Source organism: Umezakia ovalisporum Ak1311 (genome assembly GCF_029891685.1).
Classification (GTDB): domain Bacteria; phylum Cyanobacteriota; class Cyanobacteriia; order Cyanobacteriales; family Nostocaceae; genus Umezakia; species Umezakia ovalisporum.
Map to the genome: position 1 here is coordinate 1 of NZ_JANQDJ010000083.1, position 57671 is coordinate 57671.

Here is a 57671-nt window from a genome sequence, read left to right on the forward strand (position 1 = left end):
GATCACGACCGGAACCACCAAACAGCATTTGCCCACGGCCTTCGGCAACCTGGAGGTTGTCATGGTCAGCACCGCCTAGAAGGATGTTAGACTCGGCAGCTTCAATGACTATGAGACTATCATTACCCTTACCGCCATCTACAACACTGGTATGGACAGGACTTTGTGCTCCTAAGTATATGGTGTCATCACCGGCACTAGCACTGGCATAAGTTTCGCTAGCGACAAAAATTGTATCGTCGCCCTTGCCTGCGTATATCTCAACCTGAGAGGTTTGACTTGCTTCCACATCGTCATCACCATCCCCTGTGAACACGGTAAATCCAGATTCAGCCTTGGTTAACATTAGTTCATCAGTACCGGGAGTACCGCTAACAACCGTTTGGTCGATGACTGTATCCTCTCGGAAGGCTAGGTTTTGTAGTCGTTGATCGAACTCACGAGCTGTATCTGCTTGACTGAAGGGTGTATTCAGGAAGTTTTGGAATAGGTACTCTGCTAAGGCATCTTGCTCAGTGCCATTGGGGGCAAAGGTGGCATTGCCACTGCGAGAAGCATTGGCTGATTGAGCTAAATCTACTCGGTTGGCGCTTTCGCCTTGGGGGAACGGATATCCATCACCACCACCAGCCAAGAAGTTGAGGGTAACCATCCGGAAGGTGCGGTTGGGGTCACCAACAATTTGGCCTGCTTGAACCACTACATCTAGGTCTTTGCCGGTTTCGTCTTCAATAGCTAGAGAAATAACGCGGTTACCTGGTTCACGGGTGAGGTCGAAGCTGAAGGAGAATCCGGCAATCTGAGGGAAACTTCCCGGAGTTGCAGAATCATCTGGTCTGCTGAAGGCTACTGCGTGTTCTGCCAAAGCTAATAATTCTGTAGCAGTTACGGTCAGCAAGGTTAAGCCATTATTGAAACTGAGGGCATTGGCAATGTCGTTTTGAGAAATGCCTCCTGCGGGCTTGACAACGTTACCTTCAACATCCAATACGGCTTCGTTGGGCAAAGTCTGAACTTCTCCAGTGCTGCCTGTGGGCACAACTACCCGGCCAATGCTGTTGCGAATGCCACCTCCATTCTTCAGGGAAATCAACACTTCCGAGTCTACTTCCTTGGCGATGGACAGATTGGCATCGGCTGTGAGGTTACCCAAGTTCGTTTCTTGTCGGCGCACACTGGTGCGATCGCCATTGAGATGCACTGTACTAATGCCGAAGACGTTGCTTTCCTGCTGCACCACAACATTACGCAGGGTATCGACAATTGCTTGAATTTGCGGATCAACTAGATTGCTAGCTTCTAACTCTGCCACTCCCTGAGCATCGGTAGCATAAGCACCACTGATGTCTGGGTTATAGCTGTCGGGAGTAACCACGCCATTGGCATCAAAATCGATGACTAGACGACCGACGTATTTGTAGTTACCATCGGTATTTACTACAGCGACGGGATTGCCATCAGCATCGGTTTTGAAGATGGGATAAGTACCTTGGTTCCCATCTCCAGCCCGGAGGCGGTCGTTTGCATCGAACAGACGAGTATTAGAGCCGCCTGCTACAATAATGTCCACATCGCGCAGTCGAGTTGCCAATTCTTGCTCAATAGCTAACTGCTGCATATGAGCAAGTAAGACCACTTTGTTGATATCGGGGTTAGCTGTTAACAGGGCATCGACATCAGTTTGAATCTCAGCTGCCAAAGCATCGAGCTGAGTAGAAGTAGGACGACCATCAAAGGGCTGCGGGTTAACAGTGACATTCCCTGGACTAGAGATTACACGCAGAGTTGGTGTAGTAGCTCCAACTATCCCGATTTTTTCGCCATGGACATCAATCACCACACTGGCGGCAATGCTGTTAGGTTGAGGAGCTTGGCCATTAGAAACTACCAGGCTAGCCAAATTACTATCAGTGCTAAAGTCCAGGTTAGAACTCAGGTAAGGAAAAGCAGTTCCAGGGAAGTTAGCCGCGTCATCGCCGGCAATCAAGTCTTTGACCACTGCTGTACCGAGGTCAAACTCGTGATTACCAAAGGCAATGGCCTGTACACCCAAGGCATTCTGAATCAAAATGTCCCCCCGGCCTACACTACCATAGGCTGATTTAGAGGCGTTCAGGAACAGACCCGGAATGTAGGCATCGCCGGAGGAAAGAATCAGGGTATTGGGGAAGCCAGACACACCATCGTTGTCAATATCCTGTGCTTTCAGGGCATTCAGCACCGCCGAGAAGCGAGGCGCGTCTTCAAAAGCAGGAATAGCTGCTTCCTGGTCGGCAAAATGGAACAATTGCAGAGTGAAGGGCGCAGGAGCAACTTCAAACAGAGAGGTAGTACCACTGACTTCATTAGCCACTGCCACTAGAGGGTTTCCATTAGGGCTATCTGCGTCGGGGATGAAAATTACACCCTCGGCACCCAAATCTCCAGCTTGTGCTGAATTAGAAGGAACATTAAAGTTGCGATTGTTAAAGTAGTCTACAAAAAAGGCTTCAGCAGGATTAGTAATGTCGTAGATCATCACCCCGCCGACGCGCTCAAGACCAACAAAGGCATAGGTGCGCCCGTTGAGTTCACCAATAGCCACTCCTTCTGGTTCTGGTCCTTTGTCGTCGCTGCGATTATCAAAGTTGTTGCTACTGTGATTGGAGTTAAAGTTGCCGGGTAATCGCCTGCTGATGATTTCCTCAAACTCAGCACCACTGTCATATATGAGATTGCCCTCAGTATCCCAAATGCTGAAGGAACGTCCGCCAAAAGCATATAGCTCCCTGTAGGCTTCGGTGGAGGTCAGCTGTCCTCGAATTTCCCCGCCCGGATTCCTGACTGTGTGCACATTAAAGTACAAATTCACATCATCACCAATGTTGACATCCCGTAAGGCAGGGACAAATTGGCTCAGAGACTTATTAGCTGGGTCACTTTCCTGCCAGATGCCCTTGATGGTAGTGGAACCATCCTCATTGATGGTAAAGCTCATATCCGGGTCTTGGTTGGGGCTTAAAATTCCCAATACCACTGGACCATTTGCACCGGCTGCTGCTTCATGCAAATGCAGCATAGTAACATTATCGGCGGTATCAGGTGTTTGGGGATTCAACCCCAAAATGGGGCCAAAGTCCAGCCCTGCCACCGTTAGTTCGTAGCTGAGGGCAGTGGGGTTGTCGTTGAGTTTCAGAACGGCACTGCCACTAGCTCGAGTAGTAACAGGAATTGTTTCCTGAGTGCCACTGAGTTGGGACTTAAAGAAGACTTTATCGCTAATACCCTTAGTGGTGGTGACTGTGAGGCGACCCAGATTTTCATCTGCTTGAAGTTCACGGGCATTGGGGAAGGTATCGCGGTCGAGTACCAAGTTCTTTACCCTAGACTCTTCACTGAATCCGTCATAGTCCCGGGCATCTCCTTCGTTGGCGGTGACAATGTAAGTCTGTCCGTTCGCTTCGTAGAGTTCAATCTCATCTGGCTGGTACATGCCAAAAAGATTGGGATAGTTAGTGATGTTGATTTTGCCATCGCGATCGCTTACATCCAGAGAATTATTCGCACTACCGTGGGGCTTATAACCGAGGGGTAAAATCTTTGTGACGCTACCAGAGGCGATATCTACTACTGCAATGGCGTTATTCTCTTGGAGGGCTACGTAGGCGGTGTGAGAATCCTTAGAAACTACGATGTATTCTGGCTCTAAATCTTGGGCTACGCTAGCATTGGGTCCAAAAATGCGAACTCCGGCGGAAATTAAAGCTTCTTTCTGATCATTAAAGGTGGTGAACTCAACGGTTGTTATGTTGGCTTGGGTGAGGTTGTCAATGCCGCCGGAAATATCAATAATACTGACAGAACCCTCTGGATCGATGTTGTAATCATCGTTGGGTTCTCCTTCGTTAGCTACCAGTACCTTTGTGCCATCGGGGGTAAATAGCAGCATATCTGGTAAAGCACCCACGGTCACAGCTTTGAGGAATTGACCATTAGTGTTAAAGAAGACTACGCTGCCGGGTTCTGTGTTTACAGTATTAGCGATGGCTACCGCCACGATGCCGTTAGATACTGCTACACTGTTGGCTTTCGCACCATAGGCTGATGGATCAATATTAAACAGTTTGGTTGGATTTGTGAGGTTGTTAATATCTAGCACTTCCACCGCCGGAGCGCTGGCGTTAACTACAAACAACCTTTTAGTGGCTGGATCGTGGACAACAATCTCAGCAGCGCTAGAGTCAAAGATGTTAGTCGCGTAGGTTCCAAGCAGATTCAGTTGAATTTTATTAGACATAGTACGTTTATAAAAATTAAAACTGGCAAAAACAGGGTGTTGATTCCTGGACATCTCAAAATTTTCAGTAAATTCACTGTTGACTGAATCACGTTAAACTTTGAGAGCTGGCACAGATTGGAGCTAAATAAAATGCGATCCAATGTTTGGGCGTTACCTAGAAAGATATAGGTGCAGCGTTGATGAGCAGGTAACGTATCAATCAGCTTTTTATGGGATACCCCTAGAGTGTCTTCAAACGTGGAAATAAGTTCATTTGATGCACCCAAAAAAAGTACGGTGGCTCGGTTAGGATTATACACGACTAGCGCTCCTACCCTTTGGGGGCACTGGATTCACGCCAATTTTTTCTGAAAGCATGAAAATATGCGTAATCTAATAGTGTAATTAATTCCCCACGCCCCACCCGGAAGGGGCTTGTTTGTGCAAGCGAAACGCCTACTCTACGGTTGTTCATAAATTTTGGAGAATCACTATAATCACTGATATATAGTCCAGTGTAAAAGTTAAGGAATTTCTATAAAATAATTAATAGAAGTTTAAAAATAGCTCTTTTTCATATAATCCTCCCGAACCCAAAACTGTCTAGCATGACGAAAGTTGCAAGGATGCTACTGCGACCTGCATGGGTATTGACTATGATGTGGAAGCTCTGGCTATTAAAATATAGGTAAAAAATAAAACCTTATTAGCCTACAACTGAACCTAGTTGACTTTAATTTATCTCTACATGTTGAGATATAAATTGAATATAAAAACTTAATACTTTCATGGAGTAACCAATTCTAATGCTCGTGGCGTGGGGTTACTGTACCTCTACCAGAAGATAAATTAACAAGATGTACCAAAAAAACCTAGCATTATTTTAATATCTTCAATTAATAAGATTATGAGTTACTACATTGCTCCCCGTTTTCTGGACAAACTTGCAGTTCACATCACCAAAAACTTCCTGGATCTTGCTGGTGTGCGAGTTCCCTTGATTTTGGGTATTCATGGACGCAAAGGCGAAGGAAAGACGTTTCAATGTCAGTTAGTCTTCGAGAAAATGGGTATTGAAGTGACTCACATATCTGGGGGAGAATTGGAAAGTCCAGATGCAGGAGACCCGGCGCGGTTGATTCGTTTGCGCTATCGGGAAACCGCAGAATTAATCAAAGTGCGCGGTCAAATGTGTGTGCTGATGATTAATGATTTAGATGCTGGTGCTGGACGCTTTGATGAAGGTACGCAATACACAGTAAATACGCAGTTAGTCAATGCCACATTGATGAATATTGCTGATAATCCTACAGATGTGCAATTACCGGGGAGCTACGACTCTACACCATTACGTCGGGTACCGATTATTGTCACAGGTAATGATTTTTCCACTCTCTACGCGCCATTAGTTCGCGATGGACGGATGGAGAAATTTTATTGGGAACCCAATAGAGACGATAAAGTGGGGATTGTTGGCGGTATTTTTGCACAAGATGGACTTTCGCAACGAGAACTAGAACAACTAGTTGATACTTTTCCTCATCAATCTATCGACTTTTATAGTGCTTTGCGATCGCGCATTTATGATGAACAAGTACGTGATTTTATTTATCAAGTCGGTTTCGAGGCTGTATCGTTGCGTGTGGTCAACAGTACAGAGAAGCCACCAGAATTTAAAAAGCCTGATTTCAGCTTGTCTCACCTGATTGCATCTGGTAAGTTGATGGTGGCTGAACAACAAAGGTTGCAAACTTCCCAATTAGTGGACGAATACAATCGCCTCAATCGACGTAGTCAAAATTATCAACCCGCACCACCTACGACTGTGACACCCAGCAATGGTTCCAACCAACCAAATAACGGTAATGGTTTCCAGAAACAGGGAGGAACAAACGCTCATTTAAGCCTAGAGACTCAAGAACAAATCCGACAAATTTTAGCTCAAGGTCATAAAATCAATTTTGAACACGTAGATGAACGTCGCTTCCGCACAGGTTCTTGGCAAAGTTGCGGTACAATTCGCATTGATACTGAGTCAGATGCAATGTCAACTTTAGAATCCTGTTTAGCTGAATATAACGGTGAGTATGTCCGCTTAGTAGGCATTGACTCCAAAGCTAAACGCCGGGTAGTGGAAACCATTATTCAACGTCCTAATGGCAAGAATTAGGGTTTGCCACATAAAGTAATGTAAATGATTTTGTAGGGTCTAAACTACCCCCCGGATGAATCTCTGGAGTGGTTCGGAATAGCCCCGTAACCCCATCAAAGAAACCACTTCTCTTACAATCCTAAAATCCATCGAGCTAAATTAAGATAAATTAAAACTCCCAAGACATCAACAGCAGTAGTAATAAAAGGCGCCGACATCAAAGCCGGATCTAACCCCATGGCGCGGAATACAAATGGCAAGGCGGAACCAGAAACTGAAGCTAAAACGCAGATAGAAACCAGACTTAATCCCACCGCCACTGCGACTAAGAAATTTCCTTGTAAGAAGAATGCCCACAGTATCACTACAGCACCTAACATGGCTCCTAGCAATATGCCGGCAATTCCTTCTCGTTTGATTATTTCTAAAGCTTCGTGAGGGCGAACATCTTCGGTATTCAAACCTCTAATCACGACAGTGGAAGACTGTGCTCCCACGTTCCCTCCGGTACCAATCAATAAAGGTATAAAGGCAGTTAAAGCAACTACTTTTTCTAAAATATACTCTTGGTTGGTAATCACCGCAGCTGTGGCACTGTTGGTTATTAACAAAATAAGTAACCAGACTACACGTCTACGGGCAACAGTAAATAAGTTAGTTTGAAAATAATTATCACCACCAGATTCTACAGCGCCCAATGTATAGATGTCTTCTGTGGTTTCTTGCTCTAAGATATCAAGCACATCATCCACTGTGACAATACCGACCAAACGCCGTTCCGCATCTACTACGGGAATGGCTACAAAGTCGTAGTGCTGAATTGTCCTGGCAACTTCTTCTTGGTCAGTACCTGTATGTACAAATACTACATCACGGGTCATAATGCTGCCAAGAGTTTGCTCTGGTTGAGCCAAAATAAGGTCTCGCAGTGAGAGAATCCCAGTTAAGTGGCGAGCATCATCAGTAACATAAATATAATAAATTGTTTCTCTCAAGTTAGCCAAAGAACGAATCTGCTCTAGTGCTTGAGTAATGGTCATATTTTCCTTGAGTGAGAGATACTCAGGAGTCATAATTCGCCCAGCAGTATTAGGGGCATAACCTAGCAGCAAAGCAGTTGTATCCCGTTCAGCCGGACTCAGTTGTTGCAATAGTCGCCTGACCACCTTAGCAGGGAGTTCGTCAAACAGACGCGCACGGTCATCAGGAGACATATTATCGACAATTTCCTGTACATCCTGACGTTTAAAATCTTCGAGTAGTGTTTGTTGTACGCTAGGATCTAGGTATTCAAACACCTCTATAGCCTCTTCCTTGGAAAGTAACCGAAATGCGATCGCCTGGGTAGCTTCTGGCAAACCTTCAATTGACTCCGCAATATCTGCAATCTGAACGGGAACTAACAAAGCTTTCGCACCCTGAAAGTTCTTTTGTTCCAGTAGGACTTGCAGCTGCTGGCGCACTAGCTCTTGTAACTCTTGTCTGGATCTGCTTTGCATATGTGAACTTAAAGCTGGCTGATTAATGTAGTATCCTATGAATATTTATCGAAAATTTGGGTCTAAAACCCCGTCTTTCTGGGACGGCTTTACCGATACTTTGCTACAATAGCAGCAAGTCGCCATTATTTCATGGGGAGACTTTAAATGGGCAGGGAGTGAGTGTAAGACTACTTCACTAGAAGGTTACTGTCCACTGTTAAGCAATCCTCCCTCATTCTCCACCCTGTAATGGCATGAAGATTGTATCATGTCAGAAGTAACTGAATCTCAAATACGGAACCTTTGCCTAGTTCACATCACTCACCACTGGTGTATGAATTATAGACAAATCTAAAGATAAGATTTATTTTCTACTGGAATGGAAGCATGGTAGCGGTTATCTCTTTGTCAGCTTTGGCGCTGTAACCAGGGGTAATCAATTGGTTGCTACATTGATACCACATATCACGAGTTATGCTTTCACAAGGGAAGTTTTAGCTTTGCATTCCAGCTGAAGTTTCAACACAGCACCTATATATTGATCAACATTATTGCTAAAACTTGCTACTAGGCAACAGTAAAATATCGATCATCTCACCCACTACCAAACCGGATAGGGCTAAGATGGTTAAAATCCAAAAAGAATCAGTTTTGTTAAAGCCAGCAAAACGCATTTCTAGGTCAGCCAAAAATGTAGTGGCTATGGGTATCAAAAAAAGACTAAAGAACAGCGACCAAGTTTCCACCAAGGCAACTGAGAGAATTAAAAATAACACCACCACTAAGATTCTAGATCCGAATGCAACTAACTGTTCCAACCAAGCAACAGTTTTTCTCACAATGGCTAAAGCCACAGCAGCAACAAAAGCTCCCGTTAACCAAATAATGTGATGAGCCGCAAGATACCACCCCAACAAAGCATAAGCTAACCAGAGTAGTACCAAGGGCATAATTGGAATTCTGTGAAAAAATCCCACATTCATCATTTTCTTTCCCTAGTTTTGAACAATCCAACAACAGGTATCTTAATTCTAATCAACAGCACCACCTAATTGCCACCTTTATCTTTGTTCACAAATACCTTCATACCTCGACATAGAATTTTTCACTGGGGGAGTTGCACTTGAAAATTAGCAACCAAAACAAAGCCATTAACCCGACAATCTAAATTCTTTAACCACACAACCAACTCGTGATTACTGTTATGGTACAAAGTATAGTTGAGTTCGTCTTGAACAAAATTCATTTGATTAACTGGATTGAATATCTTTGTCTCAATATTTTGGTTGAAGCGTTTATCCAAGGATTTTTTTAGCTGTGTTGCTTTGGCTGTGGCCACCGCAAAATTCAGGATGGTAACATCAGTATTCATAGCCTGCTGCAACTGAGCAAAATTCTCATATTTTCTCCTACCGAGAGTTCCCTGAGTCGGAATAAGCAGCGCTGCAATACCAGTGGCTGAGTCTTGCTGATTGAAGGCAAAATAACGCCAATCACCGTAAGCATACTGGATTAATCCTTGATTATCAGGCAAAACCAATCTCGAATGTAGGCCTAAATCAAGCACATAAACCGTGACTGGTTCCTCTGGATTAGCTGGGGGTATGATAGCCGTGGGAGAAGCGATTAAAACCAGTGATATCAAAGCTACTATAGCCAAAATGAATTTAGATATCCAATGCGACATTCTCTGACAAACCTTAACTCTAGGTCCCTTTTTGTAAGGAAACTAGCAATCGCTTGTTAATTTCTGGCCAATTCACGACCTTCCACCAATTATTTAAATACTCACCCCGGCGATTGCGATATCTCAGGTAATATGCATGTTCCCACACATCGTTACCCATAATCGGATATGCACCATCCATAATCGGGTTATCTTGATTCGCTGTGGTGACGATTTGTAATTGACCTGCGGGGTTACGCACCAGCCACACCCAGCCACTACCAAAGCGATCGCTTGCCGCTTTGTTAAACTGTTCTTTAAACTCTTCAAAACTGCCAAAAGTTTGGTTAATCTCGGTGGCAATTTCGCCTGTTGGTTCGCCACCACCTTCAGGACTCATAATTTGCCAAAATATTGTGTGGTTAAGATGTCCACCACCGTTATTGCGTACCTTTGTGCGAATCTTTTCCGGAACATCGTTTAAATTTTGCAGCAAAGCTTCAACGGTTCTTTTTTGCAAATATGGCTCTTGTTTGAGTGCATTATTCAGGTTATTCACATAGCTAAAATGATGTCCGTCATGATGTATTTTCATCGTTTCTGCATCAATAGCTTTTCCCAGTGCTGCATAATCATAGGGTAAAAGTGGTAGCTTTGCAGGGCTAGTACTAAGTTCCCCATCAGGAGAAGCCACAAGAGGAAACGTTGTCGCTGTGGGAGTTTTTTGGGGAGATTGTGAGTCAGCTACGGGTATTGGTTGACAAGATATGAGCAGAATTAGCACCAGCAATACTGTGAGCAAAAATGCAATTTTTGTGGGGATAAATCTGGACATAATTATTCACACCATCATTAATGTTTCTACTGATGAAAAATAAATTTTTCCTGTTATTTAACTAAAATTTTATTTTTTAAACCCCTGTTCTGACAATAGCTAAGAGAATAGAATTAACAACTGCTAAAGCCAAAGAACCAATCAATGCACTCCAAAAGCCCCATCTCAGGCTAAAACCAGGAACTAAAGCAGCAGCCAAGGCAAAAATAATTGCATTCAACACCAAGAAAAATAATCCAAAAGTGAGAATAATAAAAGGTAATGTCAATAAAGTCATAATTGGTAGTAGAGTTGCATTCAAAATTCCGAAAACAGCCGCAGAAATAGCTGCCTTATAAAAACTATCAATTTCAATTCCTAAAGGTAGTTTAGAAATAATTAAAAAGCTAATTGTAGTCACTAACCAAGTAATCAGAAAATTCAACATTGATATTTCCTCAAAATCTTCAAAATAGACGTGGTTGCTGAAAAAATATTATTACTCCATTCTATGTTCTATTGTTATTTTGTAATAAACAAATAAAATGTAAAAAATAAGTTTTTACTTTCAAAAAAAATTAAGCTTATTATCTGGTAAATTCTAACATAAAATGCTAATTATTTAAGCATAATTTTAATATATTTCTTTAGACATACAATTAAAATCCTTGAACAAAACTATCGGCAGATATAAGATATACTTAATTGTGATAATTATATAATTAAAAGATAAACAATATCTATATTTGATTGATGGTAAGTTAATATAGCTTTTATTTTTCCTACCTTAAGGTATGACAATTTTCATGAAAATATGCTAAACAGAAGTTACAAGATAACATAGTAATGTCAAAGGATTTAAGATTTGTTATTTCAACTCAAACGACAAAAATATAAGTAAATTGAAGAATAAGTTATAATTCTGAAAATTTATCCTTATTAGCTAATGTAATTCTTGGCAAAGTACCATAAATAATCAGTAATTAACCAATAGAAAAGCACTATTAACAGCCATCAAATCTTATGAGGATTCTTAAATTAGTAATTAACTTTCTATCAAAAATCAACTTGTATATAGCTGAGGTAAAATAATATGTCTTTTGAAAATATTTGGCTAAAAACAGTAGCTGAAGATAGAAATTTTTCTCAGGTAAATCCTAGTGAAATCAAACAAGAGCAAATGCAAAAAGACGGTTTGGATATCCCAGACATAGCTTTAACTTTATCCCCCGTAGCCTTGCTATTTAGTTGGATAATTTTTTTCATAATCCTGCAAAAAATTCGCACTTTTTTAGACAATAAGATGGTTTTTACCGTCAATGGTGGGCATAAAGTCCCCTGTAAAAACTGTCGATTTTATTCAAATAATCATTACCTAAAATGCGCCGTACAACCTTCTATTGTCCTTACTGAAGAAGCAAAAGATTGCTCGGAATATTCACCTAAAAATGGAAAATTTTCGCCAAATAGCCTCTTTAAGTAAGGTAAATTTATGTAAAATTATTTGCATTTTGATTTTCAATTTCAGTGACTTTTTAAGTAACCTGACCTAAATCTCGTTGTCGCTGCAACCAATTAGCTAAATCATTAGCAGTAATGATTCCCTTAAGTAAACCGTTTTGAATTACTAGTACACGACGGACTCCTGAATCTTGCATTTTTTGCAAGACCTTAGACATCTGCTCTTCTGGACGCGCAGTAACACCGTTTTCTGTGGTAACCATCGTATCCTTGACAGTGCGATATTTCCATTCTTCTCTGGGAATATCCTTGACCTGATTTAAAGTAATAATACCCACAGGATGACCATCTTCTGCCACAGGAAAAGACTGATAGCGACGATTGAGAAAATAATTATCTACTAACTCTTGGAGTTTAATGTCAGGACTGACGGTTTCTGGATAAGGAGTCATAATTTCTCGCGCCCGTATCCCTTGTAAACTCGTGCGAAGTAAAAGATCCTCATAGCTAGTTTCGGCAGCATTATACAAAAACCAACCGATGAGAATTAGCCACAGTCCGCCCAAAATCGCCCCAGCAAACATATCTAAAACACCGAAGGCAATTAACAAATAACTTAGCCATTTTCCGCCTGTAGAAGCGATTTTTGTCGCTTTTTTCAAATTTCCAGTATACTTCCAAATCAGAGAACGAAAAACACGACCACCATCTAATGGAAAGCCAGGTAACATATTAAAGATAGCCAAAGCCAAATTAATCGCAGCCAGGTAAGCAAAAATACCTGTAAATACCACACTCCAGCCAAAGTTTACGCCCACATACCAAATCAAGCCAAACAGACCAGACAACAGCAAACTCACAAGAGGACCCACCCCAGCTATTTGGAACTCATCCCCAGGAGTTTCCGCATCCATTCGAGTGCGTGAAACTCCACCAAAAATAAATAAAGTGATGTCTTCCACAGGAATTCCTTTAGCCCTGGCTACAAAAGAGTGAGAAAGCTCATGTGCCAGCAGTGATGCAAAAAATAGTAGTGTTGCTACTATACCCATGGCAAAATAAGTAGCACTGCTATATCCTGGGTAGCTCGTGGGAAATATACCCGCGCTTAAAGTCCAGAGGACAAGGAAGAAAATTAATAACCAAGACAAGTCTACTCGGATTTCAAATCCAAAAATAGAACCAAGACGAAAACCTTGCATAATAATTCGTAATTAGTAATTAAGAAAGTCTTCTTTTTTGTTTCCAATGGTTTGTAAATAGGTCTTGCTGAATCAAGTTTAAAACCTGATGTGCTTAGGCTCTCAAGGAAGAGTGAAAAAGCTATGAGGGATGTCCTCAAAACGCTGTTTCCTGTACTCAAAAATCAATTTTTCAGCAAATCCTAAATATCAATGTAAGTATAAAAAAATGTGATTTATTTTGCCTCTAGCAAATGATAGAGACATGACTTATGTCTTTTGATTGTTGCTATTTTGTCGGTAAAGCTTCTGGTTTAACTCTTACTTTTTGTCTGGTGCCATCGCGATTGATAATAATTTCCATCGTATCGCCAATATTAGTATTTTCTACTTGTTGCTGAACTTCCTTGATGTCTTTAATAGCAACATTATTAATACTTTCAATAATGTCACCAGGACGAATTCCACTACGGTAAGCAGGAGAGTTACGGACGACTCCCAGGACAATCACACCTCTATCCTGAGTAACTTTAATATCAGTATCACTTTGATTAATTTTCTCACTTAACTCAGGGTTCAACTGGGCCATTTGAATGCCGATGTAAGGGTGATCTACCCGTCCTTTTTCTATTAATTGTTCGGCAATTCTTTCGGCAGTGTTGATGGGAATGGCAAAACCTAGCCCTTGCGCTCCCTGGATGATAGCGGTGTTCATTCCAACCACCTCTCCTTGGGCGTTGAGTAAAGGTCCTCCAGAGTTACCTGGATTAATCGCTGCATCCGTTTGAATAAAGTCAACTCGCTCGGTTGGTACACCTAGTCCGGCAACAGAACGCTGTGTAGCACTAATAATACCTTGCGTCACAGTATTATCTAGTCCTAAAGGATTACCAATAGCGATCGCTGCTTGTCCCGCTATTAAATTATCTGAGTTACCCAACTGAACGGTCGGTAATTGACTAGCTTCAATTTTAACAACAGCGACATCAGTAACAGTGTCAACACCCACTACATCACCTTGAAAACGGCGACCATCTTTTAATAGAACTGTAACACTATCCGCATCTGCTACCACATGAGCATTAGTAAAAATTAGTCCATCGGCAGTAGTAATAAATCCTGAGCCAAGACCCTGTTGCACTTCTTCTCTGGTGGGCAATTCTCCTTGAAAAAATCTTTCTAGAACTGGGTCTGGGGATATTGATACAGTGCGCTTAGAGTCAATTCGCACTACTGCCGGGCCTACCTCTTGAACAACACGAGTTATGTAATTTATCTCGCTATTGGTGTTTGATTTCGCTAATACACTTCGGACTATTGGTTGTTCAGCATTCCTCACATCTCTGCCAGAGATGCAGCCGGTCATTAGTAAAATTAAACAAAGAGCAGGTTGCTTGAGAAGTCTTTTCATAGATCATACTCTGGGATTCGGGAATAAATGCCCAATCGCCTTGAGGGGATGTTTTATTTTCTATTGTAGCCAAACTAATAGAAGCATTTCATCCTGGTTTCATGTTTATCTGCAATGCTGAGTAAGTAGGTCAGCAGAAATAGACCTAAGTATGTTGCGAAAAGTAAACACGCCTAAACTGTTACTAATGACCAATGACTATGGAAATTTTATCTTTGAGAAATAATTTGTTGGCGTTGAGCTTTGTTTTGTTTACATCATTAATTAGTGGAGTTTTGACGGCTTGTTCTCCCGGTACAACCGAAAACTCCAATAATACTGGTGAAATAAGCGATTGCACAAATTGCAGTGCCGGAGACAATCGCCAGCAAGTCAACCACACTGATGTAAATCACGACATGGATTTAGGGCCAACCGATACCAACTATAATTTACGTTTCATTGATGGTATGATTCTGCACCACCAAGGTGCAGTGGAGATGGCCAAGGAGGTACAACAAAAATCACAACGTCCCGAACTCAAGCAGTTAGCAGACGCAATCATTACAGATCAAAACCAAGAAATTGGTCAAATGCAGCAGTGGCGAACAGCTTGGTATCCCAACGCCAAAGATGAACCAATGGCTTACCACAGCAAAATGGGTCACATGATGGAAATGACACCAGAACAAAAGCAATCCATGATGATGTCCGTAGACTTGGGTGCAGCTGATAGCAAATTTGACCTGCGCTTTATCAATGCAATGATTCCTCACCATGAAGGTGCTGTAGTTATGGCAAAAGATGCTTTAGAGAAATCTCAACGCTCAGAAATGAAGAAACTGGCACAAGAAATTATCAAAGCTCAAGAAGCCGAAATTAAGCAAATGAAACAATGGCGACAAGCTTGGTATAACCAGTAAGGACTTTTGATTGCAATGCCTAATTCTCTAGCTTTTTCGGTACTAGTAGCCGTGCTGAGTTCCACGTTATTAACTAATCCCATCATAGTATTTGCTCATGCTGGACACGGTGACAAATTCCATAGTGGTAGTGACTCCACACCTTCTCTGACCCCAATTAAAGTTGATGCACAAACTTCTCAACGGCTGGGAATTAAAGTTGAGCTAGTCAAACGCCAATCATTAACTACAAGTATCAAAGCAAATGGACAAATAGAAACTCTACCCAGTCAACAAGCCCAAGTAACTACTCCCATTGCTGAGGCAAAACTAGTAGAACTATTGGTAAAACCTGGAAAATTAGTAAAACGAGGTCAACCCCTAGCAGTGGTATCTAGCCCTGAGTTAGTATCCCTGCGCGTCGAATCTGAAGAAAAATTAGCACAAAGTCGCGCCGAACTACAACAAGCCCAAGCAGATTTAAAATTAGCTCAACAAAATTACCATCGCTTGCAAAAAGTTGCGGTTGCGGAAATTGCTCAAGCTCAAACTCAAGTAGCATTTGCTCAAGAAAAGTACGACAAAGACCAAAAATTAGCCGATGCGGGTGCTCTACCACAGCGTAATGTCCTAGAGTCCCAAACCCAACTGGCTCAGGCCAAAGCACAACTAGCCACAGCTAACAGCAGCCGTGATGTAATTGCTGCCCAAAATCAACTCCAACATGCCCAAGCCGCAGTAGAATTAGCTCAATCACGAATTACTCTTAGTAAGAGTATTTATAAAACTCGGCTACAACAATTAGGAATCCGTGGTAATGACCAAGGATTAATCACAATCACAGCCCCGATTTCTGGTACAGTTGCTCACTGGGAAGTCTCCCTTGGTCAATCATTCTCAGATGCAGGTGACAAGCTGATGACAATTGTCAACGACGGTCAGGTATTTGCCACAGCTAATATATATGAAAAAGACTTAGAGCAAGTCAAAACCGGACAAAAAATTTTAGTCAAAGTTCCATCTCTACCTGAGCGCACATTTACGGGACGCATCACCATAATTAGCTCTCTAGTGGGTGAAACGCGAGTTGTACCGGTGAAAGCAGAAATTATTAACTCAGAGGGATTACTCAAACCAGGGATGTTTGCCCAACTAGAAATTCTTACGGACCAAAAATCCCCAAATATCTTAGCAATACCCAGTGCAGCCGTAGTAGAAGTCAACAGTAAACCGCAGGTCTATTTACAAAACAGTAACGCCTATCAACCCTTAGAAGTGACTCTAGGTCAAACTTTTGGGGACATGGTAGAAGTCAAAACTGGCTTATTTGAGGGAGATTTAATAGTAACTCAGCGTGGGCCACAACTTTATGCTCAATCTTTGCGGGGTGGAACTGAACCTAAAACACAGGAGCATCAACACCCCCCAGTTAACTCAAAACCGACAACACCAAGCTTATCACTCTGGCTCATAGCTATTACAGGAGGGAGTGCGATCGCCTGTTTAGCTTTCATCATAGGTGCATTCTGGTCTCACCGTCGCCAGTTCCATGTACTACCACTCATCAACTCCCAGATCGACCAAGAAATATATGACAACAACACAAAATAAACCTCTAAGCCCTTATGGGTTTCCCAATCTTCAACAAATATGCTGAACACCATCCTCAAATGGTCAATTACCCAACGCTGGATAGTTGTACTCGGAGCAGTCATGATCACTTGCTTGGGTGTATATAACCTCACCCAGATGCCACTAGATGTCCTCCCAGATTTTGCTCCCCCTCAAGTAGAAATTCAAACAGAAGCTCCAGGACTAGCACCAGAAGAAGTAGAATCCCTCATTACCTTGCCTATAGAAAGTGCCATGAATGGTACACCAGGAGTAGAAACAGTGCGTTCCTCCTCTGCCCTAGGGATTTCCGTTGTCAAAGTCATCTTCAACTGGGATACTGATTTTTATCAAGCCAGGCAACTTGTGACAGAACGCTTACAACAAGCACAACCAAAACTGCCAGAAGGTATAGAAAATCCGCAAATTTCCCCAATTACTTCTCCCATTGCCACAGTTTTACAGTACGCCTTCACCTCCGAAAGTATCCCACTCATGGAAGTGCGGCGTTTGGTAGATAGGGATGTTACCAATCGCCTATTAGCTGTACCCGGTGTTTCTCAAGTGATTGCCTATGGTGGTGATATTCTTCAGTATCAGGTATTAGTTGACCCTGGCAAATTGCAAGCTTTTAATGTCACCTTAGATCAAGTCACAACCGCCACTCAAGAAGCTAACGTTAATGCTGCGGGTGGTTTGTTAATTAGTCCAGACCAAGAAGTCATTATTCGCGGTTTGGGGCGTATTGAATCCATTGATCAACTGAGAAAATCAGTGGTCACCTCTCGTAATAATATACCCGTATTACTGGAAGATGTCGCTGATGTTCGTATTGGTGCAGGTTTAAAACGTGGGGATGCTAGCTTAGACGGTCAGCCAGCAGTTGTGGTCATGGTCAATAAGCAACCACAGAATGACACCCCCACAGTGACCAAAGCCATCCAACAGGCAATGATAGAACTGAAAGCTAGCCTACCAGCGGGTGTCACAGTTAAAGAAACCTTCCGCCAAGAAAACTTTATTACATCCGCCATCGCTAACGTTACCAGTTCTCTGCGGGATGGCACAATTATCGTTTCCATGATCCTGTTCATGTTTTTGATGAACTGGCGCACCGCCATTATTACCTTAACCGCCATTCCTTTATCCGTGCTCATTGGCATGATCATTCTCAGCTACTTTGGTCAAGGTATCAATACCATGACACTGGGAGGTTTAGCCGTGGCCATTGGGTCAGTAGTGGATGACTCCATTGTGGACATGGAAAACTGTTATCGAGGTTTACGCCAAAACCAAGCAGCAAGTAATCCGGTGCATCCCTTCAAAGTTGTTTATGACACCTCCGTGGCAGTGCGCACCAGTGTAATTTTTTCTACAGTCATTATCGCTGTTGTCTTTGCACCCATTTTCACCCTCACAGGTGTCGAAGGTCGGATATTTGCACCAATGGGAATTGCCTATTTAATTTCAATTTGTGCCTCAACTTTCGTAGCAATGACCTTATCCCCGGCACTTTGTGCAATTTTATTAGCAAATCAAGAACTACCCACAAATGATACTTGGGTGAGTGCTTTAACACAGCGCCTATATGCACCTATCCTCAGTTTTACTACTCGTTTTCCGACAATTATTTTAGTTGTGGCTACAGCTTCCTTAATCGCTGCCTTAGTGATTGTATTTAGTTTAGGAAGGGTATTTTTACCAGAGTTTCAGGAATCCTCTTTAGTGAATGCAATGGTGCTTTATCCTGGAAGTTCACTGGAAGCAACAAATCAAGTGGGATTTGCTTTGCAAGATGCACTTAAAGACGACCCCAGATTTAAAACAGTGCAGTTAAGGTCTGGACGCGCCCCCGGTGATGCAGATGCTGGCGGGGCTAACTTGGGTCATTTAGATGTGGAACTGAGCGACGAAGGGTTACACAATCGTGACAGCAGTATTGAAAAGCTACGTCAAGAATTTGCCAAAATTCCAGGAGTTGCACCTAGTATTGGCGGTTTTATCTCCCATCGAATGGATGAGGTATTATCAGGGGTAAGAAGTGCGATGGCAGTAAAAATATTTGGCCCTGATTTACCAGAATTGCGTCGTCTGGGGTCAGAAGTCCAGAATGTTATGGCTAACATTCCCGGACTCGTAGACTTACAACTCGAACCCCAAGTCCCCATTAGACAGGTACAAATTAAATTTATCAGAGAAGCAGCCGCCCGTTATGGCTTAACTGTGGGTAATCTCAGTCATATTCTAGAAACGGCCCTCAATGGACGAGTCGTTTCTCAAGTCCTAGAAGGACAACAATTATTTGACCTGGTAGTGTGGTTGCAACCAGAATCACGCCGTAATTTAGACATTATTCGCAATTTACTAGTAGATACACCCACAGGTCAAAAAATCCCCCTGGCTCAAGTCGCTAGTCTGGAGTATGGAACTGGCCCTAATACAATTAATCGGGAGAATGTCTCACGTTTGATAGTCGTGTCTGCAAATATTTCTCATCGAGATTTAGGTTCTGTGGTGGATGACATTCAAAATAAAATCAGTGGGTCAATACAGTTACCCACAGGCTACTTTATCCAATACGGCGGACAATTTGAATCAGAACAGCGCGCCACCCAAAATCTATTGTTATTTGGCGGAATAGCACTTGTCGTCATTGCAGTTTTAATGTACTTTGTCGTTAAATCTGTTGCTGCCATGCTCATGATTATGGTTAACTTACCTCTAGCACTGGTAGGCGGTATCATTTCCATTGCTGTGGGAGGCGGAATTATTTCTGTCGCTTCCTTGATTGGATTTATAACTTTATTTGGGGTAGCAACACGTAACGGCTTATTGCTAGTAGAAAACTACAATCATAAATTGGCACAAGAAATGCTCTTAAACCAAGTCATTATTGAAGGTTCAATGGAACGCTTAACCGCAATTTTAATGACAGCTTTAACTTCAGCTTTAGGAATGATTCCTTTAGTAATTGGTACAGGTGCAGGTAAAGAAATCTTGCAACCTTTAGCTGTAGTAGTGCTAGGGGGATTGTTTACTTCTACAGCGTTAACATTGCTAGTATTACCTGCATTATACTCTCGGTTTGGTAAGTTTCTCATTCCGAAACAAATACAAAAATCTGTAAAAGTAAAAGAGTTATGAGGGTGTTATTAGTTGAAGATGAACCAGATTTAGGTGCCGCTATTAAACGGACTCTTACCCAACACAAGTATTTGGTTGATTGGGTAATTGACGGAGATGAAGCATGGGCATATTTAGAAAATAGATGGACAGAATATACATTAGCTATTTTTGATTGGATGTTACCCAAAATTTCTGGTTTGGAATTATGTAAAAGATTGCGTTACTGTCATAATTCCTTACCTGTATTGATGCTCACAGCTAAGGATAGAATGGAAGATAAAGTCGCTGGACTTGATGCAGGGGCTGATGATTACTTGGTCAAACCTTTCGGTATGGCGGAATTGTTAGCAAGGTTACGCGCTTTACAAAGGAGATATCCCCAATTTCAGCCCCAAAAATTAACTTTAGGTAATTTAATTCTTGACTACGGGAATAATCTAGTTGTTAGTCAAAATGCTGCGGGTCATCATCAAGAAATTACCCTGACTAACAAAGAATTTCAGTTATTAGAATATTTGATGAAGCACCCAAATCAAATTATCACAACTGAACAAATTCGTCATCAACTTTGGGAAGTGGGTGCAGAACCTGTTAGTAATGTGGTAGCGGCACAAATGCGTTTGCTACGTCGTAAGTTAGCTAATTGTGGGTGCGAAAACATGATTGAAACTTTGCATGGTCTGGGATACCGTTTTAACTTTCACTAAGTTGAGAAAGATCCTTCGGCTCAGATTTCCGACTTCTTGAAGAAGTCGGAAATCTTGAGGTTATATTGATGATAATTTTGATTTTATGAATCACAATAAACTGTTTCAGCAAACGCGTCTACGTTTGACTGTGTGGTATGCACTTGTGATGGCGGTGATTTTAAGTTTCTGCGGATACGGTATTTATAGGGTGGTATCCCATACCCATTGGGTAACTTTAAACCGTGAATTGCGATCTGTGGCGGGAACACTGCACGATAGTATTGAACTCAAGCTAAAGCAACCTGGAAAATTAGAACCTGTCATACAACACTTTTTACCCAATATTTGTCTAATAGGTGCAAGCTGCACTCCAGCACAATCATCTCCTCACCGTCATATTGTAAGCGCAATTAACCAAAGCAATTACTATGTGCGCTTTTTTGATACTTCTGAAAGCTTGATAGCCATAGCCGGTGTTCATCCCCAGGGATTATCCCCAGAATTTAACACAAAAACTTGGCAAACTTTTACAGATAATCAAGGTATTATTTACCAACAAATTTCCCTTGTTCTTCACACCCAAGATCATCGCGATTGGGGTTATATCCAAGTAGGGCGCAGTCTTGAAGACTTTAGTACATATCTAGAGACGATAAAACTCACTTTAGGCTTGGGATTACCAATAGCATTGGGTTTGGTTGGTTTTGCTAGTTGGTGGTTAGCAGGGTTAGCTATGCAGCCTATTTATCTTTCATACCAACAAGGGCAACAATTTACAGCCGACGCCGCACACGAATTACGCACACCCCTAGCTGCAACACAAGCAACGGTAGAATCAACGCTTTTTATGTCCCAATTCAATGAGGCGGAAGCGCGAGAGACTCTTAAAACTATACAACGTCAGAATCAACGACTCACGAATCTAGTCACAGATTTATTACTACTAACTCGTCTAGACCGTCAATCTGTGCCGTTGCAACGTGATTGTTGTTTGAATGATATTATCAATGACTTAATAGAGGAATTTGCTGCATTAGCGATCGCCTCGGATGTTAAATTAACTTCTGTTGTGGAAGTTCCTGCGTCTCTAAATGTTATTGGTAATGAAGAACAGCTTTATCGCCTCTTTTCTAATTTAATTGTCAATGCCATTCAATACACACCCCCGGGGGGAAAAGTCACTATTTATTTAAACCGCCATGACTGCTATGCCATAATTGAGGTGCAAGATACAGGAATTGGCATTCCCCAAACAGAAATTACGCGAATCTTTGATCGCTTTTATCGAGTCGATACTGATCGCTCTCGTAGCACTGGCGGTTCAGGACTTGGATTGGCCATTGCCCAAGGAATTGTTCATGCACATAAAGGCACTATAAATGTACACAGTCAAGTGCAATCGGGTAGTAGTTTTACGGTGAAATTACCCGCCACAAAAGACTCATTCAGGTAAGGTTGATTTTGTTTTCAATTCAATTTTTTTCTAAACATGCTTTTACTGCTTCTAAAATTTCAATCGGCTCAAAAGGTTTGGTAATATAATAATCGGCGCCTAGTGCGATGCTTTGACTCCAATCACTACACTCTGCTTTAGCGGTGAGAAAAATCAGAGGGATATGAGCAAACTTAGGTTCTCCTTGCAGTTCTTGTAAGACTTCATAGCCATTTAACCCAGGCATCATGATATCACAAATAATCAAATCCGGATTTTGAGTTTTAGCTAACTCTAAACCGGTTGTACCGTTTGCAGCAGTAATGACAAAAAAATCACCTAGCTCTAAAATTTCTTGCAGATTTAACAGAATTTGATGTTCATCTTCAATCACCAGAATTAAGCTCATAACTGAGAAGTATCTAACATCGACTTTAATAAACTTTAATAACAGTATTTTGGCAAAACTATGACAAACAGTCATAAATTATAAGGGAATTCGCACGCTAAAAGTTGTCCCCATACCCACTTTACTATTCATAGCAATTGAACCATTATGTAATTCAACACATTTGGAGACAATTGATAACCCTAAACCTGTGCCGGGAATGTTGCCTACATTGCTAGCACGGTGAAAAGATTCAAATAATTTAATTTGGTCTTGTTCAGGAATACCAATGCCTTGATCTTGGATATTAAAAATTACATTTTTATCTTGAATATCCATATGAAAATTAACTGTAGTATCCTGGGGTGAATACTTAATAGCATTGGAAAGCAAATTGATCAAAATTTGCCGGATTAGTTTTTTATCAAAGTTTACCATTACACTATTTTGAACAAGACTATAAAAAATAATAATGTGATTTGTGGTACTTAATTGGATTTCTTCAGCTAACTGTTGGCAAAAAGGAATTAAATCCAAGGGAGCAGGGTCAAAAGCCAACTTGCCATTTTCGGCTTTATTAATTAATAAAATATCATCCAATAGTTGTGTTGTGTGTCTGACATAGGTTTGAATACAATCTAAATGTTTTTTCCTTCTCTCTTCATCAAGTTTGTGACCAAAATCTTTTAAAATTCCGGTTGAAGAAGAAATTACAGCTAAAGGGGTACGGAACTCATGAGAAGTCATAGATACAAAACGTGACCTCAGTTCACTTAATTCTTTTTCGCGCTCTAAGGCTTTGCAAATTTCCTGTTCAGCCCGCTTACGTTCTGTAATATCAGTAAAAACTCCTAAAATTCCATAAGCTTTACCATCAGTAGCTATTAAAGGAGATTTGATAATTTGAAAGTAACGAGTTTCACCGGTAGCCGTAATCATCATTATTTCGGGTATAGTATAAGGACTCAATGTCCTGATTACCTGCTGAGTTACTGATTGTAAGTATGCCACCTCAACAGTATTGGGATTGAAATCTGCATCAGTTTTGCCAATTAATTCTTCAACAGTTTTCCCATAAATGTCTGCCAAAGCTTGATTAGCTAGAACATATCTTCCTTGTAAATCTTTGACAAACATCAAATTGGGATTGGTATCAATAACCTGACGCAGGAAGTTTTGACTTTGCTGAAGGGAAACTGCGGCTTCTTTCCTTCCTGTAATGTCTTCAGCAATACCAATTACTCGATAAGTTTCCCCAGTTTTATCCTTGAGGGGAAAACATCGATCCCGAATCCAACGCATTGATCCGTCGGGTCTAACAATACGATATTCGAGATCAAATCCTTGTTCCTTCTTCTGTATTTTCATGGCAAATTGCTGTCTATCATCAGCACAGATAGAATCCATAAAAGATTTAGGATTTTCATAAAGACTTTGACAGCTGCGCCCCGAAATTACTTCATAAGCAGGACTGACATAAAGGATTTGAGAATTTTTTGGGTCAGTCATCCAAAAAACTTGATCTAAATTTTCTGCTAGTTGACGGAACTTATACTCGCTCTCTTTGAGGTCGGCTTCTGCTTGCTTGCGTTTAGTAATATCCTTGCGGATAGCTAAATACTGCCAAGGTTTACCATTATCATCCAAAAAAGGAACGATGTTGGTATCTACCCAATAGTAAGTGCCATCTTTAGCCCGATTTTTAATTTCTCCCCGCCAAACTTGACCTTTGGTAATAGTTGACCACAGGTTTTGAAAAAATTCTTTGGAGTGACAACCAGACTTACATATACGATGGTTACTACCTATGAGTTCATGTCTTGAATATTGGGAAATTTGACAAAATTTATCATTAACATAGGTTATTGTCCCTTTGGGGTCTGTAATCGCCACAATAGCAGATTGGTCTAGAGCGTATTTAAAGTCTGACAATTCCAAAAGTAGCTTTTGTAATTTGTCTTGTGCTTGTTTACTTTCAGTGATGTCCCGACAAACACAAATTAACTCTCCATCTTGAGTTAAGGTCAGTGATACTTCTTCATAAAAAGTACTACCATCACGTCGCCTTGCTGTAGCCTCACCTCGCCAATGACCTTCTTGAATCAAGATTGGAAAAATATCACGTTCAAAACGTGCTATTTCGTCTGGGTAATAAAATTCTCGCCAAGTTTTACCGATTAATTCTTCGGGTGTTTCATATCCAAATATTTCGACGTGAGCTTTATTTAAATAAAGATATTTTTCCTCCCGCAGAATAGCAATGCCGTCAATAGTTGCTTCAATAGCTTTTAACTGTTTTTGTAGTGTTTTTTCTGCTTGGTGACGGTCTTTAATTTCTAATAACAAATCTTCATTAATTTGTTCTAATTGTGCTGTACGTTCAGCTATACGATTTTCTAATTCTTCATTTAGTTTTTGCAACTTTATTTGTGCTTGAGTACGTTCTAGTTCTGAAGCAATTCGCACGGAAAAAATTTGCATTATTTCGCTCATAAACTCGATATCATGCAGAGTTTCCCCACTGAATACAGCCAATATTCCTAATACTTGACCTGTAGAATCATGGATAGGTATTCCCATGTAACCTTCTACATTCATATTTGCTAGCACGGTAGTTAGGGCAAATTGTTGCTGTACCTGCGAGGGATAAAAACAAACATCTTTAACATTTTTGCGAATTGTGTCGTAACAAGGAGTACCCTTCACAGGATACTTCAAATTTTCCAAAATCTGGCCATTTGCACAAATTGCTACAGTTTCAATATAATCTGTTTCTTCATTTACCAACCGACCCACAAAGGCATAATCTACTGTCAAGGCTTTGGCTAAATACTGCACCAAACATTGGAAAAATACTTCTCCTGTTTGTGCCGAAACTCCCAAAGAAATATTGCGTAGGGCTTCTTCCATACGCTTACGTTCTTTCCATTCCCGTTGCACTTGTTGATACAGTTGAGATTGTTGAATAGCAATCGCTATTTGGGTTGATAATTTTTCCAGTAATTCAACTTCTACAGTTTTCCAAATTCGCGGTTGAGAGCATTGATGTGTGCATAATAAACCCCAAAGCTGATGTTCACAGAGAATTGGTATAATTAAATTAGCCCGGACTTGTGCTGTTTCTAGAAGCTGGATATGACAATCAGCAAGCCCACAAGTATAAATATCCTCAATTTTTCCTACTCGCCCATGAGTGTAGGCTTCTACCCAATTCCCTCCAAAGCACGGATCATAGATAACATCACCGAAAAGAGACATTGTTCCTGGTGCTAAGGACTCAGCAACAATTCTGCCAGTCCATTCTGGTTCAAATTGGTAAATTATGACTCGTTCTGTTTGCAAATATCCCCGTATTTCTGAGACAGTAGTTTGCAAAATAGAATTTAATTCCAAGGATTTGCGAATTTGTTGAGAGAAGGTAGCCAGGAGTCGGTCTGAATTGGCCTGTTGTATTAATTGTCTGGTGCGTTCCTGGACTTGTCTTTCTAGTTCTATATTTTGCTTTTCTAGGATCTCAACTTTTTCTGCTTCTAATTGATAAATTTTTTGCTGCAAAAAATTGACCGTCTCCGACATCTCCCGTGGGTCAATGGAAGACAGTATACTCATTTGAGTGACTATTCCGAGCAATTCATTACCATCGCCCACCACCACCAAACGTCTGATGCGCCGATCTTGCATTTGTTGATGAGCTTCCCATAAAGACTGGTGAGGACGTAGACAAAACAGAGGTGAACTCATCACAACATGAGCCTGAATTGTGAAGATATCTAACTCCAAAGCCCGTATTTGCACAATATCTCGTTCTGTGATAATTCCTATGGGTTGGGAATCTGATGTTGTAATCACTACACAGCTCACAGAATACTTCGCCATTAATTTCGCTAAATCTAACAAGGTTGCTGTTGGTGGTGCTTGGATGACCTCAGTAGACTTTACCTCATTAACAGAGCGCATTTTTAACATATCCGCCGCTCGTATTAATTGACGGACTGTTGTTGGTGTTACCAACCCGACAACATGATCATTATCATTGACAATAGGTACATGGTGAATTTTATACTGACGAAATAAATTCAGGGCAATAAAAATATTTTTAAATTCTGATTTTCTCAGACTGACTGGATTCTGAGTCATGACCTCTTTGAGGGTGACTTGTTCCAGATTCATCCCCAGTACCGTATATTTCACAATATCCCTTTCTGTGAAGATACCAACTAACTTTTTCTGTTCAACTACTAAAACACAACTAGCTTGTTCTAAATAATTCAGCGAATTGCCATCTGATGGCACAACTGCTGATGTCAGACTGCAAGTGTCACGAATTTGGCTCATTAACCTTACTGCTTCAATTGCCAGAGTTTCACCACCAAGTGTCAAAGGGCAAGGTAATATAATTTGCTCTATATTTGAAGTAAAAAAAAATTTGGTAGACATACTTTTTCAACACTTCCAAAGCTTTTATAAGTAGAGTTTTTTATAAATATGAGTTACCCTCACCCACCACCTATAGATTTCGTGACTTAGCTTAGGCGCAAAGGTATGAAGAAAAAAAACATAAATCTCGCATTTCATGTTCTCAACTCAGCAACGATTCTGACTTTATTGATAACCTAAACAGTGTAGGCCAGTATACTAAGTTCAGTATATTATAATTTTTGTGCTTTAGAAAACACACTAATGATAATTCTTAAGGAACATAACAGAAAAGCTGATGATTTAAATTCTTAATCAAATTTTTTCACTTTTTTTGGGTACGTATAAATATAATTGTTTATGCTGTTCCGGCTACTGTTGTTTCACGCTAAAACGGATTATAACAATGAATAAAGTTCATAGTCTATAAGTGTAAATATTTAAATAGTACAATATTTTACGTTTTATTACTTAAGTGAGACTACGGTTATATTTTTAGGGTTTTATATAAAATGTATTATTTAACACTTGTATATCTTAGGCTAGAGTATAAAAATAGTTCGCGCCATCAGCGTTTCAGCACATTAACTAAATAAATATATTGAAATCAGCTATGAGTATTAGAAATAAAATTATTTATGGATATGCTGATGTTGGAAACTTTGCCTAACTGCGCCACTATTTTAGTAGTAGATGACAATCCTACAAATTTAGAAGTCCTTGCTCATGCCTTGAGCTTGGTGGGTTATAATGTCCGCATTGAGTCACAGGGTCTAAATGTCATTAAACAAGTCTATCGTGATATTCCTGATTTAATTCTTCTAGATATTATGTTGCCTGATATCAATGGATTTGAAGTTTGTCAGCAACTTAAAGCCGATCCTCTCACTCAGTCAATTCCTATAATTTTTATGACGGCTCGCGTTGATACCCTTGATAAAGTTAAGGGTTTGAGTTTAGGTGCAGTAGACTATATCACCAAGCCATTTCAAAAAGAAGAACTACTTGCTCGTGTACGTACCCATGTGCATTTAAGCCAGTTAAATAAAGCCTTAGAAATTAAGAACCAACAACTCATACAATTGACAGAGGAGTTAGAAAATAGAGTTGCTGAACGCACGGCAGAATTAAGTCAAGCTCTAGAAAAGGAAAAGGAATTAAGCGAATTAAAATCGCGGTTTATTTCTATGGCATCCCACGAGTTTCGTACACCTCTAGCTATTATTTCTTCATCATCTGGTATTTTGCAAAACTTTACAGATCGCCTCACGGAACAAAGAAAACAAGAACATCTACAAACTATCCAAAACACTGTCAAACACATCACCCAAATTCTCGATGATGTATTAATGATTAATCGGGCTGAAGCCAAAAAGATAGAATTAAATTTAGAACCAGTAGATATCATGGCTTTCTGTCACCATCTCAAAGAAGAAATAGAAGCTACTCATACCCAACATACAATTAATTTATCACTAGATTTAGACCAACAAATCTGCGACGATTCCCTGATTATTCAAGGTGACAAAAAACTGTTGCGGCAAATTCTTACCAATCTCCTGATTAATGCTATTAAATACTCTCCTCACCATAATGTAGTGAATTTTAGTTTTCTTAAAAAGAATAATCAAATCATTTTTAAAATCAGTGATAGTGGCATCGGCATTCCTGAAGCAGATCAAGTTAATTTATTTTCATCTTTCCATCGAGGATCTAACGTTGGTACAATTTCTGGCACAGGTTTAGGACTGGCCATAGTCAAAAAATGCGTGGATTTGCACAAAGGAGGAATCAGCGTAAATAGTCGAGTAGGAGAAGGAACAATATTTACAGTTAGCATTCCTTTATTACAATAGTGAAAATCTTGCAAATATTCACAACTTGACCAACTTACTGGGGCAGAACAATATTAACTGTAGTTTGCTCCCCAGCTACACTCTCGATTGTCAAATTTCCTCCCGATAATTCCACCAACCTCTTAGCAATTAATAGTCCTAAACCACAACCTTGTTGTTCATACATTTTTCGTTCAAACTGCACATAAGCCCCAACGTTAGCAACTTGCTCCCTAGTCATGCCGCGACCGTAGTCAGTTACAGACAGATGAAAGTAATTATGATTGCTATACCCGATGATTTTTACTAGTGTATTGGGTCGGGAAAATTTAAAAGCATTGTCAACTATTTCTGCGGCAATTTTATTAATCTTGACGGGAGAAACTTTGACTATAGCATCGCAAATCTCTATACTTAAATCTGCCGACCTATTTGCATTTTGGGCAATTTTTAGAGCTATATCTTGAACTACTGATTTCACATAGCTTTTAGCATTCTTTTGGCGAAAAAATTCTGCTTTTTCAGGGTTAGATGCTGTTAATTCCAAATCTGCATACATGAGGAAATTCATAGTAAGTCTATGCAGCCTCAGACCAGCATTATGAATTGATTGGAGCATTCCTAAGTTTTCCGCATCGGAAAGTATTCCCTGCTCTTCTATCAATAATTGTGACATTCCTATAATATGATTCAAAGGAGTATTTATTTCATGGGGCAGTGAGTGACTTATACAACTGCTGAGTTCATTTAACTTTCTTTGAGTTCTTTGCTCACAGATAGATTGTTTCTCCAATCTAGTGGCAATTGCTTGTAATAACTGAACAGGTTGAAAAGGCTTAGTTAGGTAATCATCTGCACCCATTTCCATCCCTTTGCGTACATCTGACCACTGTGATTTTGCAGTTAGAAAAATTAAAGGTATTGTTGCAGTGGCATTATCTTGACGCAGTTGAGTTAAAACACTATAACCATCTAACTCACGCATCATCAAATCACAAAGAATCAAATCAGGATGTTTATCTTTAACCAACTGCAAACCATCTAACCCATTGTCTGCAACTATCGTCTCAAAATTTGATAGTTCCAAAATTTCTTGGATATTGTCTCTGATGTGAGGTTCATCTTCAATGATTAAAATTTTTTTCATGTTTTTCGTCATTTCCCGACTCATGAATAGGATAAAAAAGTGTATTTTTTTACATTTATACTGAAAATGTAACAAAAAATCTCAGCTTGTCGGGTGAAGATGTCCTTCCCGGTTGTATGGTAAATAGCAACCCATGTTTACATCCAAGGCTAGTACCGCAAGTATCCGAGAATTTTTGCTCGTTTCAAAGCAGTCTATAGCGATGGCTCAAGGGATGGTTTATGTACGTAACGGCAGTATACACTTACACATTCCGATTAACAGTGGAATCATTTTGCCAAGATTGTTGTTTTATACCAACTTTACCAGATTTAACCACAGCATCCCAATAAGTAATATTATCTTCACGCCAAAACTGTAAATCTACACGGTAATTGGCAATTTCCAGATCCTGAAGTTCAATTTCTCCTGGCCATTGGAGTGGATGTGGATCAAAGTAGAGCAACTGATGGGGTGCATTGGTTGGTGGGCTGACAGTTACTCCCATAGTTGCTAATTGACTGGTTAATTAGTACCTTGAAGAGATGGAATTACTTGTTTGCCAAAAGCTTCGATGAAAGTCTGTTGTTGGCGGTTAACGTTGTGGAGATAAATTTCGTTAAAGCCCAGTTCTATATCTTTCTGCAACCATTGAATGTGTTGTTGAATATCGTTAGAAATGCGGATGTGTTTATACATATCTTCTGGTTTAACAAACTTAGCGATCGCGTCAAATTGCTGCGGATCACGCAAGTCACTCAACACAGAACTTGAAAAAACGTTTGTCCGCCATTGATCAAATGCTCCCTCTAAAGCTGTACTTTCTTGGGCTGCGTAGGAAAGCTGTACTTTCAAATACATTGGTTTTCCTGCCCCACCACCCCGCCGGAATGCTTCTACAACTTGCTTGAGCATTTCATAGGGATGAGAAATAGTAATCAGTCCATCTGCCCAACTTCCTAACCATTCAGCAGTTGCTGGAGTAATGGCCGCACCAATAATCAACGGTGCTATTAGTGGTCTGGTATAAAGCTTTGCTTGTTCAACGTTTACTAAACCGTAGTGAGTAATAGTTTTCCCTGTCCACAGGGCGCGTATTACCTGAGAGCATTCCTTCAGACGCATGTTGCGTACAGGTTTCGCAGGCCAAAAATCCCCTGTAATTTGCTCATTTAATGCTTGTCCACTACCCAATGCTAACCAAAAACGTTGGGGAAACATTTCACTAAGAGTAGCCGCAGCTTGGGCAATAATCCCTGGGTGATAGCGCTGTCCAGGAGCGCAAACTACACCAAACTTCAAGGGTGTACTCTGCATCGCTGCACCCAACCAAGACCAAGCATAACCGCTTTCTCCCTGGCGATCGCTCCACGGATGAAAGTGATCAGAACAAGATACACTGGTAAATCCAGCTTTATGGGCTGCTTGTACGTATTCTAAAAGAACGCTCGGCTTAAATTGCTCATGGGAAGCATGATAGCCAAAAAGTGCCATAGCCTTAACTCCAATTTCATTTTGTGAGTTGTCAGACAGATCAATTCAAGCAATATAAAAATTGGCAATTTTTAACTAAATTGATAATTGATATTGCTAATGTTAGATTTCATTTTATCTAGCTCATAAATTATTTATGATTTTTTTTCGGAACAAAATAGACAAAATCATAGTAAAAATGTTAACATAATTAACAATAAAATCATGAGATTATTCATTCATAACTTCTCGAAAATTCCGGGATATCGTTATTACATTTTTATTTAATTTACCTTAATTAAAGCCATTTTTACCTGATAGATAAGCAGCTAAATAAATTCTTATGAAAATAAGTTTAAATATTGTTTATAACTCCTAAAGTTAATTGCTATTTTACTTTTTTACAATCATAGCAATACTTTTATCACCACCTTTAGATAGAAATAATCTTGGGTCTCATCGCCTAAAAAATACGTCCATCAGTCAATACCTACAGCAGAATTTAATACTTTATGAGGGTGGGATTGCCAAATGGCCATGTCCTTGTCTTAAGGCCTCAAGAACAACTGAGTTATGTAATAGGTATTGTTAACTTGCCAAACTCCTACACCGGTTTTTGTAAAAACCGGACAGAGAATATTCTCGGGATGTCCGGGACTTTTCATCTAACCGTCAAATGCGACTTTTACAGGTTGAGGAACATTCGTACCCTTGAACAGATTTTCACCTATCACCCAGTACATAATTTCTGCATCACTAACTCTATCTTGGAGAGTGCTCCCATTAATGCCAATGTGACTAAAAAAGTTTTTCTCTGCCATTTGTCGGCTGTAGTTACCAGCAACCTGTGCTAATTTCTCATTATGCTTGAGAATGTGGAGTTGTTTTTCTTCACGGAGCTCGTTAATGCGTTCTCGAATTGCAATTTCTATTTGGTTACTTGTGGCGCATATACTGGCTTATCTGAGAGAATCTCAACGCTGGGTAATGGTTGTAAATACTGCACTACCTGTTCACATCCAGTTAAAATCAGCCCCATCCATGCCCCTGCAATCCATAAAATTTGCAATAACTTATTTTTCATGATTAATTGATCAGACTTTTAAGTTAATTTGTATCAGCGAGAATAATCTCAGATAAATTTATACATAAAATGATTAGCGTTTAATAAGTAATTAAACCTCTACCAATAGAAATAACGGACATTTAATCAGTAGATATAGTGATGTAATCAAACAGGAAAATATGAAAATTGGGCAATTGCTGGGATTTTTTGCACTTATTAGCTCACTTTATATACTTTGGGAAGTTCGCCGATTATTATTACTATTATTTACAGCCATTGTACTGGCAACAGCCATTAGCCAGCTAGTGAGACGATTTCAACGCTCTGGGATGCAGCGAATTTGGTCTGTGTGGCTAAGTATTCTGATTTTCGTCATCTTATTAATTGGTTTTTTTGTGCTGATTGTGCCACCTTTTATCGAACAGTTTCAGCAATTAGTGCAGTTGTTTCCCTCTGGAGTAGCTCGCATTCAGCAGATGATAACTTGGTTAGAAGGTACGATTGTGGGACCTTATGTGACGAACTTACCAGACATTAATAATTTAATTCAACAAGTCCAGCCCTTAACCGAAAATCTCTTGGGACAAGCCCTCGCTTTCTTCTCTACTGGAATTAGTGCAACTTTAGAATTTTTACTGGTAATAGTGTTAACTTTAATGCTGTTAGTAAATCCCCAACCTTATCGTAAAGTTTTTGTGCGGTGTTTCCCGCTATTTTATCGCCATCGGGTAGAGGAGATTCTCACCTTATGCGGGGAAGGTTTGGGAAACTGGACAATTGGTGCTTTAATTGAAATGGTGTTTATTGGCTTTCTGAGTGGGTTGGGGTTGCTAATTTTACGAGTTCCCCTCGCACTGGCTCATGCTGTACTAGCAGGATTACTCAACTTTATTCCTAATATTGGCCCCACTTTAAGCGTTATCTTACCCATGACCATCGCGTTTCTCGATACACCTTGGAAAGCGATCGCTGTTTTGATTTTATATGTACTAATTCAGAATATAGAAAGCTACTGGCTAACTCCCACAGTCATGGCCGCACAGGTAGCGCTTTTACCAGCCTTTACCCTCACCGCACAAATTTTCTTCGCCGGCTTTTTTGGGGCTTTAGGATTAGTAATGGCGCTGCCGTTGGCGGTAGTTGCCAAAACTTGGATAGAAGAACTGGTGTTTAAAGATATCTTAGATAAGTGGAAAGAAACATCTGGCTGCAATTCATAATTCGTAATTAATGACTACCCCGGTTCTGCCAAACATCTTCTAACATAGGAGCCAATTCTGTATTTAAGCGACCAGCGCGGACAAACTCTGCGTAAGTATCTGCCTCAATGGCCAAGAGTTCCTCCCGGAACTGTTCGGTGATGAAACTGCGAATATTCGGATATTCAATCTGTAACTTATGAATTTTCGTTTGCAGATTGTTAATTTCTCCTTTAATCAATGTTTCCTGGTAACGGTAAAACTCAGGGTCAATACCTGGGCGCTTATCTTCCTGGAGTTGTCCCAAAACCCGTTCTAAAGCGATGTGACGGCTAGCCAGTTCTGCATATTTCTCGCGTAGAGGTGCATCACCTAACAGATTCAGCTTTTGCAACAAAGGTTTAATACTCAACCCTTGCACCAATAAAGTAAATAAAACTGCTCCAAACACCGTAGCAATAATTTTTTGTCGTTCTGGTAGTTCTATGGGTACACTCAAGGCTAAAGCAATAGAAACAGAACCTCGTACCCCACCCCACCATAAAATAGTTTGTTCAGCTAAGGGAATTTGCTCTTGAGTAATCACAGCACTCAAATTACTAAGAATATAAATAGCAACTGCCCGCATTAAAATCATCGTTGCTACCGTGATAGTAATAATTTCTAGGTTTTCCCCCAAAACAGTAAAGCGAATTTGGTCGCCAATCAACAAAAATACAATAGAATTGACGAAAAAAGCTAAAAAATCCCAAAATTCTGATACAATCACCCTAGTACGGGGATTCATCCCCACACGAGAACCAAAGTTACCTAAAATCAACCCTGTGGTTACCACTCCAATTACCCCAGAACCACCCAATTCTTCAATAATCAAATAAGTACCGTAAGCAGAAACCAGAGTTAAAGATTGTTCCACCATTGGCAAATCAAAGCGTTGGGTTAAATAAGAAATTCCAAAACCAATCAATCCTCCCACTGCTACGCCAATACCAATAACTATGAAAAGTTGTAATAAAATTAGCTGCAAAACCAAATCAGCATCTCCCAAAGATAGCGCCACCAAAAAGCCAAAGGCAACCACCGCCATACCATCATTAAACAAGCTTTCGCCTTCCATCATAGTGGTGAGACTTTTACCCACACCCAATTCTCGAAATAAAGCAGTCACAGAAACCGGATCAGTGGCAGATAAGCTAGCACCAATCAGCAAAGCTGTAGTTAAAGATATTCCGGCCACTTGATTTAGACCAATTGCTATCCCCGCAATAGAAATTACCACTCCCAAAACTGCATACAAACAAATTGACGGCAAACTGCGCTTTAACTCTCTCCATCTCAAATTCCATGCGGCTTCAAACAACAAAGGGGGTAAAAAAATAAACAAAATTAATTCAGGTGAAAGAGTGACAAGGCGGACATCAACAAATGCCAACCCCAAGCCCACAATCACCAGCAGCAGGGTATAGGGTATGTGGCGAAACCAACTAAATATTTGCGGTAAGGTTGCCACCCCCAAAGATACCGAAAGTACCAAAAGAAACTGCTTGAGATTACTGGTGATAATTTCTTCACCAAGTGCTGATTCCATCATCATAATTAAAAGTTGAATATGATATTTTATTTAAGTGGCAATTAAACTGCACTTTTATTTAAAAATAGAGTGACTGTACTATCCTCTTCATGGCGCAAGCTCATTGATAGTGGAGTGTAAAAAAACATTGTAACGGTGCATGCGCCTTCTTCTGGTTGAAGATTTACCCATTGTGATAGTCGTGGCGTAAAGCGTTTATTTGCCCAACAAACCAGTCATTTTTCAATGCCATATACTGGCAGCTACGCTAAATTGAATTCAGAATCAGACAAGGGAGAACATAAACTATTATTTACTCTCATTCTTCTCGTCTTTATCATCCTTATCAACAGCAAAAAACCTGAGGGACTGAGTATTATTTTTATCACTCAGCACTCAGGAATATCAGCTTACTGAAAATTTCAACCAGTGAGGGACGGTTAGAAATTCTTACTTTCGATGTACCTCCTCGTTCTTTGAGAACGAGCATTCCTTGACGCTATGGCTATCCTGGGTCGGCTATCAAAGCAACCTGCTGGTGTCGTAGTCTAACAATAGCTCTACATCGGTTGAGGGTGTCCCCATACCCTGTGGCGACTATCTGTAAACTTGCCAAAAAGCCTTCTTGGAGGGACGGGGTTTTAGATCCAAATTGTCGATAAATTATGGTTTTTATGCTTGATATCTCGATAAATTCAGGTACTACTTTTTGGGGGAGATCAGCATCATCATATTTCTACCCTCTTTTTTCGGTGCTTGCTGCACTTCCCCAAACGATTCCAAATCCTTGGCCATGCGCTTGAGCAAATGCTCTGCTAAGTCACTGTGTTGAATCTCTCGACCCCGGAACATCACAGTCGCCTTCACTTTATCACCTTCTTTGAGGAAGCGCTCTGCTTGCTTCACACGCACATTGTAGTCGTGTTCTTCGATTTTGTAGCGCATCTTCACTTCTTTCACATCAGCCGTGTGCTGCTTCTTCCGGGCTTCCCGCGCTTTCTTCTCCTGCTCAAACTTGTACTTCCCGTAATCCATGATCCGACAAACCGGTGGGTCAGCCTTATCACTGAGCAGTACTAGGTCTAGCTCTTTTTCTTCAGCTAGTTGTAGTGCTTCTTGTGGAGGCATAATTCCTAGTTGCGCGCCATTAGTATCAATGACTCGAATTTTAGGAAACCGGATGCGCTCGTTGATTTGGGGCAGATCGCGAGTTCGTTTTTTCTCAATCACAGGCATTATGATTATGGAAGCTCTCTAGTTGTTAAGATGTGGTTTCGACTTGGTTTGCTTAGTTTTCTTTGGGACGCCCCAGAAGCACTATGCTTAATTTAACTGAGGACTTAAAGTTGAATCCATCTATCTAGGATAACTAATTCGTGAATTAGTCGTCACCGTATTTGTTATTCTACTCACTCTCGGATCAATTCTCTGTGATTGTTAATGTAAATTACATAACTGAATAAAATATTAAATTCTCTTATACTTTATCATAAGCTTTCTCAAGCTATGTTATGTTTTATTAAGTTTTTAGCTGTAGAAGTGCGTGTACGGAAAAAAAAGTCTTGAGACTACTTTGCCTTTAGGGGAGGAGATTTTACATTTACCGTCAAAACTTGCTCAACTAGGCTTGGGCGAAGGAAATTAGAGAACTCAACTCCTGTAGCGTTAATATGCCTGAGGGCATGCTACGGGAACGAAAGTGCCCTCTCCTATTTTTTGCTAGGTTGGAAGTATTTGCCGATGGGTTTACATCGTGTATTACCTCCTAAATGTAGATGTAACGCACAAATCTACAAGAGTTTTTAGTAAAATGCAACAACATAGAATAAAAAAACACTCTGTTTCTTGGATAAACTATCATCTTGTATGGATACCAAAGAGACGCAGGAAGATTTTAGTAGGTGATGTAGAGAAAAGTTTAAGGACTATTATTTGGGAAGTATGGGAAGAAAAAGACTCGTCTGCTTAGACAATATTTCCCCCGTTTACTAAAATTACTTAGTCTATGGACAAGCTCTTATTTTGCTTCTGCTGCTGGCAATGTTAGCAGTGAGACTGTTAAAATATACATTGAATAACAAAGACATTATGACACTACCTGATGAATTGCATCTAAGGAAGCTTTGAGATTGCACGGAGCGCAGTGCCGGAGGCAAGGGCCTACATCCACCGCCTAAAATACAATAGGGTATGGGCTCTTGGGGAAGATACTTTATCTCAGTGGTTTTGGCTCCCTGGACTTTCTTACAAAATAAAGATCCTTACTCATCAGAAATTTTGACCCGCGTAGTTAGCTGTTACCTGAATGGTATGGATAAATTATTGATAGAGTTCAAAAACAGCCTTCGCCATTCCTTTCACCTTATCAACTAATTATCGTGGCTGTACTACCTTCAAATTTCTGCCAAAACCCACTATCCAGGGGAGAAGTTTTACGTCATTCAAAGACCATTTAGGTAATATTACTCGAAAGCAATTAGGAAAATCTTCATCCTTGGTTTTATTTAGACAAAAAATTGATTTGGGTAAACCTAATTCCCCTTTTTGGACAGGTGTAGACATTTTTATTTGCCTCGTGGGAAATCTATTAATACCTTCAGTAATAAGTCTATATATGGTATTGTTAAACCACAGTTCCACCGCCACACACACTGGAGAATATTCTTGTAAACCATCACTCAAAAACTGATGTTGGTCACTGATATTGTGTCCCAAAAAAGTCCCGCACTCGCCGTGGCCAATTTTTGTAATTTCTCTAAAGAATTTTTTTGTTCTGCTATGGTCGGGGATTTTTCTTGATGCTGACCCACAAATAATCTATTTAAAGGTTCAAATCGAAATAAACCAGCATATTTTCCGCTTTCGCACTCATAAACCAAATACCAAGGAGTGTTACTAAATAGCATTTGCAAGGGAAATGCTAAAAAAAAGCTTTTTTCATCCAAAGTAAACTTACCAGCACCTGCAAAACAATTCAATTCTAGTAATTGTCTGTTGGCTATAGCTTGTTCTAACTGGGGTAAATTGTTAGCCAGTGCATTTGATGGTAAATACTCTGGATCAATCATATTGCGATTAGCGATCGCCCGTACCGGATACATTTGATTTACAACTAATTTAGTTTCTGCCATCTCCGTAGCAAAAGTTTCAAATATTTCCCAAGCTATAGGATCATTTAAACTTTTAGCTTGCGACTGAATAACTTCAAATACCTTAATTGATTCATATTGTGACAAAATACCCGTGGGGGGAAAGTAACCTTCTCTCATAGGAAAATTACGTAAAGTCCCACACGGTTTTAGAACCTCTTCAATATCCTTACGGACAGAATCTAAACCATCATCATGAATAATCCCATCTTCCTTGAGTGCAGATACCAAAGTTGAGAAACTAGCTTGATCCCAATTCTGTAAAAACGGGTGATGGAGAATGAAGCGAATAATTTACATCAATCTTTGGAAAGCCGGGAAATGAGAATAAGGGTGGATTGGGGTGATTTTAGAAGTAACTGGGGCTGCTACAGTGATAGGCAAAGAGGGAGAATCAGGAATAGTCTTAATATGAACATATCAACAAAAAGATTTTCTTGTAGCCAGTGTAAATCCGATGCGATTGCCTGGGGTTGAGTGTAGATATTGCCGTGTAATTTAGCCATAGAGGCAGTGATTTATCCGGAAGCACTGCTGGAATCTGGAACCTTCCCCAAAATACCTTCTAGCATACTGGGACAAGTTAACTGTAAATTACCAATACCCGGATAATGGACAATGAACGAAATCAAATACATTAAACGTTCAAAATCCTGAAGACTGCTGTAGGACAGAACCCTTAATTGTGAAACACTCTCTACACAGCTACATGATCTCAGAAACAGGTAATCAAGCCGTAGCAATGGGGGTAGAGTTGGTCTCAATGACTGTGCACGAGATTTTGTGAAACGGTAGGAGTAGCAATCACCGCAAAAATGCTCCCTATCGCCTCGGTAACTCTTCCAGGAGTGATTTTGTCTGATTGGCATCGCACCTAACCAAGCCGGCTAAAATCAAAAGCGCCCTCCCATTTGGAAGAGCGCTTTTAAGTAGTAGAGAAATTACTGCTTAGGTCTTAAGTATTAACCGTTGATTGCAGGAGCAGTCAAAGCAACAGGAGCAACTTCACCAGCAGCCAAGTCTAAGGGGAAGTTGTGAGCGTTACGCTCGTGCATTACTTCCATACCCAGGTTAGCGCGGTTGATTACATCAGCCCAGGTAGCGATGACGCGACCTTGGGAGTCAATTACTGATTGGTTAAAGTTGAAACCGTTCAAGTTGAACGCCATGGTGCTTACACCCAGTGCGGTAAACCAGATACCGATTACTGGCCATGCAGCCAAGAAGAAGTGTAGTGAACGGCTGTTGTTGAATGATGCGTATTGGAAGATTAAGCGACCGAAGTAACCGTGGGCTGCTACGATGTTGTAGGTTTCTTCTTCTTGTCCGAATTTGTAACCGTTGTTTTGTGATTCGGTTTCTGTTGTTTCACGTACCAAGGAGGAAGTTACCAAGGAACCGTGCATTGCTGAGAACAAGGAACCTCCGAATACACCTGCTACTCCCAACATGTGGAAGGGGTGCATGAGGATGTTGTGCTCTGCTTGGAACACTATCATGAAGTTGAAGGTTCCTGAGATACCCAAAGGCATACCGTCTGAGAATGAACCTTGTCCGATGGGGTAGATTAGGAATACTGCGGTAGCTGCTGCTACTGGTGCTGAGAAGGCTACACAGATCCAAGGACGCATTCCCAAGCGGTAGGATAGTTCCCACTCACGTCCTAGGTAGCAGGCTACGCCAATGAGGAAGTGGAATATTACCAACTGGTAAGGACCACCGTTGTACAACCACTCATCTAAGGATGCTGCTTCCCAGATGGGGTAGAAGTGTAAGCCGATGGCGTTGGAGGAAGGTACTACTGCACCTGAGATGATGTTGTTTCCGTAGATTAATGAACCTGCTACTGGTTCGCGGATACCATCGATATCTACAGGAGGAGCAGCGATGAAGGCGATGATGAAGCAGGTGGTGGCGGCTAGTAGGGTGGGGATCATTAGTACGCCGAACCAACCGATGTAGATGCGGTTGCCGGTGCTGGTGATCCACTCGCAGAAGCGATCCCATACGTTGGCGCTTTGGCGCTGTTGTAAGGTTGCGGTCATTTGTTTATGATTGCGTTTGTTTTTGTATGTATTAGACAGGTTTGTTTTCTGCCTGTGAAACTACTTTACAATTGTTTACAAATGTTTGGCAAGGGGTATTTTTTTAATAAAAATTATACTTAGTATAAGTAGAACTTATATTAGCTCAATTCTGGGGGAGGGTTTTAAAAGAGGCGATCGCTTCTGGGGAACTAAAAGCCAAGTTAATAGGGAGAGCCTGGCGCATTAAGGGTCATGACCTAGATAGGTATATTGACAAACTTTTTTGAATATCGCCAAATAGCGACAAGTAGAACCTCGCCAATGACATAGAGTCACTATTAGCCTTGAAAACAGTGGCGAGATTTGGCGTATAACAGCCTCTTACTTTTAAAATATCCTCTAAAAGATTTCTATAGAAATGTTTTCAATATTAAAATCTAATTTCTTACATAACTTACAGCAGAAAGCGACAATAGAATTAGAACTTCCATGACTTTCGACAAAATATAAATCTGTGAATTCTATGGGTTATCTTAATTTTGAATTGTCTTTCTGATTGGAAAAGGATCGACTGAATTCTGCACTAGTCATGATCGACTTAAATTCTGTTGGAGATTCATTGAACAAAATTTCACAGATTTTTTTCACTACCTCTCGCCAGGTTTTGGTTTCGATCTTATATTTATCCTCTCCCACAATTAAAGTTTTAGGTTTAGTATTAGTAAACTCCCCTTCAGCAAAGTCACGAATTTTATCTTCTTGAACATCTTTAGTCGAACCATATACTGCATAAGTTGACTTAGGTACTGGATACTTCCATATTTTAACTGCTTTTTCTGCTAGTGTATTAGCTCGTTCGACAATAGAGTCTTCATTCCACTCTTCAATATCTTTTAATTCAGAATTTAAACTTACCTTACTATAGTAATAATCATTTTTCTGCTTAGTTTTAAAATCTTTATTAGATAAGCTAGTATTTTTTGCTGTTAAAGTCAAATTACCCAGAGTATGTAAATATTTGCCATGAATTTCTGAATACTTATCTCCTAAATCCTGTTTCCATTGGTGATTGAGTTTCTGTGGCATAATATGTTCAATTGTCAAGTTCTCAACATCAATCTGATAATCAGAGTTACAATTTTCTAGGCTTTCAAAGAGAAAGTCTCTGTTTTTAGGAGTTAATTTATAAACTTCTTTATGGATAAGTGTTTCTCTAAATTCTTCATCAGATGGAAATTTGAGATTAGCAGACTTGTTTTTAATGATAAAGGACATAATATCAAAATAGTTTTCTTCCCAAGTATGTTCCTTCTTAATTTCTTTAGATAATGTGATAAAGAATTTATTTAGTCCTTGGGTTGAATTGTTAACTAAGATTTTTCTAAAAGCATAACTTTCTATTAGTTGAATGATATTTTGGACATCAGACGCAACTATAATACCTTGGTTAAATAAGTCAAATACGTCCATGAGGAACGGATGACATACTGTAAACTCTAGGCAATGTAACCGATGGAGAGCTTTATTAATATTTTTATCAGGATGATCGGAAATATTGATAAAGTAGCTATAATTTTCAGCATACTTGAGGAGATGTTGCAGGATGCTAGAACTATCTCGGGAAAATTTATCTTTAGAATATTGCTTAAATTCATTATAAACAGCCCTGTCACTTTGTGTAATACTTTTTTTCAATTTAAACATTAAGAATATACGAATAAAATTGGCTACATTACCAGAAAGCTCTTCGATTTTAATCCAGTAGTTATTATAAAGCTGCTCTTGGTCTGATTGACTTAAATCCATGAGAATATAATTTCTGATTAAATCTCCATCTGTTAAATTAACTCCAGTGGAATTTAAGCTCTCAAAAATTAATTGGGGGTCATCAATACCCTTCTCAAGCTCAATATGAACAATTTCTAATTTTTTGAACAGTTCAAATATATGAGCTACTGAAATATGGCGACTAGATATTTTATCATAGAAAAATAGATAGTTTTGAATAATATTTGAGTCACTCTTTTTAATATGTAAGTTATCAAATAAGCTTTGAAAGTAAGATTTATCTTTCGTGTTAGGCTTTAATCTAATGCGTTGTGACTTGTCTGTACATCTTTTGTTAATTAAGTAGTCATTTAAGATATCTTCTTGCAAATCTGCTTCCAATGATGTTTTATTTTGTGTGTCTTTCAAGTAATTGGCTAAAGCCAACAATAGTAAGGAAATGGTAGTTAGTCTTTGTTGTCCATCGATCACCATCCATTCGTCTTGATGGTTGTATATGTTGACTAAAGCTCCTAGAAAATGACTGCGTTTACCAGAATCTTGCAAATCGATAATATCTTCCCACAGCTTTTTACAGTTGTTGACTTTCCAAGCATAATCTCTTTGATATACAGGGATGACAAAACTTTTATTTCTGCCTTCTAGGAACTGATAAATGGGTTGTTTTTTGACTTGCATAGTCGAAAAAATAACAAGGGAGCAAATTCCAAAATATCAGATAATGGGACAAATTGATCGCCCCACTTAGTACCCACATTGGATAGAGACATTTTCCGATGGCGATGGCGTGGCGTTGGCCATAATGTCTACAGTATTAATTCGATTAATGTCGCCGACGAGTGGGGACTGTAGTTAAAACTTTACGAGCTAAAAAACTCTTAAAGGTTTCCATTCAATTGATGTCCCCAGGGAGTGGGGACTTATATTTATACCAAAAGCTTTCGCTATGGAAGAGTTGTTTCCATTCAATTGATGTCCCCAGCGAGTAGGGACAAACCTAAAAAAGCAGCAGCAGTTACATCTAATAATTATGTGTTTCCATTCAATTGATGTCCCCAGCGAGTGGGGACGTACTCCAAATCTATGCCCCCGCACCAGCCGCAATGTTTCCATTCAATTGATGTCCCCAGCGAGTGGGGACTGCTAAAGGACATTATGGCTGTGGATTTTGGGTTTAAGTTTCCATTCAATTGATGTCCCCAGCGAGTGGGGACTAGCGTAGAAGATAACGGAAACCAACTCTACGTAGAGTTTCCATTCAATTGATGTCCCCAGCGAGTGGGGACTCGGTGCGACAATAATAAGGAAGTCAATAAAACTCTGGAAGTTTCCATTCAATTGATGTCCCCAGCGAGTGGGGACCCTAAGTTTTGTTAAATCTCTTTCCTCGCAGGAATGGTTTCCATTCAATTGATGTCCCCAGCGAGTGGGGACTTCAGTCCGTAGCCATCAGCCCAGATGGGAAAGCCTGTTTCCATTCAATTGATGTCCCCAGCGAGTGGGGACAATAAATTTTCTTGTAACTCTCCTAAATCAGTCAATAATGTTTCCATTCAATTGATGTCCCCAGCGAGTGGGGACAATTAAGAAACAAACATCTTCATTTAACCAAAAGGGAGTTTCCATTCAATTGATGTCCCCAGCGAGTGGGGACTAAGTTCTCCCTTGGCTTTTAGGGAGAGTCCTTTGGGTTTGTTTCCATTCAATTGATGTCCCCAGCGAGTGGGGACCATTTTTCTATGGCCACGGCAACCATTTCTAATCCTAGTTTCCATTCAATTGATGTCCCCAGCGAGTGGGGACACTTTTTAGCTGATGTGCGAAAGCACGTTAGCTATGAGTTTCCATTCAATTGATGTCCCCAGCGAGTGGGGACTAGCTATGATGGGCTATCTTGGAGAGGTACTTCCCTGTTTCCATTCAATTGATGTCCCCAGCGAGTGGGGACTCCTCCTCCGGGGGGTATACTCCCGTCTACAATGAAAAGTTTCCATTCAATTGATGTCCCCAGCGAGTGGGGACTTGAGTATAACAGCAAAACTCTTCAGGGGGCGCAAGCCGTTTCCATTCAATTGATGTCCCCAGCGAGTGGGGACGAATTAAAAGTATTCAAAAGCCAAGGACTAACCTCAGTAAAGTTTCCATTCAATTGATGTCCCCAGCGAGTGGGGACGAGGAAAAAGGGATCAGCCCCAGCCCACTTTCTAGCTGGTTTCCATTCAATTGATGTCCCCAGCGAGTGGGGACGACAATGCCGTTGACATAGGCACTGAGATTCTTAAGATACAAGTTTCCATTCAATTGATGTCCCCAGCGAGTGGGGACTCAAGGGATTCATTCTCAGAGTTAGCGGCGTTAGCTGCGTTTCCATTCAATTGATGTCCCCAGCGAGTGGGGACTCTTGGATTTTAAACCCATACCCTGCAAGAAGTCTAGAGGCACTTTCCGAGGTTCAATAAACTCAACAACTGAAATGGACTTTAGTATACTAACAAAACAGCTGAAACCCTTACCCAGCAAGCGACCGAGGTTCAACACATCAGAATCACTATTTCAGCTTTTTTGATTGAACTTCCGTAATAGTTAATTGGTGCATTAAAACAGTGTTTAGGCTATGGCACCACTGTAAGCCATATACCCCCATGCCTTTGTAAGGTGAGGGGTCACAATACTGGTCTAAAATTTTTATATTCTCAAAAATCTATCTTTAGCAAGTTGAAAAATCAACCCAGGAAATCCCTTAAAAATTTGGTAATAAGTAGAGTCTCGTTTCGTGAAAATATTTACATAGTAGGATAGTTATTATCTTTCACACTAAGTATGAAAACGAATGAGATTTTATCACCAAATCCCTATAGTAGAATGCGGTGAACCATTGGTGGCAATTCCCTTACAATTATTGGCGGTGGAGTCTCCCCATCCTTATGAAAAACTCGGTGCGCCCTATGGGGAGCATTCTCCTTATTATTTGCGCGCAAGTGTGGTGAGGAATTTAATTCAAGCTCAAAATTACCTACAAAAAATTTGTCCTGGTTGGTGTATCCAAATTTTTGATGCCTATCGCCCGGTGGCTGTACAACAGTTTATGGTGGATTACAGTTTTGCTCAAGGGTTACAACAGCAGGGATTGACTGAGGCTGAGTTATCACCACAGCAACGTCAAGAAATTTGGAAGTCGGTTTATGAAATTTGGGCTGTACCGAGTTTGGATGAACAAACTCCCCCTCCTCACAGTACGGGTGCAGCTGTTGATGTGACGCTGGTGGATAATGCAGGAAAAATAGTGGATATGGGTTCGCTAATTGATGAATTGTCAGAGCGATCGCACCCCAATTATTATGCCTGTGGTGACCAATCAGAAGCAAAACAATATCATGCTCATCGGCAATTATTGTATGATGTGATGTTAAAAGCTGGGTTTCAACGCAATCCTAGGGAGTGGTGGCATTTTTCTTTTGGTGATCAGATGTGGGCTTGGTTGTATAATCAAGCTAATCCGGCTGATTGTTTAACTGCACGTTATGGCCGGAAAATATTTGACCCTTGAATACTCAACTTTTGATCAAGCAGAAATTACAGGCTGTCCTACAGGAGATTCAAAGCAAAAACAATTTTGATTCTCCTCTCACTGATTTGAAGCTAGACAAAACCTTAGCGGCAGAAATTGCAGAATTAGTCGCGGAACTAGAAAGCTGCAACCCTCATCCTCAACCTCTCCTGTCTGGTATTTCTATGCTCAATGGCCCTTGGAAATTGTTATACTCCACCGCTAGAGAAATCCGTTCTTTGGATTCGTTACCATTGGGATTAAAGTTGGGTCAAGTTTATCAGGTAATTGATGTTATCAATAAACTATTTTTCAACTTGGCTGTTGTGAAACATCCTCTGGGAATAGTTTCGGGATACGTGAAAGTAACAGCTAGTTTTGAACCAGCCACAGATGATTTATGGCCTTTACCAAATCAACGGATCAATGTGGACTTTGACAAACGTTATCTATGTATTGAGAAGATTTTTGGCTTAAATACTCCCCAATTTAACCCCTTTAAGGTAGTTCCTGCTAATAATCCCCAAGGTAGAGTGGCTACTCTTGATATTACTTACTTAGATGAAAACTGGAGAATTGGACGGGGAGGAGATGGTAGTTTATTTATTTTGAGTAAGGCTGATGATTTACCTGAAAATTTCACGCATGTTGAAGATTGAGGTGAATCATTTGCCAGGTAGTATAGGTACTGATGGGACTCCACAACAAAAAATAATGAACTAGTAACAATGCTTACAAACCAGAAATAAATAAAATTACTAAGGTCAATATAAAACAAATAATAAAACCTGTACCACGGACTATTGCACCCACCCGAAGACTAGGCATCCTTAACATTACGGGTGTATGGGCAAGTAACAATTTCTAATAGTAAGTATAAAACCATAAGTAACCAAGTTGGTGTGATTTTTGGATTAGTTTGCCAGTGATAACCTTTGTGAGGAGTATGGCATTAGTGGGACGCAGTAGTTATGTCTAGGGGTGAGTGTATGAGGCGGGGCTGGAAACTTAATATTTATTTGGGGGGATAAGGAAAATGATATGCAACCACATACAGAAGTGCGATCGCTGGTACGGTCATATGGACGAACATCAAAGCATAAAATTGCCAATCAAATTCGTCTGACAGGATGGATGATGTTATGGGTTCAATTGGCATTGGCGCTGGTTTCTGGCTTATTGTTATTATTTACTTATACTGGTCGTGATTTTGTCGGTCAATCAAATCCCGGACTAGGAATTGGTATTTTTTGGGCTGTAACTGGAATTTTGTTGTTGTTATTTAGTGTATTTTGGGATTTTCGTTACACGCGCATAGGTAGACGGTTAGATAATCCTAATCCAACTTTACATCCTAGTAAAACGGATACAATTACAGCTATCCGCATGGGGATTGTGGTGAGTTTAGTGGGAATGCTTCTAACTATTTTGGGGTCTGGAACAAGTGTGAGTCTGTTAGTGGCAAAAGTTGTATCCCAACCCCCAGGAGTAGCAATTATTAGTCCTAATAAGATTATTCGAGGGATGGATGTGTTTATAGTAGTAGCTAACATTAATGGTATTGCTGCTCACTATATTGGTGCTGTTGCTTCCATGTGGTTACTAGAAAAAGTGCATCAACATTAATATTGTTAAACCTCTGTTTCCCTTTGAAAAATAATACAATTTTTTCTTAAGGGATATATTTAATACAAATTTAATAATTCTGTCATTTGTTGGATGTTCACTAAACTATTGGCACATAAAATCCCCGATGCAGCCACCGCAGGGACACCAATTCCTGGCATAGTACTATCACCAACAAGATACAAATTTTTAATCGGCGTTTGGGTGTTGGGAAACATTGCTTCACCCGCAGCGATGGCAGGGCCATAAGTTCCCTGATAACGTCTGAGATAATGAGCATGAGTTAGCGGTGTACCAATAAGTTCTAACACCACACGCTGGCGAATATCTGGTATAATTCGCTCTAGAGCACGATATAAATTTTCCGCTTTTTGCCTTTTTTTATCTTCATACCCGTCATTTCTTTGCCATGTGGCGAAGGGTTCTAAGGTGTAAGCATGAACCACGTGGTGTCCCTCTGGTGCTAAAGTGCTATCCCAAACAGTGGGAATGGAAATCATGCAAGTATTACCAGGTACGGTGATATCTTGATTGGAATTATGAACTACCACATGATGTCCGGTTAAATTTTCCAAACCAGTTGCTTGGATGCCTAAATGTAAATGCATAAAGCTATCCACAGCAGGTGTTGCTAATGCAACTTGGCGATATGATGCAGGTAAATCTTGAGGGCGTAGGAGGTGGTTATAGGTATCCCACATCGTCGCATTGGAGATGACCATAGCACCTTGCAGAATTTCGCCATTTTGGAGCTTTACACCCACAGCTCGACTGGATTCCAACAAAATTTGCTCTACATGACATCGGAGACGTAACTTACCACCCCAACGTTTTAAACCCCGCACCAAAGCATTGACAATTGCTGCACTTCCTCCTAGGGGATACTCAACTTGACTTTGGGAACGTTCACCTAACATAAAAGCTATTTCTGGGGCAATTGTGCCGTGTGCCTTTAAACCAGACAGTAAAAAGCATTCTAGATCAATGAGCCGACGTACCCAAGGGTCTTTAACGGTAGCATCCATAACATTACCAACAGAAGACTGAACAAGTGGCAAGTGAGGTAACATTTTCGCCAAAGATGGCAAGTAACGTTGTATCAACACAAAAATCACTTGCCAATCTGCTCTCAAAGCCAGACTGGGAATACCTTTCATCCCTTGGTATAAGCCCAACAAACGTTCTGCAAAGTCTTGGAATTCCTGAGCACCTTGGGGCGTGATTTTATGCAGTTCATTAAGGTACTTTTCAGTATTGCCATAAACTGTAAAAATGGCTTCAGGAAAATGGTAATGTCCTAATGGATCATAGGGTATGGCTTGGAGGGATTCACCGAGAACATCAAGAACTTGTTTGAGAGGATTCAAACTCTGAGCATCTGTGAGACCACAATAAAAAGAGGGGCCAGAATCAAATTCAAATCCCCGTCGTCTAAAACTATGAGCTGCACCGCCTGGAATTGAGTGGCTTTCACACACAATCACTTGCTTACCATAACGAGCCAGTAGGCCAGCGGCACATAAGCCACCAATACCGCTACCAATTACAATGACATCAGTTTGAGAGTTCTGAGTATTAAGTGCTGAGTTCATATTTTCATGACTAATAACTAATGAATGAACCATTAATTGAACTGAAAGGCGTTTCTAAGTCTTTTGGTAGTAATAAGATTTTAGATAACGTAGATTTGACAATCTATCGGGGGGAAGCATTAGGAATTATTGGACCTTCAGGAACTGGTAAATCAACAGTCTTACGAATTATTGCCGGATTAATGGCTCCCGATAGCGGAGAAATTTATATCCAAGGAGTACGACGGGATGGGTTAATTGAGGACAGTAGTGACCGCATTAGTATTGGTATGGTATTTCAACAGGCGGCGTTATTTGATTCGTTGACAGTAGATGAAAACGTGGGCTTTTTACTTTATCAAAATTCAAAGATACCGCGATGGCGTATTCAAGAATTGGTGAAAGAAAAATTAGAAATGGTGGGTTTATCGGGAATTAGTCATCTCTACCCATCTGAACTATCTGGGGGAATGAGAAAAAGGGTGAGTTTTGCCAGAGCCATTATTTCTAATCCTGATAGTCTCACAGAGGGGCCAGAGGTTTTGCTTTACGATGAACCCACAGCCGGACTTGATCCGATTGCGTCAACAATAATAGAGGATTTGATTCGTCAATTGCAATTGACAAGAGGAGTCTGTAGTACTTATGCCATTGTTACCCACCAACATAGTACCATTCGCCGTACAGCTGATAGATTAGTGTTTCTTTATCAAGGTAAAGTGCAATGGCAAGGTACAGTTAGTGATATTAACAACACGGAAAATTCCTTGATTCAACAATTTATCAGTGGCAGTGTGGATGGACCAATTCAGATAGCTGGTTAGGTACATGGAGAAAAGATATGCGAGATATGACAACAAACAGCTTTGTGTCTAGGCGCACACTAAGGGAAGGCTCAGTGGGGTTGCTGATCCTACTGGGTTTGGGAGCATTTGTGATGATTGTTCTCTGGTTGAATAGATTTACAGCCAGTAGTAGTTCATACAAATTTATCGTGGAATTCGCTAATGCTGGTGGTATGCAAAGAGGTACACCAGTTCGCTATCGTGGTGTGAAGGTAGGTAATATTTCTCAAGTTAAAGCAGGGACAAATGCCGTAGAGGTGGAAATTGAAATTGGTTCAGCTGATTTGATGATTGCCAGTGATGCAGTAATTGAAGCTAACCAGAGCGGATTAATTAGTGAAAGTATTATCGACATTACACCCAAAAAAGCTGTACCCATGGGGGAAGCCCTGGCTAAACCACTAGACAATAATTGCGATCCAACCATTATTGTTTGTGATGGTTCTCGATTTAAAGGGGAAATTGGTATCAGTGTTGACGAACTAATTCGCAGTTCTACAGATTTAGCTATTACATACAATGACCCACAATTCTATCAAAGACTGAATCAACTTTTAGAAAGCTCAACAGTAGCAGCTACTAATATTGCATCTCTCAGTCGGGATTTTCAAGGTTTGAGCAGAAGCTTTCAACAACAACTAAGTACATTTGGTAGCACTGCTAATTCAGTGCAACAAGCTACAAATCAACTGACTGTATCCGCTACTAAAACAGTAGATAAATTAGGTGCGACGGCAAGTGAATTTAGTTCCACAGCTAATCAAGCTAATCGGTTGTTGAATAATTTAGATGAACTAGTGACCAGCAACCGGACTTCGTTAGTTGATGCTTTGAATAATATTACTGAAACGAGCAATGAACTCCGGGTGACGGTGAGTAGCCTATCACCTGCGGTTAATCAACTCACTCAAGGCGAATTACTCAAGAATTTAGAAAGCCTTTCGGCAAATGCAGCCCAAGCCTCAGCTAATTTACGCAACGCTTCTCAAGCTTTAACTGACCCCCAGAATCTAGTTCTAATGCAGCAAACCTTAGATTCAGCACGGGTAACTTTTGAAAATACCCAAAAAATTACATCTGATTTAGACGAATTAACCGGTGACCCTGCTTTCCGCCAGAATCTGTTGCAATTGGTAAATGGTTTAAGTAGCTTGGTGTCTTCTACAGGACAGATGCAGCAACAAGTCAAGGTAGCGGCTTCTTTAGACTCACTGAAAACATCTGTGAGCAAATCTGCTGTTAAAGAGTCTCCTGTGAATAAAACAACCGTGAAGAAGTCTTCTGTTAGCACACCCAAGATGGAAATTACCACCCCAAAACCACCCCAACAGCGGCTGAACATTCAACCCACACCTGCTACGGTTGATGTTTTTGAACTAAATCCCCAAGCAATTATTAATCCAGCAGTTCCCGGATCATCCCAAGACAACCTACTCAAGCAGTTGCGGAAGTATGGAGAACAAAGAAATTTAGATCAATAAGGTTGGCTCATGACTAATTCCAATCTTGTTCTTCTTTTTTGCCGCGACTTTGATAAACTCCGCCCACGTCATGTATCTGGCGAGTTTTTTCAAAAAGTTCGGCTTCGGTCAAACCCCACTGTTGCAAGACTTTATCTAGGTCTTGTTGAATGTCTCTGGCCCCTGGAAAGCCTTGATAACGAATTTTTAATCTCGCTAATTCGGCTAAATTGTAGTCTGTTGCTTCTTGAGCGAGTAAAATATTGATAGAGGGACGATCTCGGTTGTAAAGGGGATGTTGTTGATCCTTGTTTCCGTGTAATTCAGACATGATTTATACCTTTGGTATGATTATTGCATCATCCAAATTCTAGAGTAAACAGCCTTTCTATTGCGCCATAATTTGGTGATGACGGCAAACACACCCCACCTCATACGGCTCTCACTACTGCCATGCAACTTTAAATAAAGATACATTGTCTTTAAGAAAATACAAAAAAGTTTAAATAAGGGTGAAGAATTAGCTCACCCAAAGCCCAAGCAGCAAGGGAGCAAGAACCCGCTATGTTTGAACACTTCACTTCCGAAGCGATTAAAGTAATTATGTTAGCCCAGGAGGAAGCACGTCGCCTGGGACACAATTTTGTAGGAACTGAACAAATTCTCCTGGGTTTAATTGGAGAAGGGACTGGGGTTGCTGCTAAAGTGCTGGCCGAATTGGGTGTAACTCTTAAGGAAGCACGGCGCGAAGTTGAAAAAATTATCGGCAAAGGTTCTGGTTTTGTACCACCAGAAATTCCTTTTACTCCCAAGGTGAAAAGCTTATTTGAGCAATCGTTTAGAGAAGCTAATAGTCTGGGACACAACTACATCAACACTGAACACTTACTCTTAGGATTGACTGACGCTGGTGAAGGTGTAGCCGCCAAAGTGCTACAAAATTTGGGGGTTGACCTGCAAAATATCCGTACCAGCGTGATCCGCAGGCTAGGTGAAGGTGGCTCAGTTTTCGCTAGCAGGGGTAGTAGTACCAAGGGCACCCAAAACCTGAGTATAGAGGAATTTGGTAGAAACCTGACTAAATTAGCCCAAGAAGGTAAACTTGACCCTGTAGTTGGTCGAGAAAAAGAAATTGAGCGTACCATTCAAATTCTCGGTCGGCGGACAAAGAACAATCCTGTGTTGATTGGTGAACCGGGAGTTGGTAAAACTGCGATCGCAGAAGGTCTAGCCCAACGTATTGTCCATCAGGATGCTCCAGAAGTTCTGCTAGATAAACAAGTAATCAGCCTTGATATGGGTCTGTTGGTATCTGGAACTCGTTTTCGTGGGGACTTTGAGGAACGCATTAAGAAGATTGTGGAAGAAGTCCGTACTGCCGGCAATATCATTCTGGTGATTGACGAAGTTCACACCTTGGTTGGTGCTGGTGGTACGGAAGGAGGCTTAGATGCAGCAAATATCCTCAAACCCGCTTTAGCACGGGGTCAACTCCAGTGTATTGGTGCTACCACCTTAAATGAGTATCGTCAGCATATCGAGCGTGATGCTGCTTTAGAGCGTCGTTTCCAATCAGTCCTGGTGGGGGAACCCTCGGTACAAGAAACTATTGACATTCTCTACGGTTTGCGGAGCGCTTATGAGCAGCACCACAAAGTACACATTTCTGATGAAGCTGTTGTAGCAGCAGCGGAGTTGTCAGACCGTTACATTAGCGATCGCTTTTTACCAGATAAAGCAATTGACCTGATTGATGAAGCTGGTTCTCGTGTGCGGTTGCGTTACTCGCGGATTTATGCAAATCAAGAACTCAAGCAGCAATTGGCCAATGTGACTAAAGCTAAACAGGAGGCAGTCAGAGTCCAGAATTTTGAGAGAGCAGGACAACTCCGCGACGAGGAAATGAAACTGGAGGCACAATTGCCAGCCAATTCACAAAATCAACAATTTGTCAAGTCTCCCATTGTGGATGAGGAAGACATTGCTCAAATTGTTGCTTCTTGGACAGGTGTACCAGTGAACAAACTCACTGAATCTGAGTCAGAGTTACTCTTACACCTGGAAGACACACTGCACGAACGGTTGGTTGGTCAAGAGCAAGCAGTTACAGCTGTATCTCGTGCTATCCGTCGAGCCAGGGTAGGGTTAAAAAATCCCCATCGCCCCATTGCTAGTTTTATTTTCTCCGGGCCTACGGGAGTTGGTAAAACAGAATTGGCCAAGTCCTTGGCATCTTACTTCTTTGGTGCTGAAGAAGCCTTGATTCGCCTGGATATGTCCGAATACATGGAAGGACATACGGTTTCCAAACTCATTGGTTCACCTCCTGGTTACGTAGGATACGAAGAAGGGGGTCAACTCACGGAAGCTGTGCGGCGCAGACCATACTCAGTGCTGCTCTTCGACGAAATCGAAAAAGCGCACCCTGATGTATTTAATATGCTGTTGCAACTGTTGGATGATGGACATCTGACGGACTCCAAAGGTCGGAAAGTGGATTTCAAAAACACGCTGATCATTCTGACTTCCAATATTGGTTCTAAGGTAATTGAAAAAGGTGGTGGTGGTTTAGGCTTTGAGTTCGATACTCAAGCCAATGCTAGCTACAGCCGCATTCGTACTCTAGTGAATGACGAAATGAAGGCTTACTTCCGTCCTGAGTTTCTCAACCGCTTGGATGATATTATCGTCTTCACCCAGCTTTCTAAAGATGAAGTCAAACAAATTGCGGATATTATGCTCCGTGAGGTTGCTAGCCGTTTGACTGAAAGTGGAATTATTTTAGAGGTGACAGAACGCTTTAAAGACCGCGTAGTAGAAGAAGGTTATAGCCCCAGTTACGGTGCTAGACCGTTACGCCGGGCTATTATGCGCTTGCTAGAAGATCCTCTGGCGGAAGCAATGCTATGCGGAGAAATTGCCGATGGTGTTACAGCCATTGCTGATGTTGACGATGATAATCAAGTGAGAATACATCGGTCAGAACAACTAGAGTTACTTTTGACTAGTGCTAGCTAATATTTCCACTCACTTAACTTAATTAGGAACTTTTACCCCTGGTACTAATACTAGGGGATTTATTTATGAGGGCTAAGTTGAATTTTTATGGCAAATATTATTAACATTTAAGACGCTTTCGCTTTGATGAATATACCCCTTTCTAGAATTTAATCTAGAAGGGGGCATTTTTAAGCAGAAAAAATAAACTTGTAATTATTTATTGACCTTTTAAAACCCCCGGTTCTTGCTGTATTGGCAAGACATCTAAAATATCGGTTTGAGCGCAATATTTTAAATCTTCGTGTGATTCAAGACGTAACAACCTTTTGCCGTGACTGGCATGGTGGAACAATCCCAATAAGTCATTTTGCCATTGTGAGTACAGAGCGATCGCACTAATGACTTCATCGTTACCGGCTAATTCATCTGGGGAAATTTGGGACTTTTCGATTATACTGTGAGCGATGGCCCCAGCACAAACTGTATCTTCTAAAGAAAAACTGCCTTCCCAACCGGAACCGACAATCCACACAGTGTCTGGCTGTTTCTCTAGGAGATATCGCACCACGGCCCCTCGATTAATCAAGGCTGCGGCCAGTACACTTGGAGAGTGTTGTATTCGTTGTAAGGCGCGAGTTCCATTGGTGGTGCTGATAAATAATCGCCGCCCCTCCACTACTTCCCTTGTGCAATCAAGGGGAGAGTTACCCAATTCAAAACCAGCGACTTTAGCGCCGCCGCGCTCTCCGGCTCGCAGTCGTTTTTCCGGTGGCCATTTTTCGCTGACCGCAATTAGCTGATCTAAATCGCTGAAGGCTTGCACAGCTTCGCCTCCAGATGCTAAAACAGTGGCTATTGTGCTAGTAGCTCGCAAAACGTCAACTGCGATCGCGCAGTCTGGAGTTTTGTCGGTGGGAGTTAATTCCGGAGTGTGGTATATGAATAGCTTCACGCGCTGGATAAACCTGCTTTAAATACTATTGCCGAGATTACATTTTAATTGGTGTCATTTACCATAATCACAGTAAAGTTCAGACTATTTCTGATCATTGGGCTAGAGTACTTCTGATTATCAAACCTCAGAACTGACTCCCAGGGGAAGTATCCACAAAAATGAAGTGTTGGATGTGCGAGGTTACTACAGGCTGTGGTGAAGTGTTGTGCTAGTTATTGTGGTGGGGGATGAAGCCTTGTATCTTCAAGTCAGGGAATGCTGAGATGATAGGAAAGCTGATGTCAGAGAAGACAAACAAGGATAATCTGAAAAAAGGATAGAGAAGCAATTTTTGCCATCTCCTCATTCCGCCTTGAAAATTCGCTACAAAATCAATATGGCACCTTTACCTGACTACCGCCCAAAACAATTGTCTTTAGGCCCTTTGGAAGCAGAAATTTTGAACATCATTTGGGAGCTGGGTTCAGTTACAGTCAAGGATGTACATGATCGCATTCTGTCAGACCCAAACCGCGAACTAGCCTATACTTCTGTAACTACAGTTTTACGTCGGCTCACTGATAAAGGTTGGCTATCTTGCAACAAAGAGGGACGAGCATTTTATTGGCTACCGAAGCTGACCAAGGAACAAGCACAGGTAATTAAAGCCCATGAGCAGTTACAACAATTTCTCGCCGTGGGCAATCCTGATGTAATCGCTGCCTTTGCTGATAGTCTCGATGCAGCCGCCAGCGACCAACTAGAAGCCATTGCCAAACGCATTCAAGCAGCACGTCAAGCCAGGGAGAAATAATAATCATGCATCTGATGATGATTTTGGCTGCTTTAACAGTTGCTTGGAGTTTAAGATGTTCTCTTCATCATGTTCAAGGTAGCTGGGATGCTCGGTGGCGGCGATCGCTGTTTTTATTTGTCTTTCCCCCTTTGTTAATTTTGATGACAGGGATGGCTGTGCTATGCATGGGGCCTGAGGGAAAAATGGGCGGCATAGACACTGGCTGGTTGAGCTATGAAGTAGCATTAATTTTTCTGGGATTTTTAGCGATTTTATGTATTACCCTGGCTTTACAAGGTTGGCAATCTGTGGAATCTGCCCGGAAATCTCCCTTAGTAAATGTTGGGGATAAACAAGTGCGGTTACTGAGCACAGATGCGCTTTTTGCGGGACAAATTGGCTTTTGGCACCCAGAATTGGTAGTTAGCCAGGGACTGCTAGCAACGCTGTCTCCAGCCCATCTGGAGAGCGTACTAGCCCATGAACAGGGACACTACCATTACCGAGACACATTTTGGTTTTTCTGGCTGGGTTGGATACGCGCTTGTAGCATTTGGTTACCAAATACAGATTTTCTGTGGGAAGAACTATTAGCTTTGCGAGAATTACGTGCTGACAGTTACGCTGCTTCAAGAGTAGACCCTTTGCTACTAGCAGAGTCATTGCTGTTAGTGGTGAGTAGCAACAATGTATCATCAGAAGTTTGCTGTGCAGCTTTAGGGACTATTGGCGGCAAGTTACGGTTAGAACAGAGAATAGAGGCTTTATTAGCACCGCCAGAACCCACTCCAGAAATTAACTGGCAGTTTTGGAATATTTTTCTCTTAGCTTTTCTACCCCTGGTGAGTGTGGTGTTTCATAAGTGAACTACCTGAACCAACCACGCTGGGGTTTAGGCTTCTGTACTCATGGGCAAAGGTCTCAAATGAGACCTTCGCCTTATCTTTTCTAATATTGAATGCCGCATTTGGATCTTTTTTAGAGACGGTTTGGACATCCACAAGGGATGCACCTGACAATCTCTGTGCTACGCACACCTACCTTGCTTTGCTTATGGTAGGATACTCCGCAGTCTTTGTTAAACTCCCCAGGCTGGATTCGAACCAGCGACCAATCGATTAACAGTCGATCGCTCTACCACTGAGCTACTGAGGACTGCTCACAAGTTATTATCATAAGTCTAACACATAGGATTTGGCAAGTGTTTTACAAAACTTTTTTTTAGTCCCTATTTAGTGCTCATAACATGGCAGCCAAAACCCCCACTGGTGGGTGGTTAGAGGCTTTTGTATGCTGGGTATACTATGGACCCCTTCGTAATTCAGCCAGTCGTTGTCGCGCTTTGGCATCAATGGAGTTAGCCAAGAACCTACCTTTGGATTGTTTGCGTTTTTGATATTTATGTTGCATCTGACAAACTGTGCTTTCCACCTCGCTGCACAGTTGTTGTGCCGACAGCCATTCAGCACCATAGCCCTGTACCATCAACTGTTGTGCGCGATCTGAAGTAGCAACAATCACGCGACTAATCAAAGATTGGGCTCTTTGGTGGCGCATAGATGCACAGGATTTTTCAATATAAGTGTCAGCTGTTTGCCCAAAATCTGTGTAATGAACTGATAGGAATTCTGTGATAATTTCTTGATTAGTAGGGGCTTTATGATATTGGGCATCAAAAACTATTTGAGTTTC

The 57671-nt window shown here is 40.9% G+C and carries 43 protein-coding genes, 1 tRNA gene, 2 pseudogenes and 1 CRISPR repeat array (1 of these 47 running past the window's edge); of the genes and pseudogenes, 19 read left to right on the forward strand and 27 right to left on the reverse strand.

Translation table 11 applies throughout. From position 1 onward, the window contains the following. Window positions 1–4276, reverse strand: a 4276-nt coding sequence (locus NWP25_RS16345; protein WP_280699792.1) for a choice-of-anchor I family protein, incomplete at its 3' end; no start/stop codon positions are given. Window positions 4277–5165: 889 nt separating this feature from the next. On the opposite strand from NWP25_RS16345, the gene NWP25_RS16350 reads away from it, so the two are divergent. Next, window positions 5166–6428 carry a ribulose bisphosphate carboxylase small subunit gene (locus tag NWP25_RS16350; RefSeq protein ID WP_280699794.1) on the forward strand — a complete coding sequence of 421 codons (1263 nt, stop codon included), beginning with the start codon at window positions 5166–5168 and terminating at the stop codon, window positions 6426–6428. Between the two features lie 113 nt (window positions 6429–6541). On the opposite strand, the gene mgtE is transcribed toward NWP25_RS16350, so the two are convergent. The 5 genes from mgtE to NWP25_RS16375 form a co-directional block, all read right to left on the reverse strand. After that, window positions 6542–7909 carry a magnesium transporter gene (mgtE, locus tag NWP25_RS16355; protein WP_280649497.1) on the reverse strand — a complete coding sequence of 456 codons (1368 nt, stop codon included), beginning with the start codon at window positions 7907–7909 and terminating at the stop codon, window positions 6542–6544. A 536-nt stretch (window positions 7910–8445) separates the two neighbouring features. Next, window positions 8446–8874, reverse strand: coding sequence for a hypothetical protein (locus NWP25_RS16360; RefSeq protein WP_280656233.1), 429 nt, complete (start codon window positions 8872–8874; stop codon window positions 8446–8448). Between the two features lie 122 nt (window positions 8875–8996). Beyond that, a complete protein-coding gene (locus NWP25_RS16365; RefSeq protein ID WP_280649498.1) occupies window positions 8997–9578 on the reverse strand; it encodes a DUF2459 domain-containing protein in 582 nt (193 codons plus the stop codon). Window positions 9579–9597: 19 nt separating this feature from the next. Further along, a complete protein-coding gene (locus tag NWP25_RS16370) occupies window positions 9598–10392 on the reverse strand; it encodes a superoxide dismutase (protein WP_280649499.1) in 795 nt (264 codons plus the stop codon). A 76-nt stretch (window positions 10393–10468) separates the two neighbouring features. Then, the gene (locus NWP25_RS16375; protein ID WP_280699796.1) at window positions 10469–10819 is read right to left on the reverse strand and encodes a phage holin family protein; all 351 of its coding nucleotides are present in this window, start codon (window positions 10817–10819) and stop codon (window positions 10469–10471) included. 645 nt (window positions 10820–11464) lie between these two features. Here NWP25_RS16375 and NWP25_RS16380 point away from each other — a divergent pair. Next, entirely contained in the window at window positions 11465–11854 is a 390-nt protein-coding gene (locus NWP25_RS16380) for a hypothetical protein (RefSeq protein WP_280649501.1), read from the forward strand. 52 nt (window positions 11855–11906) lie between these two features. On the opposite strand, the gene NWP25_RS16385 is transcribed toward NWP25_RS16380, so the two are convergent. Together NWP25_RS16385 and NWP25_RS16390 are read right to left on the reverse strand one after the other, a co-directional pair. Continuing rightward, window positions 11907–13034, reverse strand: coding sequence for a site-2 protease family protein (locus NWP25_RS16385; RefSeq protein WP_280649502.1), 1128 nt, complete (start codon window positions 13032–13034; stop codon window positions 11907–11909). Between the two features lie 268 nt (window positions 13035–13302). Beyond that, window positions 13303–14424 carry an HhoA/HhoB/HtrA family serine endopeptidase gene (locus NWP25_RS16390; RefSeq protein ID WP_280649503.1) on the reverse strand — a complete coding sequence of 374 codons (1122 nt, stop codon included), beginning with the start codon at window positions 14422–14424 and terminating at the stop codon, window positions 13303–13305. A 200-nt stretch (window positions 14425–14624) separates the two neighbouring features. On the opposite strand from NWP25_RS16390, the gene NWP25_RS16395 reads away from it, so the two are divergent. From NWP25_RS16395 to rppB, 5 genes are all read left to right on the forward strand, one after another. Beyond that, window positions 14625–15326: a DUF305 domain-containing protein gene (locus NWP25_RS16395; protein ID WP_280649515.1), complete on the forward strand. Its 702-nt coding sequence runs from the start codon at window positions 14625–14627 to the stop codon at window positions 15324–15326. Window positions 15327–15341: 15 nt separating this feature from the next. Then, window positions 15342–16916 carry an efflux RND transporter periplasmic adaptor subunit gene (locus tag NWP25_RS16400; RefSeq protein ID WP_280649504.1) on the forward strand — a complete coding sequence of 525 codons (1575 nt, stop codon included), beginning with the start codon at window positions 15342–15344 and terminating at the stop codon, window positions 16914–16916. A gap of 39 nt (window positions 16917–16955) precedes the next feature. Further along, window positions 16956–20060: an efflux RND transporter permease subunit gene (locus tag NWP25_RS16405; RefSeq protein WP_280699800.1), complete on the forward strand. Its 3105-nt coding sequence runs from the start codon at window positions 16956–16958 to the stop codon at window positions 20058–20060. Continuing rightward, window positions 20057–20749: a two-component system response regulator RppA gene (rppA, locus tag NWP25_RS16410; protein WP_280649506.1), complete on the forward strand. Its 693-nt coding sequence runs from the start codon at window positions 20057–20059 to the stop codon at window positions 20747–20749. The genes NWP25_RS16405 and rppA overlap by 4 nt, the downstream gene beginning before the upstream one ends. Window positions 20750–20834: 85 nt before the next feature. Further along, a complete protein-coding gene (gene rppB, locus NWP25_RS16415; RefSeq protein WP_280649507.1) occupies window positions 20835–22184 on the forward strand; it encodes a two-component system sensor histidine kinase RppB in 1350 nt (449 codons plus the stop codon). Window positions 22185–22203: 19 nt separating this feature from the next. On the opposite strand, the gene NWP25_RS16420 is transcribed toward rppB, so the two are convergent. Together NWP25_RS16420 and NWP25_RS16425 are read right to left on the reverse strand one after the other, a co-directional pair. Continuing rightward, complete coding sequence (locus tag NWP25_RS16420; protein WP_280656238.1) at window positions 22204–22572, reverse strand: response regulator transcription factor; 369 nt, start codon at window positions 22570–22572, stop codon at window positions 22204–22206. A gap of 78 nt (window positions 22573–22650) precedes the next feature. Further along, window positions 22651–26988 (reverse strand): PAS domain S-box protein, encoded by a 4338-nt coding sequence (locus NWP25_RS16425; protein WP_280699802.1) that lies wholly within the window; start codon window positions 26986–26988, stop codon window positions 22651–22653. 617 nt (window positions 26989–27605) lie between these two features. Here NWP25_RS16425 and NWP25_RS16430 point away from each other — a divergent pair. Beyond that, a complete protein-coding gene (locus tag NWP25_RS16430; protein ID WP_280649510.1) occupies window positions 27606–28823 on the forward strand; it encodes a hybrid sensor histidine kinase/response regulator in 1218 nt (405 codons plus the stop codon). Window positions 28824–28857: 34 nt separating this feature from the next. Here NWP25_RS16430 and NWP25_RS16435 read toward each other — a convergent pair whose 3' ends face one another. The 5 genes from NWP25_RS16435 to NWP25_RS18585 form a co-directional block, all read right to left on the reverse strand. After that, window positions 28858–29961 carry a hybrid sensor histidine kinase/response regulator gene (locus NWP25_RS16435; RefSeq protein WP_280691052.1) on the reverse strand — a complete coding sequence of 368 codons (1104 nt, stop codon included), beginning with the start codon at window positions 29959–29961 and terminating at the stop codon, window positions 28858–28860. 232 nt (window positions 29962–30193) lie between these two features. Further along, the gene (locus NWP25_RS16440) at window positions 30194–30436 is read right to left on the reverse strand and encodes a hypothetical protein (protein WP_280649512.1); all 243 of its coding nucleotides are present in this window, start codon (window positions 30434–30436) and stop codon (window positions 30194–30196) included. Between the two features lie 17 nt (window positions 30437–30453). Further along, window positions 30454–31422, reverse strand: a complete 969-nt coding sequence (locus NWP25_RS16445) for a TIGR03885 family FMN-dependent LLM class oxidoreductase (RefSeq protein WP_280649513.1) — start codon at window positions 31420–31422, stop codon at window positions 30454–30456. Between the two features lie 644 nt (window positions 31423–32066). After that, entirely contained in the window at window positions 32067–32354 is a 288-nt protein-coding gene (locus NWP25_RS18580; RefSeq protein WP_313959018.1) for a CAP domain-containing protein, read from the reverse strand. Next, on the reverse strand, window positions 32330–32485 hold the full coding sequence (locus NWP25_RS18585; RefSeq protein WP_313959039.1) for a hypothetical protein: 156 nt from the start codon (window positions 32483–32485) through the stop codon (window positions 32330–32332). The genes NWP25_RS18580 and NWP25_RS18585 overlap by 25 nt, the downstream gene beginning before the upstream one ends. Before the next feature lie 161 nt (window positions 32486–32646). On the opposite strand from NWP25_RS18585, the gene NWP25_RS16455 reads away from it, so the two are divergent. Beyond that, the gene (locus NWP25_RS16455) at window positions 32647–33687 is read left to right on the forward strand and encodes an AI-2E family transporter (protein WP_280699804.1); all 1041 of its coding nucleotides are present in this window, start codon (window positions 32647–32649) and stop codon (window positions 33685–33687) included. Between the two features lie 7 nt (window positions 33688–33694). On the opposite strand, the gene NWP25_RS16460 is transcribed toward NWP25_RS16455, so the two are convergent. Together NWP25_RS16460 and infC are read right to left on the reverse strand one after the other, a co-directional pair. Next, window positions 33695–35260: a cation:proton antiporter gene (locus tag NWP25_RS16460; protein ID WP_280699806.1), complete on the reverse strand. Its 1566-nt coding sequence runs from the start codon at window positions 35258–35260 to the stop codon at window positions 33695–33697. 678 nt (window positions 35261–35938) lie between these two features. Next, window positions 35939–36472: a translation initiation factor IF-3 gene (gene infC / locus NWP25_RS16465; RefSeq protein ID WP_280650111.1), complete on the reverse strand. Its 534-nt coding sequence runs from the start codon at window positions 36470–36472 to the stop codon at window positions 35939–35941. Between the two features lie 574 nt (window positions 36473–37046). Here infC and NWP25_RS16470 point away from each other — a divergent pair. Further along, window positions 37047–37314 (forward strand): annotated as a pseudogene (locus NWP25_RS16470) (transposase). A 295-nt stretch (window positions 37315–37609) separates the two neighbouring features. Here the strand turns inward: NWP25_RS16470 and NWP25_RS16475 are convergent. The 3 genes from NWP25_RS16475 to psbA form a co-directional block, all read right to left on the reverse strand. Continuing rightward, window positions 37610–37798: a hypothetical protein gene (locus tag NWP25_RS16475; protein ID WP_280650112.1), complete on the reverse strand. Its 189-nt coding sequence runs from the start codon at window positions 37796–37798 to the stop codon at window positions 37610–37612. 116 nt (window positions 37799–37914) lie between these two features. Next, a complete protein-coding gene (locus NWP25_RS16480; protein ID WP_280699808.1) occupies window positions 37915–38616 on the reverse strand; it encodes a hypothetical protein in 702 nt (233 codons plus the stop codon). Window positions 38617–39347: 731 nt separating this feature from the next. Beyond that, window positions 39348–40430: a photosystem II q(b) protein gene (gene psbA, locus NWP25_RS16485; RefSeq protein WP_280699810.1), complete on the reverse strand. Its 1083-nt coding sequence runs from the start codon at window positions 40428–40430 to the stop codon at window positions 39348–39350. Between the two features lie 176 nt (window positions 40431–40606). On the opposite strand from psbA, the gene NWP25_RS18750 reads away from it, so the two are divergent. Further along, window positions 40607–40699 (forward strand): helix-turn-helix domain-containing protein, encoded by a 93-nt coding sequence (locus NWP25_RS18750; protein ID WP_374914941.1) that lies wholly within the window; start codon window positions 40607–40609, stop codon window positions 40697–40699. Window positions 40700–40940: 241 nt separating this feature from the next. Here the strand turns inward: NWP25_RS18750 and NWP25_RS16490 are convergent, their stop codons facing one another. After that, on the reverse strand, window positions 40941–42878 hold the full coding sequence (locus NWP25_RS16490) for a DUF262 domain-containing protein (protein WP_280699812.1): 1938 nt from the start codon (window positions 42876–42878) through the stop codon (window positions 40941–40943). 206 nt (window positions 42879–43084) lie between these two features. Beyond that, window positions 43085–44599: a CRISPR direct-repeat array (repeat unit 36 nt; unit sequence GTTTCCATTCAATTGATGTCCCCAGCGAGTGGGGAC). Window positions 44600–45030: 431 nt separating this feature from the next. On the opposite strand from NWP25_RS16490, the gene NWP25_RS16495 reads away from it, so the two are divergent. Continuing rightward, window positions 45031–45747 carry a M15 family metallopeptidase gene (locus NWP25_RS16495; RefSeq protein ID WP_280699814.1) on the forward strand — a complete coding sequence of 239 codons (717 nt, stop codon included), beginning with the start codon at window positions 45031–45033 and terminating at the stop codon, window positions 45745–45747. Then, window positions 45744–46406: a PAP/fibrillin family protein gene (locus NWP25_RS16500; protein ID WP_280657122.1), complete on the forward strand. Its 663-nt coding sequence runs from the start codon at window positions 45744–45746 to the stop codon at window positions 46404–46406. The genes NWP25_RS16495 and NWP25_RS16500 overlap by 4 nt, the downstream gene beginning before the upstream one ends. Here the strand turns inward: NWP25_RS16500 and NWP25_RS16505 are convergent. Beyond that, a pseudogene (locus NWP25_RS16505) lies at window positions 46387–46672 on the reverse strand (tryptophan-rich sensory protein); the annotation flags it as partial. The gene NWP25_RS16500 and the pseudogene NWP25_RS16505 sit on opposite strands and share 20 nt — an antisense overlap. A gap of 116 nt (window positions 46673–46788) precedes the next feature. Between NWP25_RS16505 and NWP25_RS16510 the strand changes: the two are divergent. Further along, window positions 46789–47373, forward strand: coding sequence for a DUF3611 family protein (locus NWP25_RS16510; protein ID WP_280699816.1), 585 nt, complete (start codon window positions 46789–46791; stop codon window positions 47371–47373). A 59-nt stretch (window positions 47374–47432) separates the two neighbouring features. Here NWP25_RS16510 and NWP25_RS16515 read toward each other — a convergent pair whose 3' ends face one another. Then, entirely contained in the window at window positions 47433–48965 is a 1533-nt protein-coding gene (locus NWP25_RS16515; RefSeq protein ID WP_280699818.1) for a phytoene desaturase family protein, read from the reverse strand. A 20-nt stretch (window positions 48966–48985) separates the two neighbouring features. Here NWP25_RS16515 and NWP25_RS16520 point away from each other — a divergent pair, with 20 nt between their 5' ends. After that, on the forward strand, window positions 48986–49768 hold the full coding sequence (locus NWP25_RS16520; protein WP_280686553.1) for an ABC transporter ATP-binding protein: 783 nt from the start codon (window positions 48986–48988) through the stop codon (window positions 49766–49768). A 17-nt stretch (window positions 49769–49785) separates the two neighbouring features. Further along, window positions 49786–51270 (forward strand): MlaD family protein, encoded by a 1485-nt coding sequence (locus tag NWP25_RS16525; RefSeq protein ID WP_280657126.1) that lies wholly within the window; start codon window positions 49786–49788, stop codon window positions 51268–51270. 13 nt (window positions 51271–51283) lie between these two features. Here NWP25_RS16525 and NWP25_RS16530 read toward each other — a convergent pair whose 3' ends face one another. Next, window positions 51284–51580, reverse strand: coding sequence for a DUF3288 family protein (locus NWP25_RS16530; RefSeq protein ID WP_280657127.1), 297 nt, complete (start codon window positions 51578–51580; stop codon window positions 51284–51286). A 233-nt stretch (window positions 51581–51813) separates the two neighbouring features. On the opposite strand from NWP25_RS16530, the gene NWP25_RS16535 reads away from it, so the two are divergent. After that, the gene (locus NWP25_RS16535) at window positions 51814–54267 is read left to right on the forward strand and encodes an ATP-dependent Clp protease ATP-binding subunit (protein ID WP_280686555.1); all 2454 of its coding nucleotides are present in this window, start codon (window positions 51814–51816) and stop codon (window positions 54265–54267) included. 199 nt (window positions 54268–54466) lie between these two features. On the opposite strand, the gene NWP25_RS16540 is transcribed toward NWP25_RS16535, so the two are convergent. After that, complete coding sequence (locus NWP25_RS16540) at window positions 54467–55201, reverse strand: 2-phosphosulfolactate phosphatase family protein (RefSeq protein ID WP_280657129.1); 735 nt, start codon at window positions 55199–55201, stop codon at window positions 54467–54469. A gap of 379 nt (window positions 55202–55580) precedes the next feature. Between NWP25_RS16540 and NWP25_RS16545 the strand changes: the two genes are divergently transcribed. Both NWP25_RS16545 and NWP25_RS16550 read left to right on the forward strand, forming a co-directional pair. After that, window positions 55581–55997 carry a BlaI/MecI/CopY family transcriptional regulator gene (locus NWP25_RS16545; protein ID WP_280657134.1) on the forward strand — a complete coding sequence of 139 codons (417 nt, stop codon included), beginning with the start codon at window positions 55581–55583 and terminating at the stop codon, window positions 55995–55997. Between the two features lie 5 nt (window positions 55998–56002). Continuing rightward, window positions 56003–56845, forward strand: a complete 843-nt coding sequence (locus NWP25_RS16550; RefSeq protein WP_280657130.1) for a M56 family metallopeptidase — start codon at window positions 56003–56005, stop codon at window positions 56843–56845. Window positions 56846–57062: 217 nt separating this feature from the next. Here NWP25_RS16550 and NWP25_RS16555 read toward each other — a convergent pair. Together NWP25_RS16555 and NWP25_RS16560 are read right to left on the reverse strand one after the other, a co-directional pair. Next, a tRNA-Asn gene (locus tag NWP25_RS16555) sits at window positions 57063–57134 on the reverse strand. Window positions 57135–57281: 147 nt separating this feature from the next. Further along, window positions 57282–57671, reverse strand: partial view of an NYN domain-containing protein gene (locus NWP25_RS16560; protein WP_280657131.1) — the 3' portion only. Its footprint extends 159 nt past the window's final position; only the last 390 of its 549 coding nucleotides appear in the window; the start codon falls outside the window, past its right edge — the gene reads right to left on this strand; the stop codon is at window positions 57282–57284.

Excerpts from the sequence above, each read along its gene's own strand:
- NWP25_RS16350 (WP_280699794.1), top strand. The coding sequence starts at position 5,166 with ATGAGTTACTACATTGCTCCCCGTTTTCTGGACAAACTTGCAGTTCAC.
- mgtE (WP_280649497.1), bottom strand. The coding sequence starts at position 7,909 with ATGCAAAGCAGATCCAGACAAGAGTTACAAGAGCTAGTGCGCCAGCAG.
- NWP25_RS16360 (WP_280656233.1), bottom strand. The coding sequence starts at position 8,874 with ATGAATGTGGGATTTTTTCACAGAATTCCAATTATGCCCTTGGTACTA.
- NWP25_RS16365 (WP_280649498.1), bottom strand. The coding sequence starts at position 9,578 with ATGTCGCATTGGATATCTAAATTCATTTTGGCTATAGTAGCTTTGATA.
- NWP25_RS16370 (WP_280649499.1), bottom strand. The coding sequence starts at position 10,392 with ATGTCCAGATTTATCCCCACAAAAATTGCATTTTTGCTCACAGTATTG.
- NWP25_RS16375 (WP_280699796.1), bottom strand. The coding sequence starts at position 10,819 with ATGTTGAATTTTCTGATTACTTGGTTAGTGACTACAATTAGCTTTTTA.
- NWP25_RS16380 (WP_280649501.1), top strand. The coding sequence starts at position 11,465 with ATGTCTTTTGAAAATATTTGGCTAAAAACAGTAGCTGAAGATAGAAAT.
- NWP25_RS16385 (WP_280649502.1), bottom strand. The coding sequence starts at position 13,034 with ATGCAAGGTTTTCGTCTTGGTTCTATTTTTGGATTTGAAATCCGAGTA.
- NWP25_RS16390 (WP_280649503.1), bottom strand. The coding sequence starts at position 14,424 with ATGAAAAGACTTCTCAAGCAACCTGCTCTTTGTTTAATTTTACTAATG.
- NWP25_RS16395 (WP_280649515.1), top strand. The coding sequence starts at position 14,625 with ATGGAAATTTTATCTTTGAGAAATAATTTGTTGGCGTTGAGCTTTGTT.
- NWP25_RS16400 (WP_280649504.1), top strand. The coding sequence starts at position 15,342 with ATGCCTAATTCTCTAGCTTTTTCGGTACTAGTAGCCGTGCTGAGTTCC.
- NWP25_RS16405 (WP_280699800.1), top strand. The coding sequence starts at position 16,956 with ATGCTGAACACCATCCTCAAATGGTCAATTACCCAACGCTGGATAGTT.
- rppA (WP_280649506.1), top strand. The coding sequence starts at position 20,057 with ATGAGGGTGTTATTAGTTGAAGATGAACCAGATTTAGGTGCCGCTATT.
- rppB (WP_280649507.1), top strand. The coding sequence starts at position 20,835 with ATGAATCACAATAAACTGTTTCAGCAAACGCGTCTACGTTTGACTGTG.
- NWP25_RS16420 (WP_280656238.1), bottom strand. The coding sequence starts at position 22,572 with ATGAGCTTAATTCTGGTGATTGAAGATGAACATCAAATTCTGTTAAAT.
- NWP25_RS16425 (WP_280699802.1), bottom strand. The coding sequence starts at position 26,988 with ATGTCTACCAAATTTTTTTTTACTTCAAATATAGAGCAAATTATATTA.
- NWP25_RS16430 (WP_280649510.1), top strand. The coding sequence starts at position 27,606 with ATGGATATGCTGATGTTGGAAACTTTGCCTAACTGCGCCACTATTTTA.
- NWP25_RS16435 (WP_280691052.1), bottom strand. The coding sequence starts at position 29,961 with ATGACGAAAAACATGAAAAAAATTTTAATCATTGAAGATGAACCTCAC.
- NWP25_RS16440 (WP_280649512.1), bottom strand. The coding sequence starts at position 30,436 with ATGGGAGTAACTGTCAGCCCACCAACCAATGCACCCCATCAGTTGCTC.
- NWP25_RS16445 (WP_280649513.1), bottom strand. The coding sequence starts at position 31,422 with ATGGCACTTTTTGGCTATCATGCTTCCCATGAGCAATTTAAGCCGAGC.
- NWP25_RS18585 (WP_313959039.1), bottom strand. The coding sequence starts at position 32,485 with ATGAAAAATAAGTTATTGCAAATTTTATGGATTGCAGGGGCATGGATG.
- NWP25_RS16455 (WP_280699804.1), top strand. The coding sequence starts at position 32,647 with ATGAAAATTGGGCAATTGCTGGGATTTTTTGCACTTATTAGCTCACTT.
- NWP25_RS16460 (WP_280699806.1), bottom strand. The coding sequence starts at position 35,260 with ATGATGATGGAATCAGCACTTGGTGAAGAAATTATCACCAGTAATCTC.
- infC (WP_280650111.1), bottom strand. The coding sequence starts at position 36,472 with ATGCCTGTGATTGAGAAAAAACGAACTCGCGATCTGCCCCAAATCAAC.
- NWP25_RS16475 (WP_280650112.1), bottom strand. The coding sequence starts at position 37,798 with ATGTCTACACCTGTCCAAAAAGGGGAATTAGGTTTACCCAAATCAATT.
- psbA (WP_280699810.1), bottom strand. The coding sequence starts at position 40,430 with ATGACCGCAACCTTACAACAGCGCCAAAGCGCCAACGTATGGGATCGC.
- NWP25_RS16490 (WP_280699812.1), bottom strand. The coding sequence starts at position 42,878 with ATGCAAGTCAAAAAACAACCCATTTATCAGTTCCTAGAAGGCAGAAAT.
- NWP25_RS16495 (WP_280699814.1), top strand. The coding sequence starts at position 45,031 with ATGAGATTTTATCACCAAATCCCTATAGTAGAATGCGGTGAACCATTG.
- NWP25_RS16510 (WP_280699816.1), top strand. The coding sequence starts at position 46,789 with ATGCAACCACATACAGAAGTGCGATCGCTGGTACGGTCATATGGACGA.
- NWP25_RS16515 (WP_280699818.1), bottom strand. The coding sequence starts at position 48,965 with ATGAACTCAGCACTTAATACTCAGAACTCTCAAACTGATGTCATTGTA.
- NWP25_RS16520 (WP_280686553.1), top strand. The coding sequence starts at position 48,986 with ATGAATGAACCATTAATTGAACTGAAAGGCGTTTCTAAGTCTTTTGGT.
- NWP25_RS16525 (WP_280657126.1), top strand. The coding sequence starts at position 49,786 with ATGCGAGATATGACAACAAACAGCTTTGTGTCTAGGCGCACACTAAGG.
- NWP25_RS16530 (WP_280657127.1), bottom strand. The coding sequence starts at position 51,580 with ATGTCTGAATTACACGGAAACAAGGATCAACAACATCCCCTTTACAAC.
- NWP25_RS16535 (WP_280686555.1), top strand. The coding sequence starts at position 51,814 with ATGTTTGAACACTTCACTTCCGAAGCGATTAAAGTAATTATGTTAGCC.
- NWP25_RS16545 (WP_280657134.1), top strand. The coding sequence starts at position 55,581 with ATGGCACCTTTACCTGACTACCGCCCAAAACAATTGTCTTTAGGCCCT.
- NWP25_RS16550 (WP_280657130.1), top strand. The coding sequence starts at position 56,003 with ATGCATCTGATGATGATTTTGGCTGCTTTAACAGTTGCTTGGAGTTTA.